A 57,671-nucleotide genomic window follows, 5' to 3' on the forward strand; every position below is an offset into this window, starting at 1 on the left:
CCCGGAGGGCCGCCAGAGGCATCGCGCCCCGCCCTTGGGCGCGAACGCGAAGCCAGACCCACAGCAACCCGCCCGACACCACAGCACCACAGCACCACACCCACAACCACCACGCCCGAGCCCGCGCCCAAGCCCGCGCCCGAGCCCGCGCCCAAGCCCAAGCCCAAGCCCAAGCCCAAGCCCAAGCCCAAGCCCAACCGCAGCGAACCGCCCCCGAAGGACCACCGCAGCACTACACCAGGCCCTACGCCCGATCGGGCAACGGCACCTGCCACAGGATCCGGGTCCTGGCGTCGTCCAGGTCGATCGCCACGCTCCCGCCGTGTCCGGCGGCACGGGCCCGCAAGGCCGCCAGGTCCTCTCCGACCGGCTCGAAGCCGTCGCATTCGACCAGAAGCCGGAGCTCCGTGTCGGACTCGACATGGATGGCGGCGCGGGTCGCCGTTCCCCGCAAACCGGCCAGCAGGACCGTCGCGGCGGCGACCAGTTCGCCGGCCAGATCAGCGGGAACGGACTCGTCGAGGTGGCCGCGGAACCCCAGAGAGGGGGCGAAGCCCAGAGTCCGGGCGGCTTCACCGACCAGTTCGTTCAGGCGCAGGCTGACACCGGGGGCCGGGGCCGGCTGCTCCTCGGCCCCGAACACCGCCGTCCGCAGCTTGGCGATGACCTCGTCCAGGTCGGAGACGGCCGCGCGGACGCGGTCGGCGGCGGCTCTGCTCTGGATCAGGCCGAGCGCGCCGTGCAAGGACATGCCGGTGGCGAAGATCTTCTGGATGACCAGTTCCCGCAGCTCGGCGGCGATGCGATCCCGCTCGGCGGTGACTTCGCGCTCGGCCGCGGCGCGGGCCTCGGCGGCGCGGGCGGCCTCCAGGTCGGTGTGCAGCGCGATGATGCCGCGGTTGGTGGCCTCCAGCTCCTCGGTGAGCTCGGCGATCCGGCTCCTGGCCGCGGCCAGTTCTCCGGCCAGCTGCTCGGCGGGCAGCGGAAGCGCTTCGGACTCGGTCACGTCGTCTCCTGTCCGGTGCCTGTGGCACGCGCCACGAGGATCGCGGCGTCATCACGGCCCCGGGCGTGGTCGCGGTGCAGGACCGCGGCGACCACGGTGGGATGGCGCCGTGTCAGTCCTGGGTGTTCGGCGGGATCCCACCGGGTGTCGATCCCGTCCGTGGCCATGATCAGCGTGGCTCCGCGCGTCCACGGATGAACGGCCGGCCGGATGCGCGGCGGCGTGGCCTCGGCGCCGAGCGTGCCCGGCAGGCTGACCAGGTGCGGGCTGCTGGTGGCGGTGTGGACGCGTCCGTTGATGTTCCCGATTCCGCAGAACACCGCTTGGCCGGCGACCGGGTCGATGACACAGGCGCCCAGCACCGCGCCGCGGGTGCCGCGCAGTTCCTGGTGCGCACCGTTGACAAGGCCCGTGAGCCACGCCTCCGGGGCGGTGCCGGTGGAAAGGGCGGCGTGATCCAGGGCGAGGATCGCGGCGTGGGCGGCGGCCGCGGCGTCCGGGCCGTGCCCGATGCCGTCGACCAGCACCGCGCGCAGGCACCCGTCGGCGGCCACCGCGAACGCGTCTCCGCTGGGTCCCTCGCCGCCCAGCGGGACGTTGACCCCGCCCCAGACCCACGCGACGGCCTCGGGGACGGCGCCGAGCCGGGCCAGGACGACGGTCCCCCGGTCGTCGCTGTAGTAGTCGAAGATGCGGGCCCTGCGCCGCACCGTGGCCAGGCCGACGCCCAAGCCCCCCGGCGATCCGGGCGCGGGCGTGATCCGCGCTCCGGCCAGCGAGTCCCGCGCCGGCGCGGAGAGCCCCGGTCCGCGGTCGACGGCGATCAGTTCCATCCCGCCGCCGGTGGCCCGGGTGAGGACCTGGCCGCCGCCGGCATGGCGCAGGAGGTTGGTCGCCAGCTCGGTGGCCACCAGCTCGGCGTCGCCCTCGGGCAGGCCGGGCAGCCCCGCGGTCTGGAGGCGCACCGCGCGGCGCAGGACCCCGACGTCCTCCTCGGCTTCGATCCGGAAGCGACGATGGGCCGCCGGGGCGTCCATGAGCGGTGTCACCTGCCCCACTTGACCACCGTCACGGTCGTCCCGGCCGGCGAGGTGTCGATCTCCAGCTCGTCCACCAGCCGCCGGGAGCCGGGAAGGCCCAGGCCCATGCTGCCGCCGGTGGAGAACCCGTCGGTCAGCGCCGCCGCGACGTCGGGGATCCCGGGGCCGGAGTCGGCGAACGACGCCCGCACTCCGGACCGGCCCTGGGCGTGGACCTGCTCCACGGTGAGCAGGCCGCGGGACCGGGTCGCGTAGGTGAGGATGTTGCGGGTCAGCTCGCTGCCGGCGGTGATCAGCTTGGTGGAGTCCACCAGACCGAGCCCGGCCCGCTCGCAGGCGGCCCGCAACGCCTGGCGGACCCTGATGAGGTCGGCCTCGGTGGCGATCTCCACGGTGGTCACCGCGGGACCGGTCAGCTCGGCGGTCATCGATCCGATCCGCGGTCGGCTTCGGCCCGCAGCCGCCGCAGCAGCGCCAGGCCCTGTTCGGCGTTCAGCGCGGTGTCCAGGTGGCCCATCGGCACGCCCAGTTCCACCAGCGTGATGGCCACCGCCGGGGAGATGCCGACGACCACGGTCTGCGCCCCCAGCAGCCGGATCATGGCCACCACCCGGGCCAGCACCCGGGCGATGAAGGAGTCGACCACCGTCAGCCCGCTGACGTCGATGAGCACCCCCCGGGCGTGGACGCGGACCACCTCGCGCGTCAGCTGCTCCTCGATGCGGACCACCGCGGCGTCGTCCAGGTCGCCCTGCAGGGCGACCATCAAGGTGTCGCCGATCTTGAGGATCGGCAGCGTGTCGCTCACCAGGACACCCCCGCCGCCCCGGCCACGTCGGCCGCCGCCGCGGTCGCCGAGGTCGAACGGTCCCGAATGACCTGCAGGGCGAGCTGCAGCGCCTCCCGGAGCGTGTTGCGGGAACGCAGCCGCCCCAGATCGATGCCCAGGTGCACGATGGCCTGCGCGGTCTCCGGCCGCACCCCGGAAAGGATGCTGGTGGCCCCCATCAGGGTCGCCGCCTGGACCGTCTTCAGCAGATGCTGGGCGACCAGGGTGTCGACCGTCGGCACCCCGCTGATGTCCAGGATGATCACCTCGGCCTGCAGTTCGCTGATCTTCTCCAGCAGCTCCTCGGTCAGCCGGGCCGCCCGCCCGGAGTCCAGGGTCCCGATGATCGGCAGGGCCAGCACCCGGTCCCAGACCTGGATCACCGGCGTGGACAGCTCCATGATCTCGTCCCGCTGCCGCTTGAGCCGCTCGGCCTGCTCCCGCCGCTCGGTCACGTCGCGGATGGCCGCGCACACCAGCTTCCCCCCGTCCGTGGCCAGAGGGCTCAGGCTGATCTCCACCGGCAGCTCGCTGCCGTCCTTGCGCACCCCGAACAGGTCCAGGTCCATGCCCATCGGCCGCATCTGGGGCGCCGCGAAGAAGCCGTCGCGGTGGTGCACATGCCGTCCGCGCAGCCGCTGCGGCACCAGCACCTCGATCGGCTGCCCGACCAGCTCGTCCCGGGTGTAGCCGAACATCACCTCGGTCTGCCGGTTCACCAGCGCGATCCGCCCGTCCGGGCTCACGACCACCATCGCGTCCGGCGCCGACTCGAGCAGGGCGTTGAACATCGACTGGTCGGCCCGGCGCCCGGTGACGTCCCGCAGCAGCTTCACATAACCCGTCAGCTCCCCGCCGGCCCCGGTCACAGGCGCCACCGTCACCTCGGCCCGGAAGCGGCTGCCGTCCTTGCGCACGCGCCAGCCCTCGCCGTCGAACCGCCCGGACTCCCGCGCGCCGCCGAGCTCGGCTTCGATGAGGCCCTCGGCGCGTTCCTCTTCGGTGTAGAGCACCGATACCGGCCGGCCGATCATCTCCTCGGGCAGGTAGCCGGTCAGAGAAGCGGCGGCCCGGTTCCACCCGACCACCCGTCCCTCCGGATCCAAACTGACGATCCCGTCGCTGACCAGCGCCGCGACCGCCTCCAGATCCCGAAGCCGCGCGCCGGACTCCGGTCCCGATCCCTCCACCACCATGCCCATCCCACCGATTCGCTCAAACGGGTGAATACGGAGCCGATGCTATCGACGTTCGGTGCGACCTCCCATCCCGGTTCGCGTTCGCGCGCGTCACACTTTCCGGGTGATCCATGCGGCGATCCCGGCACGCCGGGACATACCGAGCGTGTAACCGGTTCCACGGAGACGTGCTCCAGCGCGCCTCACCGGTGAAGATGATCAGGAGGCTGTGATCCCTCCCAGCGGCGGAACCATGCCCGCAAGGCCGGCTGCCCGCCAGCCGACCTCCCCACCGGTGTGCGGCGGGACGCCGAAGTGACCGGGGATGCCCGTGGCGGTCCCGCAGTAGACGTCGACCTCGTCGGCGCTCGCCGTCACCGCGACCGGCCTGCCGTCCTTGGCGAAGCCGGACGGGCTCAGGACCACAGCGTTCTTCCACTGGCCGGCGGCGTCCGTCTGGAGATCGACGGCTGTGCCTCCCACCGCGATGTACGAGATGTCGTTGCCGAGGATGCTGCTGGCGGCTCCGAGTGCCGCGCCCTCGGGGATCTTCGCCACCGCCCAGGGGACCGGTGTCGGATCGCCTCGGAGACCGGCTCCCTCGGCGACCGGGGCCGCGACCACCTGGCCTCCGCGGTTGGAGTAGAAGAGTGTCGGGCTGCTGTCAGCCGGTGACACGGTCGCCGCGATGCCACCGCCCGGGAGGGATGTCCCGCTCGTGGTGAGTGTCGTGTCGCTCCACTTGCCGTCCGGGTCGCGCCAGGTGGCGTGGACGGCTCCGGTGACGTCCACCGCGAACACGCCCACCCCGCCGTCCGGCAGGGCGGTCGCGGCGATGGTGCCGCCGGGGACGTGCCAGGTGCCCGGGAGGGACTCGGTGGCGAGCGGCGCGAGAGGCCCCGTGAAGATGTCGCACGGGTGGTGGATCTCCGACTCGACGTGCATGCCCGACCACTGGCCCTGGCCGTCGGAGAACAGGAGCATCGTGACGGTCGGGGTGGCGACCACCGTCAGCGGTGTGCCCGGCCTCAGCAGTTTCGCGACGGTCATGCGCCACAGGGAGCCGCAGCCACCCCAGATCGCGCCGTCGTCGCCGACGAAGAAGGCGACCGGTGATCCGTCGGGCAGTCGGGTCGAGGTGACCGGCGCTCCGGGCGGAGCCGTCATCTTGGCGCCCACCGGGGCCGCCGACTGCCAGGTTCCGTCCGCGGTGCGGCCGTAGCCGTAGACGGTGCCGTTCGCCCCGACGAAGTACGCGTTCGCCGGCGGCTTGCTCGCCGCGGCCGTCGCGCCCGCTCCGCTCGCCGCACCCGCCGGTTCCGCCGCGTACGCCGACAACGGCGCCGCCGCCATCCCGACGGCCGCGAGGAACACCGCCGCCCTGATCCGCCATCGCCTGCGATTCTCTGTTGTTCCCCCGGTCACTGAGCCGCTCTCCTTTAGTAGACCCCTGATACGAGACGGCGCGGGACGCGTGTGCGCGGCGCCGAGCCGGGCCATGCTGTCACCGCGCTCTGCATAACGTCTGGATGCCTCCGCCGCCGCAGGTTGAAGCCGCGGATCCGCGTCAGTATCGTCGCGTGCTGGGGTGACAGCCGTGGACGCGGCAACAGACCAGGAACTCGCCGTCAGGGTGCTCGGACCGCTCCGGGCCTTCGTCGGGGAGCACGAGATCGAGCTCGGCCCGCCGCTGCAACGAGCGCTGTTCGCCGTGCTCGCTCTCCGCAGCAACCATGTCGTCTACCGCACCGAGCTGATAGACGCGCTCTGGGGCGAGGAGCTGCCCACCCGGCCCGAGGGCGGGATCCACACCTACGTCGCGGGGCTGCGCCGGGCCTTCGAGCCCGGGCGCGGGCGCCGCTCGCCCGGACGGGTCATCGCGTCGCGGGGGTCCGGCTACCTGCTGCGGGCCGCATCCGACGCGGTCGACCTCGCGCGCTTCGAACGGTGCGTCGAGACGGCCCGCGCCGCGGTGGGCTCGGGCGATCTCCCGGAGGCCGAGCGCCGCTACGACGAAGCGCTCGGGATCTTCGAGGGCGCCGCGCTCGGCGGCGTGCCGGGCCCGTTCGCCGCCGCGCAGCGCGACCGGCTCGCCGAAGTGCGGCTCGGGGTGGTCGAGGACCGGATCGACGTGATCCTGGCGCGGGGCCGGCACGCGGCGGTGATCGGCGACCTGCGGACGATGACCAGGGAGCACCCCCTGCGGGAACGCCCCTGGTCGCAACTCATGCTCGCCTTCTACCGCGCGGGCCGTCAGGCCGACGCCCTCGCGGCCTTCGACGAGGCCCGCGAGGCGTGCGTCCGCGATCTCGGCCTCGACCCCGGACCCGCTCTGCGGGACCTGCGTCAGCGGATCGTCCTCGGCGACCCCGGCCTGACCGTCCCGGTCCGCGCCGAGACCGCGGCGCGGGCGCCGGCCCCCGCGTGCCGGAACCTCCCCCGGGACATCGAGGGCTTCATCGGGCGGGACCGGGAGACCGACAGGGTTCTGAGTTCGATCGACCGCTTCGGCGGCGGCTCCGGCCGGAGCCCGGGTGCGCGGCCGGTCCCGCCGCTGCGGGTCTTCGCGATCGACGGCATGGCCGGCGTGGGCAAGACCTCGCTCGCCGTCCGCCTGGCCCACCGCCTGGCCGACGACTATCCCGACGGCCAGCTCTACCTCGATCTGCACGCCCACACCGTCGGGCAGGACCCGCTCGCCGCCGCGACCGCCCTCGACAAACTGCTGCGGGCGATCGGTGTGCCCGGGGAACGGATCCCGGCCGAGGCGGACGAGCGGGCCGCGACGTGGCGGGCCGAGCTCGCGGGCCGCCGGATGCTGCTGGTGCTCGACAACGCCGCCGGCGCCGCCCAGGTGCGGCCCCTGCTCCCGGGCTCGGCCGGGTCGCTCGTCCTGATCACGGCCCGGCGGCGGCTGCCCGGCCTGCAGGACTGCGAGTTCCTCAGTCTCGACGTGCTGCCCGACACCGAGGCCGCGACCCTGTTCGCGATCGCGGCCGGGGACGTCCGGCCGGCGGCCGAGCCGGAGGCGACCGAGGCCGTCGTGCGGATCTGCGGCAACCTCCCGCTGGCCGTGCAGATCGCCGGCGCCAGACTGCGGCACCGCGAGGCCTGGAGCGTCGCCCACCTGCTCGACCGCCTCGGCGACGAGGAACGGCGCCTGGCGGAGCTGCGGGTCGACGACCGGAGCGTCGCCGTGGCCTTCGGCCTCTCGTACCGGTCGCAGGCCCCCGACCGGCAGCGGATCTTCCGCCTGCTCGGCCTGTTCCCCGGGCCGGAGTTCACGGTGCGGGCGGCCGCGGCGCTCGCCGGGACCGATGTCCGGGACACCGACGAAGCGCTCGAAGACCTCGTCGACGCGCATCTGCTCGACCAGCCCCGGGCCGGGCGCTACCGCTTCCACGACCTGCTCGGTGTCTTCGCCGCACGGCAGTGCCGCGAGGAGGAAACCGAAGCGGCCAGGCGGGCGGCGATGGAGCGGCTGCTCGACTTCTACGTCCTCATCGTGGACGACGCCGAGGAACTGATCAGGCCGCATCGCCTGGACCGGGCGGAGCGGCCGCCCGGCGACTCCGGGGCACACCGGTTCGACGACCGGGCCGCCGCGCTCGCCTGGCTCGACGCCGAACGCGCCGGCCTGGCCCCGCTGGTGCGCGCCGCGGGGGAATACGGGCTCGATCATCAGGGCTGGCAGATCGCCCGCTACCTGTGGGGGTTCTTCGAGGCCAGGCGGCTGTGGGCCGACTGGATCGCCTGCTACGAGCTCGCTCTGCCCTGCGCCCGCAGGGCCGGCGACCGGTTGGCCGAGGCGAGGATCCTCGTCGGCCTGGGAGTCTGCCGCCACGACCTCCGCGAGTACGCCGAGGCGGTCGGCCACTACCGCAGGGCTCTTGGCCTGATGCGCGAGATCGGCTTCCGCAGCGGGGAGGCCGGGGTGCTGACCAACCTCGGCAACAGCTACCGGCGGCTGGGCGAGGTCGCGGAGAGCATCTCCTGCCAGGAGCAGTCGCTGGAGATCTTCCGGGAGTCCGGCGACCGGCCGGGCGCCGGAATCGCGTTGGCGAACCTGGGGGAACGGTATCGGGACGCGGGCCGGTTCGAGGAGAGCATCGCCTGTCAGCGGCAGGCTTTGGAGATCTTCCAGGAGTTCGGGAGCCGGGGCCTGGAGGGCAACGTGCTCGACAACCTGGCCCGCACGTACCAGTCCATGGGCCGCTACGACGAGGCGCTGCAACGCTGCGAGGAGGCCCTGGCCGCGCGGCGCGACGCCGCGGACCGTTACGGCGAGGCCGAGACCCTCGACTGCCTCGGCCACATCCATCAGGCCGCCGGCCGGACGGTGGAAGCCCGGCGGCAGTGGAACCGGGCGCTGGATCTGTTCGACGCACTCGACGCGCCGGCCGCCGCCGACGTCCGCGCCCAGCTCGCGGGCCTGGCCAGGAACGGGTAGGCATCCCGTTCCCGGCCAGGACCTCGGCGGGGCTCCCGTTCGGACCGGACTGCTACTGCACGGCGGCGGTGACCGTGCCGGCGACCACCGATCCGGCGCCGCCGGCCTGGAACCAGACCGGTCCCTGGGGCCCGAAGTGGATGTGGCCGGGGTACGGAGTCCCGCAGTAGGTGATGTCCACGTCGTCGGCGGAGGAACCGACGACGCCGACCGAGCCGCCCGCGGTGCCGAACCCGGTGCCGGTGACCTGCTTGGGCGCCTGCCACCGTCCGTTCACGCCAGCGGCGAGGAGCAGGGCGCCGGTCGAGGATATGTAAGCGACCTGAGTCGTGCCGTCGGCGGCCGACAGGGCCCCGACGTGAGCCGCCCACGGTGCCGGGTTCTTGGGGTCGGCGGGCAGCGGCGCCGGCTTGTCGGACAGGCCGTCGGTCGCCGGGTGCTCGACGTAGAGGCGCCCGTCGCGTCCGGCGTAGAAGATCGAGGTGGCACCCGGCGCCGGAGCCGAGCCGTCCGGGCTCACGGCCGCGCTGCGGACGCCCGCGCCGGCGGCCGGCGTGACCGTCGCGCCGACCCCTCCGCCGGGGGCCGCGACCCCGGTGGCGGTGAGCGTGGCCTCCTGCCACTGCCCGGAGGCCGTGCCCCACATCGCGTGGACGGCGCCGTCGCCGCCGGCCTGGAAGACACCGACCTCGCCGTCGCCGTAGCCGACCGTCGTGAAGTCGCCGCCCGCGGTCCACCACTTCGGGCGCGGTCCCGGGCCCCACCAGTGGAGGCCGTTGCCGCAGATCGGGACGTCGTCGTCCGAGGCGGAGCTGAAGCCGCCGGAGGTCCCGACGGTGAGGTGGACCGCGCCGCCGGCCAGGGTCGCCGACACCGGGGCGCCCGCCGAGGCGAATCCGGGTCCGGTGACGGCCGCGAACGACCCCCCGGCCGCGCCGCAGGACTCGTACACGGCCCCGTCGCCGCCCACGTAGTAGGCGAGCAGACGCCCCGAGGGCCCGCGGACGGCGGTCACCGGAGCGCCGGCCGGCGCGCTCTTGGCGGGGGTCACAGGCGTCGCCTTGGACCAAACCCCGTCGCTGTTGCTGCCGAAGACGTCGAGGCTGCCGTCCGCACCGACGAAGTACGCGGCGCGCTGGAGCCCCGTCGCGGCTCGGGCGGGCTGCGCGAAGGGCAGCGCGCCGAGAACGGTCACGGCGCCGGCGGTCGTGACCGCCGCCAGCCGGCGCCGTGCCGCACGGGCTGACGGGAACAGATTGATCATGGGAATCCCCCTTGGAGTGAAGCCGTCGAGCCGATGCTCGCCCTCGCCTCTCCATGCCTTCTGGACGTGGTCTGGACTGCGGCCGTCCCGATGTCCGGATAAGCCACCGTGCTGTCCGCATCGCCCCTTAGCCCGGCCCGCCCCGGTGCCTATCGTCGGAGTCATGACCGCACCCATCAGTACCGATGATCTCGCCAGCTACGACGAGAATGGCTATCTTCTTGTCAAGAACCTCATCAGCGGGCAGGAGGCGAGGGCGATGCGGGACGAGTGCCACGCCCTGGCCGCCCGCCTCGGCTCGGACACCGATCCGACCTGGGACAGCGCCCGCGCCGTCGCCGGTCCCGCCGCCGGGCGCACCTCGCTCAAGCACTGCCACGACACCCAGTTCCACTCGGCCGCGTTCGCCCGGCTGCTGGTGGATCCCCGGTTCACCGACGTGGCGGCGGCGTTGATCGGCGGCCCCAACGTCCAGCTGCACCACACCAAGATGTTCATCAAGCCGCCGGAGAGCGGCTCCCCCTTCCCGATGCACCAGGACCATCCCTTCTTTCCGCACGCCAAGCACACCGTCACCGCCGCGATCTTCCACTTCGACGACGCCCCGGAGGAGAAGGGCTGCGTGCGGGTCGTGCCGGGCAGCCACCGCAACGGACCGCTGCCCCACATCGAGGAGGGCAGCTGGCACCTGCCGCCCGACGTCTGGCCGCTCCAGGACGCCCGGCCGTGCCCCGCGGAGGCCGGAGACGTCCTGTTCTTCAACTGCCTCACCGTGCACGGATCGGGCTTGAACACCTCCGACGAGGCGCGTACCACGTGGCTGGTGCAGTTCCGCGATCCGGAGGACCGGCCCACCGCGGACGAGCACACCTGGTCGCTCGGCCAGGGGATGATGCTGCGCGGGATCGACCCGACCGCGCGAAGGACCGAGGGGTAGGACGAGGCGAGGTGACCGAACTGGCTCGGGCGGGTGCCGCCATCCCCCTGCTCAACGCCGTGCGGCTGGGCTTCTCCCTGGCCGGGCAGCGGATCGAGTTCCTCGACTGGGGGTTCTATCCGCCCGAGCCGTGGCGCAACTACCGGCACAGCCACTCCTACTTCGAGCTCTGCTACGCCTACGCCGGGCGCGGGGTGTTCCGGAACGGCGCGTCCGAGCATCCGGTCGGGCCCGGCGAGCTGTTCGTGGCCCGCCCCGGCGACGTCCACGAGATCACCGCCGACGCCGAGGACCCGCTCGGCATCGTCTTCTGGTCCTTCACGATGGTCCCGGACCGCCGTTCACGCGGCGCCGCGCCGGACGGCTCCGACACCCTCGCCGTGCTGGACGCCTTCGGAACCAGCCCGCTGCACGTCGCCCCGGCCGCCGACACCCCGCTCCCCCGCCTCCTGCTGTCCCTCGCCGAAGAGGCCGCGGAACCGGGGCCGGGCAGCGCGGACCTGCTGGCCGCTCTCGGCGCGGCGCTGGTCATCGGCTGTGCTCGCACCGTCGCCGACCTTCCCGCCAGCCCGCGTCCGTCTCCCACACCGGACGGACGCGCGGCCGCCGCGGTGGCGAGCATGACCCGCTACCTGCACGACAACTTCGACCGCCCGGTCCGGGTGCGAGACGTCGCCGCGCAGGTCCATTTGAGCGAACGCCACGCGGCCCGGCTGTTCCAGCAGGCAGCGGGGTGCACGATCATCGCCTACCTGACCCGCTACCGGCTCGGCGTCGCCGCGCAGCGCCTGGCCGACCCGGCCCTGCGACGGCTGTCGGTCGCGGCGATCGCCCGCTCCTGCGGCTATCCGGACGCCCGGCACTTCAGCGCCGCGTTCCGGCAGCGGTGGGGCGCCCTTCCCACGGAAGTGCGGGCGCGCAACGGGACGACACACCTCTCCATCACCGTGTCTTGACCCCGCTCCCCACCGCACGCTGCAGAAGAATGAAGACCAGCAGCAGCAGTCCGGTCACGATCTTGATCCACCACGAGCTGAAGGTCCCCTCGTCACTGAGGATGGTCCGGATCAGGCCGATCACCAGGACGCCCAGCAGCGAGCCGACCACGTAGCCGACGCCTCCGGTGAGCAGGGCGCCGCCGATGACCACCGCGGCGATCGCGTCGAGCTCCAAGCCGATGGAGGACAGCGGGTCGCCGGACTGTTTGTAGAGGACCAGGACCAGGCCGGCCAGGGCGGAGCAGAAGCCTGATACCGCGTAGACCGCGATCTTCGTCTTCGCCACGGGAAGGCCCATGAGAACAGCCGACTGCTCGTTGCCGCCTATGGCGTAGACCCGGCGGCCGAACTTCGTGAGGTGCAGGACCACCGCCGCGATCGCGACCACGGCCAGGGCGATCGCGGCACCGAGCGAGAGGAACGTGCCGCCGGGCAACGGGATGTGGAACTGGGCCAGGCGTTCGACGCTGCCGGCGTCGATCGGGATCGACTCACCGCTGAGCACCTGGCTCAGGCCCCGGAACAGGAACAGGCCGGCGAGGGTGGCTATGAAGGGCTGGACCCGGAAGTAGTGGATCATGCAGCCCATCAGGAAACCTCCGAAGGCCCCGACGGCGAGCACCAGGACCGCCGCCACCTCCAGGGGAAGGTGGTGGTTCGTCATCAGGACGCCCGTCAAGACGGTGCTGAAGCCGACGAGGGACCCCGTAGAAAGGTCGATGCCGCCGGTCAGGATGACGAACGTGGCACCCACCGCCGCCACGATCAGGTAGCTGTTGTTGATGAGCAGGTTCGGGAACACCTGGCCGTCGAAGGAGTACCGGTACGAGCCGAACTGGTACATCGCGATCAGCAGAACCGCGGTGACCACGACCGGGAGGCGGCGGTCGCCCAGGAGACGGCGGAGGGCCGACGCGGCGGACCCCGCCCCGCGAGCGCGTCCCGCGCCACTGATGATGCTCACGGTGCGACCTCCACGGACGCCGGTTCGGAGGGGCCCGCCGGGACGCGGGCCGGACGGCCGCGGCCGCGGCCGCCGACCAGGGCCGCCGCGCGGTCGCGGAAGTCCTCGGACTGGAGCAGGCAGATGATGATGACGACACCGGCCTCGAACACCATGTTCGCCTGGGACGGGATGCCGATGGTGAAGATGGTCGTCTTCAGGGTCTGCAGGATCAGCGCCCCGACGACGGTCCCGCCGATGCTGAACCGTCCGCCGGTCAGCGGTGTCCCGCCGATGACCACCGCGAGGATCGCATCGAGTTCGATCCACAGGCCGGAGTGGTTCGCGTCCGCACCGGGCAGGGTGGACGCGTCGACCAGGCCCGCCGTCGCCGCGCACAGAGCGCAGAACAGATACACCATGAGCTTGATACGGCGGGACCGGACACCGGCCAGACGGCTCGCCTCGCTGTTCCCGCCCACCGCCTCGACCAGCAGCCCGAACGCCGTGCGGCGGGTGAGCGCGGAGGTCGCCGCGACGAGGACGACGACCAGGAGCACATCGGTCGGCACGCCGAAGGAGAACCCTCCGATGCGGCCGAACGGCCGCGACGACTCGGTCAGCACACGCCCGTCCGTGACGAGCTGGGCGATGCCCCGGCCGGCCACCATCAGCACCAGGGTCGCGATGATCGGCTGGACCCCGGCCCGGGCCACCATCACGCCGTTGAACAGCCCCGCCGCCGCGCCGGCGGCGAGGGCGAGCCCGATCGCGGTGAAGACCACGGAGAGCGAGTTCTGGTCGGGGGCGTCGGTGATGACCTTGCAGGCGACCGCACCGGCGATCGCCATGACCGCGCCGACGGACAGATCGATGCCGCCGGTCGCGATGACCAGCGTCATGCCGAGCGCGACCAGGACGGTCTTCGCGCCGAAGTTCAGGATGTTGACGACACTGCCGTAGAGGTTTCCGTGCCGGACGCCGACGGCGAAGAAGTTCGGCGTGAACGGAAGGTTGAACAGCATCAGGGCCACGAGGATGAGCAGCGGCCAGAACAGTTTGCGACCTGTTATGGCGGACCAGTCGCGGGTCCGTACTTCCTGGAGAAGGGTCGTCATGTGTGAGCTCCGCTTGCGATGGTCTGCATGATGCGGTCGGCGGTGACCTCGGGACCGTTCGCCAGCAGCGCCACGAGAGAACGGTCGCGCAGCACCCCGATGGAGTGGCTGAGACGAAGCACCTCCTCCAGCTCGGCCGAGATGAACAGGACCGACATCCCCTCCGCGGCGAGCGACGCCACCAGCTTCTGGATCTCCGCCTTCGCGCCGACGTCGATGCCGCGGGTGGGCTCGTCGAGGACGAGCAGCCGGGGTTCGGTGATCAACCAGCGGGCCAGCAGCACCTTCTGCTGGTTGCCGCCCGACAGCGTGCCGGCCCGGGCCTCCGGATCGGCGGGCCTGATATCGAGGGCGGCGATGTACCGGGCCACCAGTTCGTCGGCGACCTCGCGCGGCACCCGCCGTGCCCAGCCCTGCGCGGCTTGCAGGGCCAGAAGGATGTTCTCCCGGACCGTCAGGTCCAGGACCAGCCCTTCGGTCTTGCGGTTCTCCGGGCAGTAGGCGATCCCCTTGGCGATGGCCGAACGCGGCCCGTGCAGCGGCACACCCTTCCCGTCGACCTCCAGGGCCCCGTGGTCGGCACGGTCGGCACCGACCAGCAGCCGGGCCAGCTCCGTCCGGCCCGAGCCGAGCAGTCCGGCGAGCCCGATCACCTCGCCGGCTCTGATCTCGAGATCGTAGGGGGCGATCCCGCCCTTCCGGCCGAGTCCGTCGGCTCGCAGGACGACGGCGCCGGGCGCCGCGCGGTCATGGTCGCCGAGCTCCTCCAGGACGTCCAGTTCCCGCCCGAGCATCAGCCGGACGAGCCCGACCTGGTCGAGCTCGGACACCCGGTACTCGCCGACGACGCGGCCGTTGCGCAGGACCGTCATGCGATCGCAGACCTCGTAGACCTGGTCCAGGAAGTGCGAGACGAAGACCACGGCCACGCCGGACGCCTTCAGCCGGCGCATCACCGTGAACAGCACCTGGACCTCGTCGCGGTCCAGGCTCGACGTGGGCTCGTCGAGGATCAGGACCTTCGTTCGCCCCGCGGCACCGGCCCCGGCCCCGGGCCCGACGGCGCGCACGATGGCCACCAGTTGCTGGATGGCCAGCGGGTAGGAGTCGAGCTGCGCCGACACGTCGATGTCGAGCCCGAACTCCTTCACCAGCGCGGCCGCCTCGCGACGCATGCGCCGCCAACGCAGCAGGCCGCCTGCCACCGGTTCCCGGCCGAGGAAGATGTTCTCCGCGACCGACAGGTTCGGGCACAGGTTCACCTCCTGGTAGACCGTGCTGATGCCGAGCTCCTGCGCGTGGTGCGGGCTGACGACCCGCACCGGCGCGCCGTCCAGCATGACCGTGCCGGAGTCGAAGCTGTGCACCCCCGTCAGAACTTTGATGAGCGTCGACTTCCCGGCCCCGTTCTCCCCCAGGAGAGCGTGGATCTCCCCTGGATGGAGCCGGAAGTCGACGTCCGTGAGCGCCCGCACGGCGGGGAACTCCTTGCCGATGCCCCTCATCTCCAGCACAGGTGTCGCATCCGCCATGCCGGCGCTCCTCTCGGTGCTCGCGGCTCAGTACTTGCGGTTCGGGAGGGCCGCGGCCGCGTCGGCGGCCATGAAGTCGCCCTCCTTGGTCTTGATCCAGGCCGGGACGCTGCCGCCGCCCAGGACGGTCTTGATCGTGTCCATGAGCTGCGGGCCGAGCAGCGGGTTGCACTCGGCGATCGCGTTGATCTTGCCCTGGGTCATCGCGACGAAGCCGTCGTGCGTCCCGTCGATGGAGACGATGAGGATGTCCGTGCCCGGCTTCTTGCCCGCCGCCTCGATGGAGGTGATGGCCCCCAGGCCCATGTCGTCGTTGTGCGCGAACAGGACGTTGATCTCCGGGTGCGCCGTCAGGAAGGCGGCCATGACCTGCTTGCCGCCGTCCCGGGTGAAGTCGCCGGTCTGGCTGGCCACGATCTTCCACTCCGGATGCGAGGCGTCGGCGATCTTCTTGAACCCCTTGGCCCGGTCGATCGCCGGCGCGGACCCGGTGGTCCCCTCGAGCACCGCGATGTTGACGGTCTTCGGCGCGCCGGGCAGGGCCAGCACCTTCTCCAGCAGGTGGGCGGCGCGCTCGCCCTCGGCCTCGAAGTCGGAGCCGACGAGCGTCACGAACAACGACGGGTCGGAGTCGACGGAGCGGTCCGTGAGGACGACCGGGATCTTCGCCGCCTTGGCTTCCTTCAGGACGGTGTCCCATCCCGTCGTGACGACCGGCGAGAAGGATATGACGTCGACCTTCTGCGAGATGTAGTCGCGGATCGCCTGGATCTGGTTCTCCTGCTTCTGTTCGGCGTCGGAGAACTTGAGCGTGATCGCCGCGGCGGTCGCGGAGTCCTTGATGGACTGGGTGTTCGCGGCCCGCCAGCCCGATTCCGAGCCCACCTGCGAGAACCCCAGCGTGATCGTCTTCGCGCTGGTCCCCCCGCTGGAACCGGCCGCCGCGGCCGTCGACTTCTTGGAGCATCCGTCGAGGGTGCCGACGGCGACAGTGGCTCCGGCGAAAGCGGCGCTGGTCAGGAAGTTCCGTCTGCTGAGCATCGTCGTTCGTCTCCTTGGCGTGGGAATGGATGATCCTTCTAGAAGCCCTGGGCCAGGCGGTGATAGGCCTGGTTCCAGCGCAACTCGTTCCGGAAGCGGGCCGCGTCGGTGGCGTCGTCGATCACGACGAGCTCGACACCGAGCATGTCGGCCAGGTCGATGAGGGTTTCGAGGCGGACGGCGGAGGAGTAGACCGTGTGGTGCGGTCCCCCGGCGGCGAGCCAGGACTCCGCGGAGGTCCGCAGATCCGGCCGGGGACGCCACACGGCGCGCGCGACCGGCAGTCTGGGCAGCGGCTCGGGCGGCGTCACCACGTCGACCTCGTTGGCGACCAGGCGGAACCGGTCGCCCAGGTCGGCCAGGCCGACGACGAACCCCGGCCCCGGCGCGGCGTCGAAGACCAGCCGCACCGGGTCCTCCCGTCCGCCGATCGACAGCGGGTGGATCTCGCAGGCCGGCCGGGCGGCGGCGATCGACGGGCAGATCTCCAGCATGTGCGCACCCAGGACCAGCTCGCGGCCCGGCTCCAGGTGGTAGGTGTAGTCCTCCATGAACGACGTGCCCCCGGGCAGTCCGGCGCCGGCGGTCTTCAGCATCCTGAGCAAGACCGCGGTCTTCCAGTCGCCCTCGCCGCCGAAGCCGTAGCCGTCGGCCATCAGCCGCTGGACCGCCAGCCCCGGCAGCTGCCGGAGGCCGCCCAGATCCTCGAAGTTGGTGGTGAAGGCACCGAAGCCGCCTTCGCCGAGGAAGTCGCGCAGACCGAGTTCGATGCGCGCGTGGTAGCGCAGGGAGTCGTGGCGTTCTCCGCCTGAGCGGAGTTCCTCGGCGACCGCGTAGGCGTCCTCGTATTCCTTCACCTGCGCGGTCACCCGGCTGTCCTCGACGCCGTCCACGACGGCGACGAGATCGTTGACGCCGTGGGTGTTGACCGAGACGCCGAACCGGCGCTGGGCCTCGACCTTGTCGCCTTCGGTGACGGCGACGTCGCGCATGTTGTCGCCGAAGCGGGCGACCTTGAGGCAGCGGGCCTCCGCGTGGGCGTTCGCCGCGCGGGCCCACGCCGCCAGCCGCGCGGCGACGGTCGGATCCTCGACATGCCCCGCGACCGTCTTGCGCGCGACACCCAGACGCGTCTGTATGTAGCCGAACTCGCGGTCGCCGTGCGCGGCCTGGTTCAGATTCATGAAGTCCATGTCGATGGTCGACCACGGCAGAGCCATGTTGGCCTGCGTGTGCAGGTGCAGCAACGGCTTGGCCAGGGCGTCCAGGCCGCCGATCCACATCTTCGCCGGGGAGAACGTGTGCATCCAGGCGATCACGCCGACACAGGAATCATCGCTGTTCGCTTCCAGCATCACCCGCTTGATCGCCACCGCGTCGGTGAGCACCGGCTTCCAGACGATCCCGACCGGCAGCCCGGAGGTCTCCAGCGCGCGGACCAACGTCCGGGACTGCTCGGCGACCTGCCGCAGGGTCTCCTCGCCGTACATGCCCTGGCTGCCCGTGAGGAACCAGGCCTGCCGGGTCGGGGAGTTCTGCGAGGCAGATGGGTTAGCGCTAACATCCACGGCTGCGATCCTCCGAGAGCACGAGCGAGTCACGAGTGGTGAAGGCCGAGACATTCGAGGTCGTACGTTACGAGCGGCGCACCATCGCCCGGTCCGGCTCAGGGGGAACGCCGGACGTCACGGGCGACCGCTGGGCCGCGTGGTGTGATTGTGTGCGTTAACAACTGCGCGCGTCAAGACCCTGTATTCGTCGGGGACGCGAAAGATCCCTCAGTCCGACCGCGGTGCGGCCGTACTCTGCCGCACGACGAGTTCCGGAGCCACGACCACATCCCGGCTGCCGTCGACCCGGCCGGCGATCCGGTCCAGGAGGAGCTGCAGACTCTTGAGACCCACCTCGTCGAAGTTCTGACGAACGGTGGTCAGTGGAGGCGTGTAGTAGGCGGACTCGGGAATGTCATCGAACCCCACAACGCTCACGTCCTCGGGAACCCGGCGTCCCCGTTCGTGCAACGCGCGAAGCACGCCCAGCGCCATGGGATCGTTGGCCACGAACACAGCCGACAGCTCACCTATCCGCGCCAGCAACTGGCCGGCCTTGTAGCCCGACTCGGCGCTCCAGTCGCCGGTCAGCGGCGCCACGACCTCGGCGCCCACCGCTTCCAGCGCCGCGCGCCATCCGGCCACCCGCCCCTGCGCGTCGAGCCACTCCGGCGGACCCGCCACGTGCCACACGGTCTTGTGGCCCGCCGCCAGCAGGTGCTCGGTCGCCAGGCGAGCGCCCAGCACCTGGTCGACACGGACGAGCGCTTCGGAGCGCTCGGAGTCGCCCTCCACGGTGACCACGGGGATGTCGCCGGGCAGCTCGTCCAACACCTCGCGCGCGCTGGCCAGGGGAGCGATGACGACGATGCCGTCGACCTTCTGGTCCACCAGGCGGGCGATCGCCTTGCGCAGCGACGTGCGGTCGAAAGCCCGGATACTCGCCGTCGTGACCCAGTATCCGGCGGCCTGGGCCGCCTCCTCGATGGCATAGAGCATCGACGCCGGACCATAGAGCGTGCTGTTCAGGCAGACGACGCCCAGGGTCTGCGTCCGGCCGGTCGCCAGGGCCCGCGCGGCCAGGTTGGGGCGATACCCCAGCTCCTGGATCGCCGCCATGACCCTGGCCCGAGTGTGCGGGCGGACGTTCGGGTGGCCCGAGAGGACTCTGGAGACAGTCTGATGGGAGAAGCCGGCCAGCTCGGCGACATCGCTCATCGACGGTGCGCGCCCGCTCGGGGAGAGTTGCGCGTTCCCCTCCGCCTCCCCCGCCGGCGGCTCCGATGGGCTCGTCGGCCTCGTCGACGGTCTCGCCACCCGCTGCCTTCCCGCCACTTCGCTCCTCATTCACCCTCATGCCGCCGACAGAACGGCTCCGGCCCAAGACTAGCCGTGCGGGCCTCCCGGGCGGGACCGGCCACTCCCCGGCGGGTCGACAGATGGCCGTCTTTTGTCTGTTATCGCTAACAGCACGGCTCATGTCAAGGACGGGGTGATAGGCCGTCAAGGACGGCCCATCCCGGCCCCAAGCCACCCACCTCAGCGCCTTTGCGGTGATCCAGGAGTGCAGCCGACGCCTTCGCCGCGGACCGCATGACGAGTCGCCGAAGTTATCGCTAACAACCTCCGGCGCGGCTCGACGTCACTGAGGGATCGCAGAGTGCTGCGGGCGTGGAAAAAGGCCAAGGGCCGGGCCACGCGGCTGGCATCATGACCGGCATGGATGTCGGCCTGCTCGCCGTAGCCCCCGTGGACAAGCCTGTCATCGCCAACCTGCTACAGCTGTACCTGCACGACTTTTCGGAGTACGAGCCTCGGGAGCTCTCGCCACAGGGCACGTTCGAGTACTCATGGCTCGACAGCTACTTCACCACGCCGGGCCGGGAAGCGTACCTGATCACCGTCGCCGACCGACCTGCCGGCTTCGCGCTCACCCGGTGTGACGTGGACGGGGACGACGGCGCATGGAACGTCAGCGAGTTCTTCGTCGTCCGCGGACACCGCCGCCAAGGCGTAGCGGCACAGGCCGCTCGGCTTCTGTTCCAGCGCCACCCCGGGCCGTGGACGCTCTCATACCTGCTCGCCAACACCCCCGCGTCGCGCTTCTGGCCGAAGCTGGTCAGCGCGGTGGCGCATGGGCCGGTTTCCCACCACGAACAGCGACCACCCGAGGTACCGGCACCGAGAATCCGGCTGCGCTTCCCCATCAGCGCTCACCAGCCGTGACTCACGCCAGCACGGTCTAGCTCGCAGAGCCCTAATGAATCAAGGGCAACAGAATCCCTCCACGTTCCACCCACGCGCTCGCCGCACTTTGATCGAAGTCTGCGACGGCGAGTGCCTGGATCAGAGTCGCAAGGTAGGTGAAGGCCTCGATCATGACGGGGTCATCGACCAAGCCGGCTTCCCATGCCATCTCCGGCTCGGACGAGCCGATGTCGACGACGCCGAGGTCTCGTTCGCATAGTGACGAGTACAGCGGCGAGAGGACGTATTCGAGCATGTCGCCAGATCCGACGATGTCGCCGAGCGTGAGCCGGAGTGAGGTGTCGGCACAAATCAGACTGGCTTGGAGGTACAGCCCGTCCGGTGCCGAGACCTCGCCGGCGGCGTCGACCACGGTCTGCAATTCGTCCAGAAGACCTTGAGCGCGGCCTTCCAGAGTCGACCCGAAGGCTAGGAGGAATGAGGCTTCCAGCGCTTCACCGACTACACTCCCACCCGGAATCCGCGTCAATATCTCAGCGGAGGCCGGATATACGGCCTTGCCGGCGATGGCATACAATGCCGCCTGCCGAGTGGGCTGCAGCTCGTCGATCTGGCTGGCGAGCGCCTTGAGATCTTCCCGGTAGCCGGGCATTCGATCATCCTCCTACGATGCCGAATGATAGCAGTTGGCCGGCGCAGTCATGTTCTGTCGGGCCGCATGGCGATCGGCTGAAGGTACCCACGGTGTTGGTGGCTTCGGGACTGAGCCACTGCAGGATGTTCTCCTCCGCGTGAAGACCGCGGGAAGAAGGAAGAACCGTGATGTCGAGCTGGGCCGCCATCGCCCGCATTCCGGCGTCGAATCCGTTACTCGAGCCGACGTACAGCCTCCCGTCACGGGCCTGTGCGACGGCGATGGTGCGCATCTTCGCGGCGACTGGATTGTTCGCCGCGGTGCGGATGAGTTGTGCGAAGTATTTCAGCTCTGTCACCGAATAGATTCGGCCCGCGTCAGAGATGGCCGCCAGTGCCGTCATCTGTTCGGGCGTCAGCTTTCCTGCGGTTTCAGCTGCTTTCGCGCCCAGGCCGAGCTTGTCGAGCTTCGCTATCGATCCGAACTTGCCCGCGAACGGCAGCAGGTATCCGGCGACGTCAAGGGTCGCCCACCCGCAGGAGGTCCATGATCCGCTCTTGCAGGCTGTGATGTCGTTCCATCCGCTGACCTCCTTGAAGAGGCCTTTCCAGTCCGCGGGTGGCGCGTAGGAGACCTGACAGGAATCACCGGCGGAAGTCCCGATCCCGAACTTCTGGTTGCAGTATGCGTTGATCCGCATCGCGGCGTCGTTCGGGTGGCCCAAGATGTCCAGGAACGCGTCTTCGTACGTGTACTGCTGACTGCCTGTGTAGCCCTGCGCCCGCATCCTGGCGAACTGGGTGTCGCTCAGCGGCTGGCCGACCGGGAGATTACTGATGATGTCCGGGTCCGGACCGTTCGGATCTCCGGCTTCCGGGTCCCCCGGGGGAGCGTTGAACGCCGTCGCCGCGTCGTAGCTCGTCATGTTCCCGAAGCTGCCTTCGTCGGTCGGGATCATGAGGCCGCTCGGGTCGGAGGAGTTCACGGGGTCGTTCCCGGCGTACGCGTATCCGCCCAGCGTCAGCGGATCGGCGGGCTGGAAGACGGGGTCGGCGGAAAGGAAGCGGCCGGTGCCCGGGTCGTATTTCCGTGCCCCGACGTCCACCAGCCCGGTGCTGGTGTCGCTGGTCTTGCCGAGGAAGGTGTGGTCGTCGGGGAACGTGCCGAAGGTGGCCGGGGCGGTGCCGCGGGGTTCGCCGAAGGGTTTGGTGTATCGGCGGGCGCTGATGTGCCCGCGGGTGGCGTGGCCGGGAGTGTCGTCGATCGTGGTGGTGCCGGTGCCCTGGTGGTCGCCGGCTTCGATGGCGACCGTACCGTCGGATGCGACGATGGTGGTGGCGGCGCCGGGGAATGCGAAGTAGCGGTCGGCTGTGGTGGTGCCGCCGGTGACGTGGATCTCGGTGGCGCCCAGGTACAGGGTGCTGGTGGTCCGGCCGGTGGCGGTGTCGGTGTCGCGGCGGATGAGCTGGGCGCCGCCGGCGTCGTAGAGATAGCCCGCGACGGCGTGGCCGGTGGTGTCGGTGACCTGGGCGAGGCGGCCTTCGCCGTCCCAGGTGAGCGTCTGCGCGGCGGCGTTGGTGCCGGGCTTGGCGGCGATCTGGCGAGCAGTGGTGTTCCCGGCGCCGTCGAAGGCGTAGGTGTCGGTGCCGCTGGTGTCGTCGGTGCCGCTGCCGGTGGTGCTGACGGTTCCGAGCAGGTGGGGGCCGGGGCCGGCGCCCGGAGTGCTGCTGCCCCCTGTCAGGGTGTTGCGGGTGCCGGGCGCGGCATAGCCACTGTAGGTGTGGACGGTTGTGGCGCCGCCTGCGGGCCCGGTGGCGTGGTCGGTGACGGTGACCCGATCGCCCATCGCGTCGGTGGCCATGCCTGGCGTATTGCCGGTGAAGTCCTGCCAGTAGGGCGCGGGTCCGGCGCCGGTGGTGGCTGCCGACGGAGCGGTGGTGTTGCAGCCTCCGAGGCCGCCGGGCGCGGTTCCGGTGCCGGGGGTCCCGCTGGGGGCCGGGGTGGTGCCGGCGTTGTCGGTCCAGGCATGCAGGAGCCGGCCCAGGGGGTCGTAGGTATAGCACTGCAGGTCGGTGGTGGCCGTGTTGGTGCCGCCGCCGGCACTTTGGTCATTGTTCGCGGACGTGAGCTGCCCGGCGGCGTTGTAGGTGTAGGTGGTGTGCGCTACGCCGTAGCCGATGACCCCGCCGGTTGCGTTCGTACCCGCCGAAGCGTCGTCGAAGGACTGCACCAGGCGCCGGGTCACCTGGTCGTAGGTGTTCTGCGTCACGACCTGGTACGGGGCTTCGCCCAGGGTGCGGGACGTGGTCTCCCCGAACGGGGAGACTTCGGAGTCGTCCAGCAGGTCCTGGTAGTCGCCGACATCGCCGCGGACGGAGGTGAGGATGCCGGTCGTGCTGTATTTGTCGGTGACGGTTTCCGCGGCCATGCGGGCGGCGGGCACCGCCGGCAGGGTGTAGTGGTCGACCTGGCCGGTGAGGTTGTAGGCGGTCGTGCTCTGGTACACCCCGCCCAGCGCGGCGTCGGGCCCGGTGGTGGGGATCGACACCTGGGTCGTGGTGGGCCGGTTCATCACGTCGTAGCCGGTCACCGCGCTCGTGTAGGCCAGCCCGGAGGGCCCGGAGCCGCCGACGTAACGCGTCGAGGTGGCCGGCTGGCCCTTGAGGACGGAGTCGTAGGTCCAGCCGGCGAGTTGGGTGGCCTGGTCGGCGCTGCTTCCGGTGATCGGCGCGGAGTACTCGCCGGTCTTGCGGCCCAGGTGGTCCCAGGCGTAGTACAGCGTGACGCCGCGGCCGTCGGTGGCGGACTGCTGCAACCCGGCGTTGTCGAACGTGGCCCTGGAGACACCGGAGTCGGGATCGTCAGTGCGGATGGTGCGGCCCAGCAGGTCGGTCGTGGTGGTCCACGTGTTGGCGCCGGTGGCGTCGGTGACGGTGGTGGTGGCCGTGTCGTCGGCGTTGTAGGCATAGGCGTAGCCGGTGACGTCCGCGTTCGCGGCGTCGGCGCTGGTACCGGTGACCGTCGGCGGGTTGGCGTGGTAATGCCACAACCCGGTGGTACGCCCCCGGGCGTCTGTCAGCGTGCTCGCCGCGACCCCACCGCTCGGCGGGATGACGTCGGTGCGGTCGGCACCCCACGTGTGGGTGAGCGACGACCACAGGGGCTGATCGTGGCCCAGCAGAGTGCTGGTCACGGTGTGGGCGGGCAGGTTGTAGTCGGTACGGGTGACCGTGGGTATCGCCGCCGGGTCGCTGTACTGGGTGAACTCCCCCGAGGGCGCATTGGTGGCGTCGTAGAACGCCGCGCTGGCCAGGTGCGGCCGGCCGAGTGCGTCGTAAGAGGTCTGGGTCACGACCTGGCCCGCGGATCCGTCCGCGGGCGTGGCCTGGGTCTGCTGGGTACGGCCCAGCCCGTCGAGGATCGTGTACGACGTCGTCGTGTCACCGCCGGCGTCGATGAGGGTGTCGGTGTCCACGAACGACGGCTCGGTGCCGCCGGGGCCGGCCATGAAGTAGGAGTAGGCGATGTTCGGGCTGGCCGTGGTCGCCCGGTCCGGCCGCCACACCGCGGTGGTGCGGCCCAGGCCGTCGTGGCGGATCGTCGTGGTGTGCCCGTTGGTGTCGGTGACGGCCAGGGGCTGCGCCCGGCCCGGATCCAGCTTCGTCACCGCCGGAGCCCACGATCCGACCGCGCCGGTGGCCGGGTCCGGGGCGGTCACCGCCACCGAAGTGGGCAGGGCGTGGTCGGCGGGGGTGTAGGCGGTGGCGGTGATGTTTCCGTCGGCGTCGACGGCCTGCAGCGGCCTGCCATAGGCGTCGAACGCCGTGGCCGGCGTGGAGGACTTGGTGATCCAGGTGGCGTCCGCGCTGCCGTCGTTGGCGGACTCGACCTCGGTCCGGGTGACGTTGCCCGGCCCGCTGGCGTCACCGAGCGGCTTGCCGTCGAAGTAGGTGCGCGTTCCGGAGATCTCCGCGACCGCGGTGCCCGGCGGTGCCGGAGCCGGCGTCCAGGCGCACGATCCGCCGGACGGGATGACAGCGGTGGTGACCAGGTCCGGCAGGCCGGTGCGCTGCGCGAGGTCGGCCGACGCGGCGGAGCCGGTGTTGGCGTACCAGGTTCGGGTACACAGCTGCGGCACCTTCCCGTCGCCCTTGTCGAAGACAGCTACCTGGCGGCCGTTGCCGCCGGAAGCGAAGGCACCGCTGAACACAGGCAGAGTGTCGTCGAACGCGTAGTCAGTCTCAGTGCGACGCATCCCGGTCGTCACCTGCGTGAAGCTCACCTCGGTCCCGGTGTGCTGGAACCGGGCGCGCTGCTTCGGCAAAGTGTCGATCCGCGTGTGGACGGCGGTCGGCGCCGACAGCACCGGCTGGTCGATGACGTCGACGAGCACCGGTGCGGAGGCGTCGGCGGACTCGAAGGTCTGCTTTTCGAAGACCCTGCCGGCCAGGGCGTTGTCGTCCACCGTGTTCGGGAACTGGCCGCGCGAGTCGGTGACGGTGACCGGCACCGCGACGCCTGCCAGGTTCGGGTCCTGGTCCATGCCGCGCAGATAGGTGGTGACGGTCTTGGTGTTCAGCGTGTTGTAGACGCCCTTGGCCGGGGCCTTGGGGTCGATCTGGTCGCCGGTGACGGCCGCCACTGTGCCGAAGCCGCGGAACTGGTCGAAGGTGCGGTATGCCTTCTGTGTCTGCTCCGAGTCGTTGGAGTGCCACGCCGGCGTTGACGGATATGAGTACGTGGTCACCACCGATGAGGCGGAGCCCTGGCCGGCGGTGCCGGACAGCTTGGTGTCGTCATCGGTCTGCGCCCGCGTGACCACCCATTTGTTGAACCAGTCCAGGGAGGGGGTGGTGTCGCCAGGCTTAGTCCAGTACTCCGGGAAGCACAAGGTGTGGTTGGCGTCCACGGACGGGGCGGTGCCGCTGCAGGGGTAGGGCGAGGTGTCGTAGGTGGCGCGGATGTCACCGCCGAGCTCGTCGTCGATGCGGACCAGCCGTGCGGTCGAGGAAGGACCCTGCGAGCCGTAGACCGGTGAGATCCGGGCGCGGTTGTCGAAGAACTGGTAGGAGAAGGTCACGTCCGGCAACTGGGTCCGCTGGCCGCCGGACAGACCGGTGTGGGTGACCGCGTCCAGCTCCAACGCGGCGCCCCCGGAGTCGGGGACCTCCCAGGTCTGCTCCGTCTCCCACTCGTCGACCGGTTTGAAGACGTCGTTCACGCGGACTTGTGTGGTCACCGAGGCCAGGCGCGCGGTCTGGAAGAAGGTCGGGGCGATGTCGCCGCACGGGCCGGTGGCCGCGCACAGCTGGTCGGCCGGTACGTCGCGGAACGCCGCGTCGTTCGCGTCCGTGATCCCGGCCGACACCAGGCCGGGTCCGGGGTAGGTCAGCGCGGAGGGACACGTGATCGGGCCGTCCTCGAAGATGCAGCGCGGGACCAGCGCGAAGTCCACCCGCTCCGCCGGCGGCAGCCCCGCGACCACATCCGGGGTGCGGAACCCGTACTCGATCTGCGACAGGTATCCCGCCGAGGTGTACTGCACCAGGGCGCCGGTGGCGGCGTGCGTGTAGAAGTTGTACTCGCGCAGGTAGTCGTACCGGATCACGCTGCCGTGCGGGTTGACGACGAAGTCCAGGTTCCACCGCCACCCGGCCCGGCACGCGTTCGGGTCGACGCCCGGCGCGGTCGGGTCGTCGCACGCGGTCCCGGCTCCGGTGCCGAACACCGGCTCGCCCCAGGCCGAGTACGTCGGCGCGTCCGAGCCCGTACCGCCGGCCGCCGCGGGCAGCCGGTTGGCGCCGAAGTAGTACTGCGTGCCGTCGGTGGTGGTCAGCCGCCAGTAGGCGTCGCCGTCCGCGGGGTCACCGTTGGAGGCGCCGGTGAGCTGCTCCACCCGGGAGCCGTCGTCGCCGGCGATCCGCCACGTGCCGGTGGCGTCGTCGTGCACCAGCTCGCCGGAATGCCCGGCCAGGGACACGGTGGCGTTCGGGATGCCCATGCAGACGTCGCCGACCGACTTCCACGACGCCGGGGCCCCGGGCACCTTGGCGCACGGGGTGAAAGACCGCTCGATGTATCCGGCCCCTGCATCCCAGCCGTCGCCGATCTGCGAACCCTGGGAGTTCGCGTTCGCGGTCTGACCGTCCAGCGTGGCCGAGGAGTACCCGAAACCCAGCTGCGGTGAGGCCCCGCCCAGAGCCGGCGGCGCGGTCATCGGATAGCTGTAGGTGAACGACCCGGAGTTCGAGACGGTCCAGGTGTCAGAAGCCTTCAACGGCGTCGCCGTGTAGTCCCCGTTACCGCTCGACGGCGCCGCCGTCACGGCCAGCACCAGCGTCGAAGCCGACGAGCCGGCCGCCGGCAGGGCCACCGTCGCCTTCAGCGCCTTGCCGGCCCGGTCGTTCACGGACCCGATCGGCGTCTGGGCCCGGCAGGCCGCCTGGCCGGGGGTCGTCAACGCGCACGCCGGCAGCGCCACCAGACGCAGCCGGTCGGCGAACGACCCGCCGAACGCGGTGCGGAACCCGCTGTAATCGACCGCCAGGGACACCTGCGCCGCGCCCGCGGCGGAGTCCGTGCGCCCCGCCGACACGACGACGCCCGCCACCCCGGCCCGCTGGGCCGCAGCGTGATCGGCAACCGCCACATGCACCGAGACCGGCGCTGGTGACGACCCGGCCGACGGCCGCGAGCCGGCGGCAGCAGGACCGGCACCGGCAGCGGAAGCCGGGACCGACAGCGATACCGGTGTGCCCGCCGGACGCACCGCGGGCGCACCGGCCACGGGCAACGTCACATCAGCCGACGCCGCCGCCGGCCACGTCGTTGCCGGCACCGGAGCCGCCGCGGGCCGTGCCGGCCGCGCCGCCGGTTCGCCGACCGTCTTGTGACCGGGCACCGAAGGCTCGGCCACCGCGGAATGCGGACGCCACTTGGCTTGCGGCCTCGGTGCGGCACCGGCCCCTGAGGTCATCCCGGTCAACGTGGTCGCGGCCACTGTCGCGGCCAGCGTCCATGTGACGACCCGCCGGCCGCGGAGCCGTCCAGGCAGGGAGAACGAACGACGAGCCGCCATGAGAAACCCCCGTACTGCTGCTGCGTCCAGGACGCGACGGCGACCCCGTTTCGCCGATTTGTCAGCACGCTAACAGGCAGCGACCTTCCGGACACAAGTCAGAGCTCTGATACTTTGCCCGCTCTTTACCTGGCGCGCGGCCAGACGGAGCGTCGCTCTGTCGTCGGCGGGACACCGCCAACCGGATGACGTTCACCCCGGACACCCTTCAGTGGATGCGTCATAGGCGGGCGAATGTGCATCAACTGCCTACGATGCTGCCGTCAGCGCCCGATGAATCGGGCCTTCGGATAGAGACGGCACACACATGAGACTGACGATCCGAGCCCGGATGCGGGCCTGGACCGCTGGCGCCGCGGTTGTCGTGGCTTCGGCCGGCGCGACCGCCACGGCTCCCGCGGCCGCGTCGCACGGCGACCGCTATGATCGCGCGATCGAGGCGATCATGCACAAGCCCATTTATGAGCATGCTCAGTGGGGCCTGCTGGAGGTCGACCCCGCGGACGGGAGGATGATCCATTCCCAGTTCGCGAATCAGTTCTTCATCCCCGGCTCGGACACCAAGCTGGTGACCATTTCGTCCGCCTGGCACACGCTGGGGCCGGACCACCGGTTCACGACGCCGGTGTACGCCGTCGGCACTCGTACCGGCTCCACTCTGAGCGGGAATCTGGCCCTGGTCGCTCAGGGCGACCTGACGATGGGCGGGCGGACCGAGCCCGACGGGTCGGTGGACTACACGAACGTCGACCACACCTCGGCCAACGACCTGCCCGGGGCCACGCTCACGCCCGAGGATCCGCTCGCCGGGATCGACCAGATCGCGCAGCAGGTGCGCGACGCGGGCATCACGCGGGTCGACGGTGATGTGATCATCGATCCGCGGCTGTTCACGCCGCCGCCGTTGGACCCGCAGCCCACGCCGCTGATCATCAACGACAACCTCATCGACCTGCTCACCACGCCCACCACCGCCGGGCAACCCGCCCGGCTGACGTGGCGGCCGCAGGTCGCGCCCTACACGGTCACGTCCACCGTGCGGACGGTGGCCGCCGGTGGTGCGACGAACATCCAGGTCTCCGCGTCGCCGGACGGGACACAGATCGCTGTGTCCGGGACGGTCGCCGCGGATTCCCAGCCGATCCTGCGGACCTCCGGGGTTCACGACCCCGATGCCTTCGGTCGCACCGCGCTGATCGAGGCCCTGGCGCGGGCCGGGGTCACCGTCACCGCCCCGCCGACCGGTCCCAATCCGCAGGGTCAGCTGCCGGCCGCCTACGGGGGCGACCCGCGGGTGGCGGCGTACGTCTCCCCGCCGTACAGCCAGTACGCCAAGTTGATCCTGAAGGTCAGCCACAATCTCGGCGCCAATCTGGCACTGTGCAACATGGCCACCTTCGAGGGCAAGACCGACTGCTTCGACGCCTTCCCGATCGAGAGGGACTTCCTCACCGACGTCGCGCATGTCCCCTCGACCCAGTTCCAGCTCGAAGACGGGCGGGGAGGGTACGCGACCGAGCGGGCCACCCCGATCGGCCTGTCCCAGATCCTCAAGTACTGGCTGGGCACCCCTGACGCGGACGCCTTCCGGCTGTCCCTGCCGATCCTCGGGGTCAACGGCTCGAACGCCATCTCCTGCACCGACTGCCCGGCCAAGGGCAAGGTCTTCGCCAAGCCCGGCACCGTCATCGGGCAGGACCTGCTCAACGCACGGCTCGCCGTCGCGGACCAAAGCCAGGCCGGCTACCTGGAGGCCGGCGACGGTCGGCTGCTCATCTTCGTGGACATGGTCAACGCCGCGGCCGTCCCAGACCTCCAGGGTGTCGTCGAGGTCTTCAACGACACCAACGTGATCTCGGCTCTGCTGCAACAACAAGCCGCCGCTCACGGCTCGAGGCATGCGTGGAAGCAGGGACTGAAGACCGGCTGAGTCCCAGCTGGTGCCGACGCGGCGGAACGGCGGGGACCGTCGGCCGTCGACGGCCGACGGGTGTAGCAGTACTCTGACTCACATTCCCGTCGGCCGTCCCGTCCCCGGAGGCATCATGATCCGTCGTCTCGTCGTCGCCGCGCTGCTCGGCGGTGCCGCGGTCGCCGCACTGCCGGCGGCGCCGGCCCAGGCCATCGGCGCGTGCCGGCTCAACTCCGAGTGTGTGACCACGTATTACGACAACGCCTCGCACACCGAGGTCGTGGGGCAGATCACCGTCTTCTGCGACGGACAGACGTCGGACTGGGGCACGCGGACCGGGTTCGCCGTCGTGCAGAACGTTCCGTGCGGCGGCCCGGCGGCGAGAAGGTAGAGGCAGCGGCGGTCGATACGCCGGTTGTTCGCATTGTCGGCGAAGGAGCGGATCCCAGCCGGCTGGAAGGCCGACCCGGACTCGGGACATCGCACAAGCGACGCTGACGTCATCCGCCCCTACGTCATCGCGCCTCCCCGCGATCGGGCTGTCTACCTCTCCCGCTTCAGCGCCTCCTGGGCAGCGGCGATCTTGCGAGCCACGTAGCCGGGAGGATCTTCGTCGTACAGGGCGCTTTGGCGCAGCCAATGATCCAGGTCCGCCTCGACCTCCTCGGGCGGCTTGATGTAGGGCCCCTCGGCCCCGGAGGCCGAGTGGCCGTAGCCGCCGTTCGCCTCCAGGACCAGGTCGAACCCGTGCAGGTACTGGAGGCCGGTGAGGACCATGACGTCCTCCGGGCTGGAGGCCACACCTTCGACCCACGGGGCCGCCCATCTGTGGCCGTCCTCCCGGGAGGTGGCTCCGGCGACGACGTCGCGCCATCTTCGGAGCACCTCCGCTCGGGCGGGGAATTCAGGCTGCTCAGGCATCGCGTGCTACCCCCACGTTCCTTCGCGCAGCCTGCCGTCGAGCTCCTTCTGTGTGAAGCCCTTGATGACGGAGGTGTAGCCACCGCTCGAGTTCGACATATCCCTGATCGCCACTGAATACATGCCGTTACCGGTGTTAAGGACCTTCACCGTCTGGCCGTCGGATTGGTTGTACATATGGCTGTCCGGGTTGTTCCAGATCTCGTCGCCCGACTCTCGCTCCGCGTTGCGCAACGCGCCGTGCACGTCGCGGGTCGACGTCGAGGAAGTGGCGTCCTCCCACTGCTCGTCCAGGCTCGGGGCGTCCGGGTAGACGGGGTCGCCGCCGGTGCCGTCGCAGACACAGTTGTGCTCGTGCCCGTCGAGCCAGCCTCCGCAGTTGTGGACCAGCACCGGGGTGGTGCCCGCGACCACATAGTACGTGTGCACGCCGTCGACCGTGAGGTCGTAGGTCGTCATGTGGCTGGTGTAGTTGCGCACCGCCCGCACCGTGACGACCGTGCCGTCGGTGCTCTGCAGACGCTCGCCGGCCTTCAGGTCGGAGGCCGGGACGAACGTGCCGGTGCTGACGTCGAAGTACGGATGGTTCTGCGTACCGGTGACGGTTCGCGGCCCGCTCGGCGTGTCGATCGTCAGATCGGTGAAGTCGGTGTCGGTGCCGGTGACGTGGACCTCGTCGACCCGGTGGTGTTCGCCTTCGCCGCCGGGCTGGGCGTTGGCGATCTCATCGCCGGCCTTGACGTCCTCGATCGCCTCCGTCGTGCCGTCGGCCATCAGCACCGGGGTGTCGCCGGCGAACGAATGGGGACAGCCGCCGCCCCGTTCGCCCCGTGCGGCGGCGGCCGCCGCGGCGTCGGCGTCCGCCGCGAGCGGGCCGCCCTCGGGGATGTCCAGGAACTGCATGGCGTCGCACAGCGTCCCGGCGGCGCACGGGTTCTCGTCGATGTCGTTGACGGCGGCCCAGGTGTGGTAGTGCTGCGAGATCTCCAGGCAGCCGTCCTGCGTCATGTCCTCGCTGCAGCGGCTGCGGAAGTACAGCTCGACGTTCAGCTCGTAGGACAGGTCGGGGTGGTAGTCGCCCCAGCCGGCCATCTGGGAGACGCTCGGGTAGTTCGGCTGGAACAGCTTGACCGTCTTGAGCGGCGGCAGGCCGATCGGGTTGCCGTGCCCGTCGATCGCGTTCCCGTTCTTGTCCTTCAGGTGGCCCTGCCGGGTGTAACAGCCCTCTGTCGTACAGCCTGGGCCGCCGAAGCCGGTGTTGCTGGGGTTCCACACGGAGTCCGGGTTGTCGACGGAGCAGCCGTCGCAGAAGTGGTCGCCGCTCGGGGCATGGTTCTGCGGGTTCCACACCGAGTCCGGGTTGTCCATGCTGCAGCCGTCGCAGAACCGGCCGCTGGGGTCGGCGGCGGTCACCGGCTGCTGGTTCGCGTAGGCGTAGCCGGTGAGGGATTGCGGGTCCCCCGCGTCGAACACGGGGTCCACGTTGATGAAGCGTCCCGTCACCGGGTCGTATTTGCGGGCCCCGACGTCGGTCAGGCCGCTGTTCGTGTCGGCCGGCTTGTCCAGGAAGCCGTGGTTGTCGACCCACGCCCCGCCCTGGACGGCGCCGCGCTGGTTGCCGAAGGGGTCGAAGGAGCGCCGGGTGAGGGCCAGCGTGGTGACGTCGACCGCCATGGTCTGGCTGCCGTTCTGGTCCCCGATCAGGTACCGGGCCTGGTTGCCGGCGCTGCTGATCATGCCGACGGTCAGACCGCCGAGGGAGTAGTACCGGGTCGCGGTGATCGTGCCGGCGCTGGTGCGGGTGATCTCCTGGCCCGGCAGGTAGACCGTCGTCGAGCCCGGATCGTGGCGGACGATCTGGTCCCCGGCCGCACCGTAGACGTAGGACACCGAACCCGACGGCAGGGCGACGCTCTTCAGCGCCCCCTCCTCGGTCCAGTCCAGAACCTGGTCGCCGCCCGCCACGCCCTTGCGGGCGATGGTCTCACCGGCCGGGTCGTAGCCGTAGGAGGTGGAGCTCGCACCGTCCGGACCCGTGGTGCTGGTCGAGGCCAGGCTGTGGCCGCCGGCGGCGGTGTTGTAGGCGTAGGTCGTGGTGGTGTCAGCGCCCGAGCCGGTGACCTGGTGCCGGGTCTGGGAGATCCGGTCGCCGGCGGCGTCGAAGCTCCAGCTCGTCCAGTACGCGTTCGGGCCGCCGATGTTGAGCCCTGACGAGGTGTTGTCGGGCGCGCCGGCGCAGCCGTCGGTCGCCGACCACGCCTGGGTCATCCGGCTCAGCGCGTCGTAGCCGAAGCACTGGTCGTCCACCGGCGAGGAGCCCTTCGGCCCCTGCACGTCGGTGATCCGGGTGATCCGGCCCGCCGGGTCGCGCTGGTACGTCGTGTCGTCGAGTTGCGGAACGGCGAGCTGCGCGGTGAGCACCGTCTCTTTCGGCTTCAGGGTCGCCTGGTCGTAGGTGATCGAGTACTTGGCGGTGTTGGTCGAGGAGCCGTAGGTCACCTGCGCCGGCAGTCCGTAGGCACTGAGCACCTGGCCGGCCATGATCGACGTGCCCTTGACCGCGACGGGCATCCCCAGCGCGTCATAGGTGGTGGTGATGGTCTCACCGGGCATCCCGGTCACCGACGCCGGCTGCATGGTGAGCGGCAGGCCGGTCGTGGTGTAGCCGAACCGGGTGGTGTAGGTCCGGGCCAGACCGGTCTCGGAGGCCGGAAGCGTGGTCGACTGGTTGGCCGGCCGGCCGGCCGGGTCGTACCCGGACACCGCCTGCACGTAGTTGCCGTTCGGCGTGTACCGGGTCTCGCTCGTCGGCTGGCCCACCTGGATCGTGTCGTACACCCAGGAGGCGAGCTTGGTGCCGGCGGTGCTGCCGCTGTACTCGGCGGTCGGGCGGCCGAGCGCGTCATAGGTGTAGGCCAGCTTCTGGCCCCGGGCGTCGGTGGAGACGGCGATCTGACCCGCGTTGTCATAAGTGAACTGCGAGGTGCCGTTGTCCGGGTCGTTGCGGGACAGCTTCATGCCGAGCATGTCGTAGCTGTCCGTCCACGTGCTCCCCGAAGACTTCAGAGAGATTCTGCGGCCCGCGGTGTCGTAGCCGTACGAAGTGGCCTGGAAGGCTCCGCCGCTGACCACACTGCCCGTGATCGCGGGGGGCGAGGTGTACTGGTCGAGCTCGACGACGCGGCCCAGGGCGTCGGCGATCGTGGTCACGGTCGTCCCGCCGTCGGGCGGGACGACCGTGACGCGGTCGCCGCCGTACACGGTGCGCGTGCTCTTCTTGAGCTGGTCGCCGCTGTACTCCGCCGACGTGACGACCCGCCCGGCGCCGTCGAAGGTGGCGACGGTCCGGTCGTCGACGTCGGACTCGTTGACGTCCTGCACCGTGGTCGAGGGCAGGCCGGCGAACAGGAAGCGGTTGTCGGTGGCGGCCTGCCAGCCGTGCCCGTCGTAGGTGACGTTCGAAGCCACGACGTTGCCGCCCTCGGCCTGGGTCTGAGTCTGCACCGGGCGGCCCAGCGCGTCGCTGAGCGCCACCGAGGTCACGGTGCCGATCCCGGTCCCGTAGTCGATGACGGTGTTGGTGGTCACCGCCTCCGGTCCGTCCGTGCGCAGCAGGTAGGAGTAGTTCTGCTGCCCGTGGCCGGGTCGGTTGAACTGGGTCAGGCGGCCCAGCGGGTCGTAGACCGCGGTGCTGGTGTGCCCGGCCAGGTCGGTGGACGTGGCCTTGGTCCCGCGGTCGGGGTTCAGCGTCAGGGTGGAGGTCTGGTTCAGCGGGTTGGTGACGGCGACCTGGGTGAGGGGCCCGCCGTCGGCCGGGGTGTAGGCCGTCCTGGTCGCCCGGTTCAACGCGTCCGCGGTGGTGAGCACCCGCCCGGAGGCGTCGTAGGTCAGGGTCTTCATCGTGATGAAGGCCGGTGCGCCGCCGTTGAGATCGTCGAGCGTGTCGGTGCGGGTCGGGTCGCCGGCGCCCGGGATCTGGCCGAGCTCGCCGGAGCCGTCGTAGTAGGTCCGGGTGTCGGACAGCACGTTCGAGGGGGCGGTGCCGGCCGGCGGGCAGGCCTGGCCGCTGGTCACCACCTCCGATGTCAGATGCCTGATCCAGCTGGTGGTGTTGTCGGCGTAGGCGTTGATGGTGCAGGTCTCCGGGACGCCGTCCCCGCGTGCGTCGACGGTGGTCGTCCGGCCGGTGGCGTCGTACGCGACGGCCGCGGACGTGCCCCTGGTCCCTCCGGCCGCCAGATCGGTGAGCGTCCGGGACCGGACGGTGCGGACCATGTCCGCGGTCAGCGCGGGCAGCCCCGTCCGGGCCCGCGTGGCGGTGGTCGCGATCACCGACGGCGTGGTGAACGTCCGGGACAGCCGCGCGCCGCCGTCGCCGTTGTACTGGACCGTCTCATAGGCCTGACCCAGGAAACGGGCGTCGTCGGGCAGGCTCTCGCCGAGGGAGTTCGTGTAGGCCTTGGTGCGCTTGCCGTTGTTCGGCAGGGTGTCGCCGTCCATGCCGGTGTAGTAGAAGGACACCGCCTTGGTGAGGGTCTCGCCGTTGGCGGACGAACCGGTGTAGGTGTCGACCTCGTTGTAGCCGCGGAACTGGCCGTAGGTGCGGTTCTCCGGCTTGACCAGTTCGTTGTCGTCGTAGTGCCAGAGCGGTGCGGAGGGATACTTGTAGCCGGTCCGGATGATCGGCGTCTGGACCGTGTTGCCCTGCTGGTCGACCTCGTCGACGCGGTACTTCATGAAGTAGTCGAAGTAGGGTTTGGTCTGCCCGGGCGCGCCCCAGTACGTCGGCATGCACATCGATGTGTTCTGCGACGGGTCGGAGGGGATCGTCGCGGCGGTGCACGACGACGAGTAGGTGACGGCGATGATCCCGCCGGTCTCGGTGGTGATGGTGCTCAGCCGACGGTGGTTCATGCCCGGCAGGCCGTTGTAGCCCGGCACCCGGTTCGCCAGGGGCTGGCCGCCGAAGGTGACCGGCGGCAGGGGCAGCGAGGTGGTCGCGCCGTTGACCGTCCGGTAGCCGGTGCGGGTGATCGAGGACAGCCACAGCTCCGAGTCGCCGTCGGCGGGGAAGGTCTGGCCGAGGTCGATGGAGTCGACCTTGGTGTAGCCGCCGGCGCCGTTCGTCACCTGGGTGGTGATGTTCGTCAGCCGCTTGGTGGACCAGAAGGTCGGCGAGTGGGTGTTGCAGGTGTCGCCGCTGTTGCACTGCTGGTCCACCGGGGTGTCCGGCCAGGCGGCGAAGTTGGCCGACGTCCGCTGTGCGGGGTCGCAGGTGATGGTGTCGGTCGGGCTGCCGGGGACGCAGCGTTCGGCGACGTTGAAGACGATCTGATCGGGGACCGTGCCGCCGTAGACGGTCCCGTTCTCGTCGCGGAGGCCGTAGTCGATGCGGTTCAGGTAGCCGCCGCGGACGTAGGAGACGCCGGCGGTGCCGTTGTTCTGGCCGTAGAAGTTGGTCTCCGGCGTGTAGTAGTACACCGTGGCGTTGCCGTGCGTGTCCTCGACATAGTCGAGGTTCCACCGCCAGGCCTGGGTGCACGCCGACGCCGAGAAGCCGGACGCACTGTGGCAGGGGTCGCCCGAGTGCGCGCCGTACACCGGTTCGGTCCACGTCGAGTTCGTGGTCTGCTGGTTGCTGTGTCCGGGTCCTGAGTTGCGGCCGAAGAAGTACTGGGTGCCGTCGGTGGTGGTGACCTTCCAGTACTCGCCGTTCAGGGCACCGTTGTCCGCGCCGGTCAGCAGCTCGATGCGGTTGCCGTCGTCGGACTGCTGGTGGAAGGTGTGGTCGGCGTCGTCGTACACCACCGTCTCGGTTCCCTGGCCGAGGCTCAGGGTGAGGATCTGGCCGGCCCAGCACTGGTCACCGGTCTGGGACGCGCTCGGCAGGTCGGTGAACTCGCTGCAGGACCGGTAGGTGCGCTCGACGAAGCCGGGCGAGTAGTCCCACCCCTCACCGATCCAGGACGGCTGGTTGTTCGTCATACCGGTGCGGCCGTCGATGGCCGAGGAGGAATAGCCGAGCTCGACGTGCGGGGCGGAGCCGGCGGCCGACGGCGGCGCCGGCACGGGATAGCTCCACGAGAAGCCGCCGGACGGACTGCCCGCGCTCCAGCTGCCGGACGGGTTCATCCCGGACGCCGTGAAGTCGCCGGTGCTGCCCGAGGAACCGGAGGTCAGGGCGTAGACGGTGGTGGAGGTGCCCGACGCCGCCGCGACGGGCGCTTTCCCGGCGGCCGCCGGCGCGGAGGCCAGCGGCCCCGACACGACGTGCCGGGCCGCGTCGTTGACCGAGCCCGGGACGGCGGTCTGCACCTGGCAGGCCGGAACCTGTGGCGTGGTCAGCGCGCATGCCGGCAGGGAGACGAGGTGCAGGCGGGCGCCGAATCCGGCGCCGCCGGCGTTGCGGAACGAGGAGTAGTCGAACTCCCCCGCCAGCGGGCCCGGGGTCCTGCCGGCCGACGTCACGGAAAGCAGCACGCCGGAGACCCGCGCGGCCTTGGCCGCCGCCTGATCGAGCACCTTGACATGCACGGTGTCGGCCGCCGGCGCGGATCTCGGCACGAGACCGCCGGGCGCGGGGTGCAGGGCGATCGGCACCGAACCGACCACCTGCGGCGCCGCGGCCACGGTCGCCGTGCTGTGGCGGGGGGCCGTCCCGGCCTGGTCGGCGGCGGCGGTCAGGGCCACATCGGCCTCGCCGGCCCGCGGCCAGGTGATCGCCTCGGACTGCCGGACCCCGTGGTCCACGGGTGCGGACAGCGGAGTGAAGGCGCGCGGCTTCGCCTTGAGGATGTGGTCCGCGGGAATCGGCGGCTGCCAGCCGGCCGCGGCGTGAGGGGGCGCCGAGAACGCGGTGAGCAGGGTGGATATGACGGCTGCCGCCGTGACGGCGCCGATCCCGCGGAACACCCGCGAGCGCGTGAGGGCTCGCCTGTGCGTACGAGTCGACAACAGCTTTCCCCGTTCGTGCAAGAGAGATGAGCGCTGCCGACCCGGCATCGCAGTGATCGACGTTAGCAGTCCGGTTCCGGCCGGGGCGATGTCTGTGATCTTAGTTGGCGGCTTTCCGCCGTTTCCGTCGCAGCTTCGCGCGATGATCTATCCTTCCCCTGCTCAGAGTCTTGATCCAGGTGCTGTGCCCGACGCGCGGTCGCGCCTCGGTAAACACCCGAAAGGCACAAGGAACCTTACAAATGAAGCCTCTTATACACGGGGGCGGAGCCGGCCGCGCGAAGCGGCACGCGCTCCGGAGCGCGGTGGTGGCCGCGGTGACCGCCGCCGCCGTCGCGGCGTCCTGCGGGATCGCCGCGGCGGCCGACCCGCCGGCCGGGCCCAAGCCGTCTCCCAGCGCGCCGTCGAAGCCGTCGACGCAGCGCGACCCGAAGACGGCACCGGCCGCAGCGCCGTCCGGGAAGGAGACCGACGCCGCCGCGGTGGCGGCCATCTCCTCCGACGCCCCGGCCGCCGCCGCGAAGGCCAAGGCGACCGGAGCGTCCGTGGCGATCGCGTCCCAGACCACGGAGACGAAGCAGCTGCTCGCCAATCCGAACGGCACGTTCACCAGCAAATCCTGGGCGCACCCGGTGCGCGTGAAGCAGAACGGGGCCTGGGCGGACATCGACACCACACTGGTGCGGCGGCCCGACGGCACGCTGGCGCCGAAGGCGTCGGTGAGCACCGCCGTGTTCTCCGGCGGCGGCCCGGGCCCGGCGGTGACGCTCGCCCACGGCGCGGACACGGTCGCGCTGTCGCTGCCGATGAGTCTTCCGGCGCCGCGGCTGGCGGGCAGTACCGCGACCTACGCCGACGTCCTGCCCGGCGTCGACCTCCAGCTCACGGCGACCACCGAGTCCTACTCCGAGGTGCTCGTCGTCCACGACGAGAAGGCCGCGGCGAACCCCGCTCTGCGGAGCCTGCGGCTGACGCTCGCCACGAAGGGCCTGAGCGCCAAGGCGAACAAGGACTCGTCGATCGACCTGCTCGACGCGGCCGGCACCGCAGTGCTCCACGCCCCGGCGCCGGTGATGTGGGACTCCCGCGACCTGCCGCAGGTCGGACCGGTGCCCAGCGCCGCCGATCCCGGCTCCGGCGTCGTGACCCCGCTCACCGTGGCCCCGGCCGCCGACCCGGGTCCGGACGCGAAGGCACGCGCCGCGGCACCGGAGACCGGGCAGAAGTCGGTGGATCTGCTGCTGACGCCGCCGGCTTCGGCACTGACCGGGACTGACGTGAAGTACCCGCTCTACATCGACCCGTACTTCTCCGGGCACGACTGGGGCAGCCAGGGCTACTTCATCACCGTCGGCGACGACGGGTCGTCCGACAACAGCACCAACGACCTGGCCCTCGTCGGATACTGCTACTGGCCGGACCACGGCAGCTGCAACACCCGGCACCGGTCGTACTTCCGGATGGACACCTCGCTCTACGGGCCGTCCCGCAACGGTTACAAGGCCCTGGTCTTCGACGCCTGGTTCTACACCACCCAGGTCTACGACGCGTCCTGCGCGTCGCAGCCGACCAATCTGTGGGAGGCGGGCTGGATCGACGGCAACACCCGGTGGCCCGGGCCGGTGGGCGGCTATCTGGACCAGCAGTCGTCGGACGGCGGCGGCAACAGCCAGTGCGCGAAGGACCCGAGCTATCCGCGGTTCAACGCCATCGGCGCGGCCGACGACGCTGTGAACAACGGCTGGGGAAGCGTGGGTCTGCTGCTGGCCGCCGCCGACGAGAACTCGAAATACCAGTGGAAGAAGTTCTGGGCCAATCCGGAGCTGGACGTCGACTTCGGCTATCCCCCGGCGATGTCCGGGAACATGATGGTCAACAACGGCAACGTCGTGGACTGCGACGGTACGCAGTACGTCGGCAACGGCGCCAACACCAACATCCCGGTGGCCGCGCAGGCTTACGACAACAATCCCAACCACCTGCCGCTGAAGTTCTGGTACGAGGTGTTCTCCGGCAGCAACGGCTCCGGTGGCAGGGTGTCCTGGAACTACAACTACGCCCCGGTCCAGGTGGACACCGACGGGAACGGCTGGGCCTACGCCACCTGGCAGAGCAACTACGGGACGTATCCCAACGGGGCCTACTCCTTCCGTTCCACCGTCGAGACCGTCGATCCGGACACCAACGCCCGGCCGGTCTGGGCCAACAACGGCGCATGGGGCGACAGCGACGGGAACTACTCCGACTCGATCAGCCGGTCCGGGTGGAAGAACTTCACGGTGCTGGCCGAGAACATGCCGAATCCGGGAGTCTCCAGTTATGACTTCCCGCACGACGCCAACGGCAACGGCCAGTGGGGGGCGCCTCAGGGCTACGGCGGCACGTTCACGCTGACCAACGCCGGGAACGCCAACACCGTCGGCTACTCCTACGGGTTCGACACCGGCGGGTCCACCTACGGTCTGACCAGCTCCACCTGCACCTACAACGCGGTCAACGGCAACACCGGCCTGGTCCAGGCCTTCGGCGACACCTCCGGCAGCGCGATCGTCCCGGTCCCGGCCGGCCTCGGCTTCGGCCACCACACCCTGTACGTGAAGTCGTTCGACGCCGCGCACAACGTCAGCGCGGGCACGACCGCCTACGAGTTCTTCGTCGCCCCGACCATCGGCGGCTACCGGACCTCGAACTTCACCGGGCCGATCACCGACGCCGCGCTGAACAAGTGCGTCGACGACTACGGAGGCGCCACCGCGAACGGCTCGAAGGTCAACGTCTTCGACTGCAACGGCAGCGCGGCGCAGTCCTGGACGCTGGCGGCCGACGGCACCATCCGGCTCACCGGCGCCAACTCGGGCATCTGCCTGGACATCCCCGGACCGGCGGACACGCCGGGCACCCAGTGGCAGCTGCTCCAGGTCTGGGCGTGCGACGCGCAGGCTCACCAGCAGTGGCGTGCGCAGTCCAACGGCCAGGGGGGTATGCAGATCGTCAATCCGCAGTCCGGGCTGTGTCTCGACGATCCCAACGCCGCGACCGCCAACGGCACCCAGCTGGAGCTGTACGCGTGCAACGCGACGGGCGCCCAGCAGTGGGCCGTCGACACGAACCCGAACCGCTATGCCGCCTTCGACCCGTCGCAGGTGGCTGTGAGCACGTCGCCGTCGACGGTGTCGACGTGGACCGTGCAGCAGACCCCCGACTACGGCGTGGACTGGGCCGGCTCCAACCAGCTCGACTTCGGCAGCACGGCGGTCGGCGACAAGCTCAACCTCACGGTGAACGCGCCATTCGAAGCGGACTACGCGCTCGGCGTGGACCTGACCAAGTCCTACCAGTACGGCCAGTTCACCTTCTGGCTGGACGGCAAGCTGGTCGGCCCGTACAACTCGGCCAACCCGTTCGACGCCTACAGCGCGCACTGTTGCTCGACGGTCTACGTCCCGCTCGGCGGCCAGCACCTCACCGCCGGGAAGCACACCCTCTCGATCACCACGGTCGGGCGCAACACCGCCGACACCGCGTCCACCAACGGTGTCCCCGACTACTACCTCGGCATCGACTACCTGATGCTGGCACCGGTCAACGCGCCGACCTACCCGAACTTCGGCGCCGCGCAGAACAACCACGGCATCAGCGACGACACGGATCCGGCCGCCGGCAACCTCGACTTCGGAGGCGCTCCGGGGCAGAACGACGTGGGCGGCACCGGCACCGGCGGCTCGCTGTCGGCGCAGACACTGGCCGCCGCGGGGCTGTCCCCCGGCACCTCGTTCACGATGTCGGGGATCAGCTTCACGATGCCGCAGGCCAACGCCGCGGGGAACGACAACGTCGTGGCGCACGGCCAGACCATCACCCTGGACGCCTCCCAGCAGGTGCCGGCCGACGCGGTCGGGCTGCTGGTCGCCGCGACCTGCGGCGGCACCCCGGAGTCCTCGGCGACCCTGACCTACAAGAGCGGCCTGGCACCGGGGTTCGACAAACCGATCGTGCCGCCGGTCGCCGACTGGTCGCGGGGTACGGACCAGACGGCCGCGTTCACGCTGCCGTACCGCAACCGCGCCGGCGGGGCCAAGGACACCTCGACCGCACCACGGCTGTACCTGGTGGTGCTCCCGGCCAACCCGGCCTCGGTGCTGTCCAGCATCACCCTGCCCTACTACGGCACGACCAGTCTGCCGGGAACGTGCCCGATGGCGTTGCACGTGCTCGCGGTCGGCGTGCGTCCGGCCGCCACGGCGAACCTGACGTCCAGCAAGGACGTCTCCGGCAACGGCCACGACCTCGGGGTCTGGGGCAACCCGGGCTTCACCCTGGACCGCGGCGGCGCGGCGGTGTTCTCCGCCACCCCGGGCCAGGTCGCCAAGACCACCTCCGCCGTGCTCGACACGACGAAGAGCTTCTCGGTGTCGGCGTGGGTCAAACCGGCGTCCCTGCCGGCCGGCGTGTGGCAGACCATGGTGGTCCAGCAGGGCACGAATGCCAGCGGCTTCTACCTCGAGTACGACGCGGCGCTCAACCGGTGGGGCTTCGACCGGTCGAACGCCGACACCGCCAATCCGGCCGGCAGCGGGGCCAAATCGCTGGCGGCGCCGGCGCTGAACACCTGGACACATCTGACGGGCGTCTACGACAGCACAGCCGGAACCCTCGCCCTGTATGTCAACGGCGTCCTGCAGAACACGGCCTCCTACTCCGCGGCGATGCCGTCCAACGGCGTCTTCGCGATCGGCCGCGGCTTCTGGAACGGGCAGAACTGCAACAACTTCAACGGCTCCATCGACGGCGTGCAGGCGTTCCAACGCGCTCTGACCGCCGCTGACATCAGCGCTCTGTCCAACGGGGGGACGGTCGCGAACGCGGCCGGGTCCTGGCCGCTGAACGACTTCGGCCGCGACTGGATCGGCGCGTGGGCCGCCGCCCCGGACAGCGGTACGGCATCGCCTCCGGGCGGTGCGCACTTCGCCAACCAGACGCTGCGCCAGATCGTGCGTCCCTCGACGCTCGGCACCGCCGCCTCCGGCACGGTCCAGGTCCGGGTCCGCCTGTCCAACAAGTACGGGACGGCGCCGCTGACGGTCACCGCCGCGACGGTGGCCGCCCAGCTCGGCACCGCCGGCGCGGCGACCGGCGCCCCGAAGCCCTTGACCTTCGGCGGACCGTCGGCCGCGACGGTGACCATCGGCGCGGGCATGGAGGTCTTCAGCGACCCGGTGGACCTCCCGGACACCACGGTCGCCGGCGCCACCGGCAACCTGGCCGTCACCCTGTACCTGGGCACCGCGGTCGCCTCGGTGCCGACACACAAGGCGGCGACCACACCGGGCTACCTCGCGACCGGGAACCAGAGCGCTGACACCGCGGGTGCGGCGGCGACCTGGGCCACGGCGCTGCCGGACTGGTACATCGTCTCCACGGTGGACGTCACCAGCACCGCGCAGGACGCCAACGGCGCCTTGCAGGGCACGGTGGCGGTGCTAGGCGACCGCGACAGTGCCGCCGGCGCGCCGGCGACCTGGGTCGACGGGCTGCAGAGCGCGGTCGGCGCGTCCGGGTCGGCGTCCCCGGGCGGTTTCGTGAACCTGTCCGGCGGCGGGCAGCTGACGGCGGCGGGCGCGGCCAACAGCCTCAACCAGCGGCTGCACAACTGGTGGCGGCTCCAGGACGGCACCGGGACCACCGGCGCCGACGTCATCGGCAACGCGCCGCTGATCCTGGCCGGCTCCGCGGCCTGGTCCACCGCCCACCCGGCGCCGTCCGGCCCGGACAGCGGGCCGACCACCGGCTCGCTGTCGCTGAACGGCACCACCGACTACGCCAGCGTGCCGGCCACCCCGATCGACACCTCGCAGAGCTTCACGGTGTCGGCCTGGGCGAACGTCGCCCAGCTCACGGCGGGCAACCACGAACTGGTCTCGACGGAGGGCGCCACCACCGCGTCGTTCATGGTCGGCTACAGCGGCGTCACGACCGGTTCCACCACCAGCGGCGCCTGGTGGGTCTTCATGCCGTACTCCGACGGGAACAACCCCGGCGGGACGATCATCCAGGCTCCCGCGAACAGCGTGCAGCCGGGACTGTGGACCCACGTGACGGCGACGTACGACGCCGCGGCCAAGGTGGTGAAGCTGTACGTCAACGGCGTCCAGGCCGCCACCGCCTCGAACGTCACCGGCTTCAAGGCCACCGGTCAGTTGTCCGTCGGCCGCTCGAAGTGGAACGGCGTACCGTGCGACTTCTGGCAGGGCGGCATCGCCGACGTCCACGTCTTCCAGAACGCCCTGAGCGGCACCGAGGTCGGCGTCCTGCAAGCCGGCGGCGGCGCCGACACGCAGGCCTCGAACCTGCTCAACGCGACGGTGCTGGACCAGGCCAACCTGCGCACCGTCGTCCTCGGCCTGGGCGCCAACGACCTGGCTCTGGGCGACACCGCCGGTACGGTCGAGACCAACCTCAAGGCCCTGATCAACAGCCTCCGCTACGGCCTCACGCAGTACAAGGGGCACGACGGCACGTACAGCGTGAAGGTCATCCTCACCACGGTGGCGCCCCAGGGCTGGGCGGCGAGCGACCCTCGCGAGATCCAGCGGCTCCAGCTGAACAAGGATCTCGTGGCCGGCGGGCTGAGCTGGAACGCGGTCGGCGTGGAGGACGTCGCGACGGTCGTCGCGGCGCCGGGGAGCCCGAACACCGTCAACCCGGCTTATCTGACAGGAGGCAAACCCAACGCCGCTTACTACACGGCTGTGGCGAATGATGTGGTCACCACACAGATGACCAACTTCTGAGCGAGGCGGCGGGCGGTTCTGCGAAACGCCCGCCGTTCTTCCCTCAGAACCACACGGCGGTTCAGTCCTGCGACGCGGCGGGAAGCACCTTTCCCGTCCTGACCGGGAGGGCAGCCAGGGCGTGCTGGCGGTGGCTCGAGCGCCAGACCAGCTCTTCCGGGGCGACCGCCAGGGTCAGGTCGGGGAGCCTGGTCAGCAGGGTCCAGAGGGCGATACGGACCTCGAGCCGGGCCAGTGGTGCGCCCAGGCAGTAGTGCACGCCGTGGCCGAACGTGAGGTGGCCCGGGGTCGCGGCCGCCTGCGGATCGCGGTTCGCCGAGCTGACCGACAGCAGGACCGTGTCTCCGGCCGGGATCACGATGCCGTCGCTCAGCGGCAGGTCCTCGGTCGGGAAGCGGCGGATCGCCGTGGTGCCCGGCTGGTCGCGACGCAGGGCTTCCTCGACCACAGCGGTCATGGCCGGGGTGTGCGGATCGGGCTCGGCGCGTACCGCGGCTGCCGTGGCCGGGTCCGCGAGCAGCCGGGCTACCGCCGCGCTGATGACGTGGACCGAGTTCTCGTAGCCCGCGAACAAGATCAGGAAGGCCAGGGAGAGGAGTTCGTCCTCGGACAGGCGGTCGGATCCGTCGCGGGCGGCGATCATGGCCGAGAGCAGGTCGTCGGCGGGTTCGTCGCGTTTGGCCGCGAGGAGGGCGGAGAGCAGCCCGATGATGCCGCGCATCGTCTGGGCCACCTCGGCCGCCCCGTACTCGCCCGGCGCGAGCAGCACCTGCGTGTAGCCGCGCAGGGTCGCGCCCTGCTCACCGGGCACGCCGAGGAGGTCGCAGATCACTGCGATGGGCAGCGGTGCGGCGTATCCGGTGACGAGGTCGGCGATGGTGCCGGTCGTGGCGTCGGAGTCCCGGCTGTCACCCGCCAGCGCGTCGACGAGCGTGTTCGCCCGCGCCTGGATCTGCTCCCGGAGGCCTTCCATCCGCCGGGCGGTGAACGCGGAGGACACCAGACGCCGCAACCGTGCGTGGTCCTCGCCGTCCAGGTTCAGCAGGTTCGCCTCCAGCGCGGGTGGCAGACCGAAGCCCTCATATCCCGCCAGGGACGCCTTCTTGTTGAGGGCCAGACGCGGGTCGGCGAGCAGGGACTTCACGTCGTCGTAGCGGCTGACGACCCAGATCCGCTCCCCGCCCGCGAGCTGCGCGCAGTGCACTCCCCCGGGTGCGGCGTGCAGCCGCTCGGCGACGGTCTCGTGGTCGGCGCCGAGGACAGGGATCAGAGCGCGGGCGATGTCCGCGTCTTTGAGGGTCACGGGAATACTCCAAGGTCAGAACGTCGAGGAACCAGTCGCGATCCCCACTGTCCACGCTCGCGGTAGACCTCGACCTCGGTGAGGTCGCACACGGTCTCGTCGAGCGCGACGGCGAAGGCCGGCGGATCGTGGAACATCTTGCCATCAGGCCACTGACTCAAGGACAGATCCATGCCTTCCCGCACCGCCTCCAGGCCGGGAGTCAGGGGGCCGGAGGAGACGGCGACCTCCACGCCGAGGCGGCGCGGAACGTGCTTGATCACGCCGATCCGGGGTCGCGGGTCTCCATGGCGAACACGATCGGGGTCGGGGTGGCCATGCGGTCATGCTAGGCCGAAGGCCGTGGCGGATCCGGCGATATATCCGCGAACAGCACCTCGGCACCCTGGCTCAGGAGCTCGGCGATGGTGGGCTCGCCGGGGTCCGCGTCGGTCACCAGGCCCGCGATCTCTTCGAGCGGGAGCACCGCGTAGCGCGAGGCCGTGCCGATCTTCTCGACGCTGGCCAGCACGTAGGTGTCGGCGGCCCGGGCGGCGAGGGCGCGCTTCATCGCGGCTTCGTCGAGGTCCGCGGTGGTCAGGCCGGCCGTGGGGTGGACGCCGGTGACCCCCAGAAGGAAGAGGTCGGCGCTGATCCGGGACGCGGCCTCGGCCGCCGCCGCGCCGCATGTCACCGCCGAGTGCTTGAACAGCCGGCCGCCGAGGAGGAAGACCTCCGCCTCGTGGTCGAGCAGGGCGGCCGCGATCGTGGGGCTGTGGGTGATCACGGTGCAGGGCAGGGACTTCGGCATCGCGTCGACGACCGCGCGCGCCGTGGTGCCGCCGTCGAGGATCACGGCGCATCCCGGGCGGATGAGGGTGGCGGCCTTCGCGGCGACGCGGCGTTTGCTCTCCGGGGCGACGGCGGCGCGGGCGGCGTAGTCGACGACGGCCGGCGAGGCGGGCAGGGCGCCGCCGTAGACCCGGACGGCGAGGCCGGCGGCGTCGAGTTCGCGCAGGTCGCGGCGGACGCTGTCCGGGGAGATGCCGAGCTCGTCGGCGATCTCCTTGGCCACGACGCGGCCGTCGCGGCGCAGGCGGTCGAGCAGCAGATCCTTGCGGGCGGCGGCCAGCATGCCGACTCCTTCACGTTGTTGCACGTTTCTGCTGTATCCTAGCACCATGACACGACCGTTGATGATCCTGATAGCCGGCCCCTACAAGTCCGGCACGGGTGGCGACCCCGAGTTGATGCGGCGGAACCTGAAGCGCCTGGAGCAGGCGGCGTGGCCGGTCTTCGAGGCCGGGCACGTGCCGATGATCGGCGAGTGGGTCGCGCTTCCGGTCCTGGACAGCGCCGGCGCCACGGGCCCGAACGATCCGCTGGCCGAGCAGGTGATGTACCCGACGGCCCAGCGGCTCCTGCAGCACTGCGACGCCGTGCTCCGGCTCCCGGGCGAGTCCCGGGGCGCCGACCAGGACGTCGCCATCGCGCGGGAACGCGGCATCCCCGTCTACACCTCGCTCGACCAGATCCCCCGCGCCTGAACGGTCGGCCGGTTCGCCGCGAGCGCCGGTGAGTCGGGGCTCGAACATAGGTGGTCCGCTGCTCGACAGGGGGAACCGTTCCCGATCCGAGGGACCGGCCGCCGGCCGTGACGTCGAGGCGGCCGGCCGGGCGGCGGACAATGTAGCCGCCACCGGACCCGCCGCGTAAGCTGCCGAGGGCCCGACCGCCGAAAATCGCGTCCGGCGGTCGGGCCCTCGGGGTGTGCGGTGGCGGCTGTTACTCGGTGCCCTCGTTGATGAAGCTGCTCCAGAACACGTGCTCGGTGCCCTGAACGTCCCGCGTGGCGTTCAGCATGTACGTGCCTCCCGGCCCCACATACATGCCGGACTTCTGCGTCACCTTCGAGGGCGAGGTTCCGACGGCCCGCGCGTAGGCTTCGCGGGTGCCGGCGGCGACCACGAAGCTGACCGGGTTGCCGGGCTGGTCGCCCTTGGTCGACGTCCCCGGGGCGCCGAACTCGACCCATGCGGGAACCGGAGTTCCGGCCGGGTAGGTCTCCAACAGCGTGCCGTCCTCGGTGGACACGTTCGTGGTCGACGTGTGCGAGCCGTCCAGGGTCCCGGCCAGGAGCAGGGAGTGGACGGTCGGCGGGTCGATGGCCAGCAGGGTCATCGAGCCGTCGGTGCCGCGTTCGGCCCAGGTGAAGCCGTAGTCGACACCGTAGCCGCCCACGCCGGCCTGCACGCCCAGGGCGTCCGCCGCGGTACCGGCCGGACCGTGGAAGACCACCGCCAGCAGGTGGTTGCAGCCCGGGGCGTGGTCCGCGTCCACAAACACCACCGCGACGCGGGTCGAGCCGTCCTCGCCGGCGTAGGCCAGCTTGGCGTTCTTACCGCCGGTCAGCGCCGCCGCCCGCGCCACGAGGGCGTGGCCCAGGTCGGCGTCGGCGGCCAGGGATCCGCGCGCACCCCAGGTGAAGTCCGCGGCGGTCGGCATCTTGGGAAGCCCGGAGCAGTCGATCGGCGGCAGGGGCGCCGGCGTCGTGGTGTGGGCCGGAGCCTGCACGGGGTTCTGCGTCGGAGTCAGCTTCGGCGGGGCCGCGGTGGTCGGCCGGCCGGGCTGACCCGCGGCACCGATCGACGTGCCGTCGCCGGAACCCGTGCCGGGACCGGAACCGAACGCCTGGCCTCCGACCACGAGCCCGCCGACGACGGCCAGCGCGGCCGTGGCCGAGTAGGCCTTGCGCCGGGTGCCGGCCACCGCGATGTGCTTGCGGGTCAGCGCCACCGCGTCGCCGCGGCCGATGTGGTGCGCCGCGCGGTCGCGCAGCATGCGGGAGACTTCGTCCCCGAACTCCCCCCCGGGCCTCTCGAACTCGTCATCGTGCATGGGAACCTCCTGAATTGATGGGGATGCCGCGGGTGCCGGACACGGCGCCGGCCGCGGACATCGAGGGGTCGCCGAGCAGCTCACGCATCCGGGCCAGACCCCGTGACGCCTGGCTCTTGACCGTGCCCAGCGATCTGCCCAGGACCGCCGCGGTCTCCGCTTCCGAGAGCTCCTCGTAGTAGCGCAGGACGATCACGGTGCGCATACCGCTGGGCAGCTGGCGCAGGGCGCGCCACAGTGCGTCGTTCCGGTCCACGGCGGCGTGCTCGTCGCGGTCCACGGGCTGCTCGGGCAACCGTCCGGCAGGGTGGGTACGGTGCCGCAACGCGCGCCGCCACCAGGAGTTCGCCAGGTTGACCACGATGCGCCGGACGTAGGCCTCCGGCTGGTCGTTCCGCTCGATGCGGCGCCAGTTCCGGTGCGCCCGGATCAGCGCGTCCTGGACGAAGTCCTCGGCGTGGCCGTGGTCGCCCGTCAACAGGTAGGCGGTGCGGACCAACTGTTGCCGCCGCGCCGTGACGAACTCCCAGAACTGCTGCTCTTCATGCTCGGCCAGTGCCACATGGCACCACCTCGCCCCCTCGCTCGACATTGCCGCGCCCGGGGTTCCGGACGCTCACTTCTTAGAGCCTCCCGGGGAGCGGAAAGTTGAGAGCGATTTTCGGAGACGGCAAAAGGCCGCCGCCGGTGACGGGCCGGCGGCGGGGGGGGGGAGGCTTGATCAGCTGATGGTGATCGTGGCGGAGACCGCGGGCGGCGACACCGAGGGGGTCTTGAAGAACGCGACGGCGCGGTACTGGCCCTTGCCCAGGGTCACCTGGCCGGAGGTGTCGCGCAGGCCGATGGCGGTGCCGCGGGTGCAGCGCTGAGTGTTCAGGATGTCGACACCGTCGATGGTCTGGATCTTGGAGCAGAGGTCGATGGTGGTGTTGTTGGTGCCGTTGGTGTAGGCCGATCCCACGATGGTGCGGCCGCTGGTGTCTCCCACGTAGGTGACGCAGGACTGCAGGGTGATGTTGTCCCATCCGATCACCGAGCCGCAGCCGCCGCCGGACACGGTGGCCGAGGCGCTGCCGGTGGAGAGGGTGCCGGCCGCCGCGGTGAGGGCCAGCACGGCGGAGAAGGCGGCGATTCTGATCTTCAAGGAGGGCTCCTTCGGAGTACGGAGGAAGGTTCGGCTGAGTTCCACCGACCCTGCCGGGAGCCGCCGGACGCGGCAACGATTCCGTCCAAGTCCGTCCGCCGGTCGGCCTGGCCGGGGTGTTTTCACCCATATGCCAAGACTCTTCCTTTTTCGAGCGGGTAGGCCCGGCGTGCACAGACTGCGAAAGGAGACGGGGCCGATGGCTGCGCTGCACGAGGTCGACACCGGAGATGAGAAGAGCGCCGAGGACTGCTACACCACCACGCTGGCCAGCGGCGACCTCCCGAAGAGGCGGATGCCGGAGGGCGGGTCCCCGCCGGGGGCGGTGCGGGACCTGATCCTGGACGAGCTCGCGCTGGACGGGAACGCGTCGCAGAACCTGGCGACGTTCTGTTCGACCTTCCTGGACCACGAGGCGCACGAGCTGATGGCCGTGTGCATCGACAAGAACATGGTCGACAAGGACGAGTACCCGCAGACCGCGGAGATCGAGAACCGGTGCGTGCACATCCTGGCGGACCTGTGGAACGCGCCGGCCGGCCCGACCGTCGGCACGTCGACGACCGGGTCCTCGGAGGCCGCGATGCTCGCCGGGCTGGCCCTGAAGTGGCGCTGGCGCGCCGCGCGCCGCGCCGCGGGCAAGCCGGCCGACCGGCCCAACCTGGTCTGCGGGCCGGTGCAGGTCTGCTGGGAGAAGTTCGCCCGGTACTTCGACGTCGAGCTGCGTCAGGTCCCCGTCCTGCCCGACGCCACAGGCCTGCGGCCGGAGCAGCTGCGCGCGAACGTGGACGAGAACACCATCGGCGTCGTCGGGATCCTCGGCGTCACCTACACCTGCGACTACGAGCCGATCAAGGAGCTCGCCGCCGAGCTCGACGCGATCCAGGACGACACCGGCCTGGACATCCCGCTGCACGTGGACGCGGCCAGCGGCGGGTTCGTCGCCCCGTTCCTGCAGCCGGCGCTGGAATGGGACTTCCGGGTACCGCGCGTCGCCTCCATCAACGCCTCGGGCCACAAGTACGGCATGGCGCCCCTGGGCGTGGGGTTCGTGGTGTGGCGCAGCCCTGAGTTGCTGCCGGAGGACCTGGTGTTCCGCGTGCGCTACCTCGGCGGCAACATGCCGACGCTCGCGCTGAACTTCTCCCGCCCCGGCGGTCAGGTCATCGCGCAGTACTTCAACTTCCTGCGCCATGGCCACGACGGTTACACGAAGATCTACGAGATCGCGTCAGAAGCCGGACAGGCGCTGGGACGCCGCATCGCCGAGATGGGCCCGTTCGAGCTGGTGTACGACGGCAAGGGCGCCCTGCCGGCGGTGAGCTGGAAGCTGAAGGAGCCGGACAAGGCCGGGTTCACGCTGTACGACCTGACCGACCGGCTGCGGACGCGGGGCTGGCAGGTGCCGGCGTATCCGCTGCCCGCGGACCGGCAGGACACGGTGATCCAGCGGGTGCTGGTGCGGCACGGGATCAGCCGCGACAAGCTGGAGTTGCTCGGGGACGACGTCGAGCGGGAGGTCAAGCGGCTTCAGGCGGCGGACGGGGGTTCGGTGGCGCCGCAGGAAGCCGGGTTCCATCACTGAGATCGCGGGGAAGGTGGGTGCGGACCGTCCGGGTGCACGGGCACGGGCTCGGGCTCGCCTCGCTCGGCCAGGAGCAGGACCGCACCCACGAGGAACAACACCGCGCCGGCCGGCGTCCCGAGGTCGGTGGCCGGGGCGCTGAGCGGGTCGGTCGAGCCCGGCTGGACGAACACGGCGACCGCCGACGCGCCGAACGCGACCGATCCCGCCGGTTCGCGAGCGTGATCCACCACGCGATCGAACGGGGCCGCCACGCCGCCCAGGCGCGGCAGACCTCGAACCAGGCCAGCAGGCTGGCGATGAGGAAGCAGGTGGAGCCCCCGGCGTCCGGGCGCCAGATGTGGTGCCGGTACCGCGCGGAGCCGATCGCCGCGACGGCGGCCACCGCGGTGCTGACGACATGAGCGACTTCATGGCCATTATCTCCGAATCATTACCTTTCATGGTGATCCGGGTGGCGGCGCCGGCGCGGAACTGGACCACGACGACGCCGTCGTGGGACTGTGACGCCCGGACTTGAAAGGACATGAATCGTGGGTTGGCTTGACGTGGTCGGGTGGGCCGCATCGGCGGTGCTGGTGTGGTCGTTGTTGCAGGCCGGCCAGGTCCGGTTCCGGGCGTTCAACCTCCTGGGCTGCCTGGTGCTGATCGTCTTCAACTGGGCTCTGGGCATCTGGCCGCAGGTCGGCCTCAACGTGGTGCTGGGCGCCATCGACGGCTACTTCCTGTACCGCCTGCTCTCCACCCGGCACGACGAGCGGCAGTACCAGGTGGTCCCGGTCCGGAACGACGACACGTTCCTGGACTACGTGCTGCGCGTCCACGGCGACGACATCCGCGCGTTCAACCCCGGCTTCCGCCGGGAGACCGGCCCCGGCCGCCACGCGTACCTCGTCATGACCGGCGACGCGCTGGTCGGGGTGGTGCTGGTCCGGGCGCTGGACGAGCACACGGCCCAGGTCGAGCTGGACTACGTGACGAAGCCGTACCGGGACTTCACGCCGGGAGAGTTCGTCTACCGCTCCAGCCGCCTTTTCACCGACCACGGGTTCCGCAAGGTCCTGAGCCCGCCCGGCGAAGTGGCGCCGTACTACGACCGGATCGGGTTCAAGCGTGCCGGGGAGTCCTTCGTGCTGGAGTACTGAGCCCTGATGCACTGATGCACTGATGCACTGCGCACTGCGCACTGAGTAGCGAGTACTGATACCGCCGGACGGCTGAACCGGAAGGCGCGATCGGCGTGCTGAGCAGGACCTTCTCCGGCGGCGGGCACGGCCAGCCGTCATGCTGTGATCCATGAGCTTGGCGGTGGCAGTGACGGCGGCGCTTCTGGCCGCCTTGACCTTCGCCGTCGCCGCCGTGCTCCAACAGGCCGCCGCCGCGGCCGCGCCCACGACGCAGTCGCTGCATCCGCGGCTGCTCCTGTCCCTGCTCCGCCAGCCGCTGTGGCTCGCGGGCGTCGGGATGGCCGCCGCCTCCTACGTCATCCAGGGCGTGGCGCTCGCGTTCGGCCCGCTGGTGCTGGTGATGCCGCTGGCGTCGACCGACCTGCTGTTCGCGCTGCCCCTGGTCGCGTGGCGCCAGGGCAGGCGCCTCACGCCCACCGAGACGATCGGCGCGACGTGCACCGCCGGCGGCGTGGCCGCCTTCCTGGCCGTGCTGCCCTCCGGGGAGGGCACGGCCGTTCCGGGACTGGCGGACTGGGTGCCGCTCCTGATCGTCGTCGTGGCGCTCGTGGCCGGGCTGCTCGCGATGGGGCTCCGGACCCCCGCCACCGTTCGCACCGGCGCCTACGCGGCCGCCGCGGGACTGCTGTTCGCACTCCTGGACGCCCTGACCAAGGGCGCCGCCGGCCTGTTCCGTAACGAGGGCCTGGACGCGTTGACGCATTGGGAGCCCTACGCCCTGATCGTCGTCGGCATCACGGGGCTGCTCCTGGTGCAGAGCTCCTACCAGGCCGGCTCCCTGGCGATCAGCCTGCCCGTCATCGACACCGTGGAGCCGGTCGGCTCGGTCTTGATGGGGGCCGCCGTCTTCCGCGAGCCGCTCGCCACCGGGTGGGCACTGGCCGTCCAGATCGTGGCGGGGATCCTGGCGATCGCCGGCATCGTGATCCTGAGCCGGTCTGAGCTGGGCGAGGCCGAAGCGGACAGCTCAGCGACTGCTCAACGCGCGTGACCCCGAGCGTTGACGGATGTGAATACAGACCCCTATCGTGTGCGCCGTTCACCTACATAATCAGAATTCACATACATGAATGCTGATTCACGGAGTCCCCCCCACATTCGCTCCAGGAAGGTGTCCCCCCACATGTCATACCTCCCTGCCCGCGGCCGCGTGATCGCCGCAGCGACGACGGCGCTGGCGCTCGTCGCTCCGGTCGCCCCGGTGACCGGCTCGGCCGCTCCCGCCGCGGCGGCCACATCGGTCATCACCATCTCCTCCACCACGGTCGGCACCTCGCTGACCGACTCCTCGGAAGGGCTGTCGTTCGAGGCAAGCAATCTGGCACAGCCCGCGTTCACCGGCGGGAACCTCGCGGCGTATCTCAAGACGCTCAGCCCCTCGTCGGTCATCCGAATAGGCGGCAACAAGTCGGACCAGACCTTCTGGACCTCCACCGGGGAGAGCGCGCCGTCGTGGTCGGTCGCCACGATCACGCCGGCCGGCCTCACCGCCCTGGCCGGGCTCGCGAGTTCCACCGGCTGGAAGGTGATCCTCGGGGTCAACCTCAAGCAGTACGACCCGGCGCGCGCGGCGAACGAAGCGAAGTTCGCCCAGCAGACCCTGGGCTCCTCGCTGCAGGACATCGAGATCGGCAACGAGCCCGACCTCTACTCGAAGTACGCGAACAACACGTCGCAGTACCTCACCGACTTCCAGGCGTATGTGGCGGCGATCCAGGCGGCCGCACCCGGCGTGCCGATCGAGGGCAGCGACGAGGCGCGGGGACCGGGCAGCAGCTTCCAGAGCGCGTTCGTGGGCGCCCAGCATGCGTTGCCGCACCCCCAGATCAACGAGCTGACGAACCACTTCTATCCGTTGACCGGAAACGGTTGCGGCGGCGCCCCGACGATCGCCGACCTGCTCGGCACGACGGTGCGCGACGCGGAGAAGGCGGAGGCCGACGCCGCGGTCGCGAGCGCCGCGCCGCTGGGTGTGCCGGCGGTCGTCGACGAGACCAACAACGCCGACTGCGGCGGCGCGCCCGGGGTCAGCAACGTGTTCGCGTCGGCGCTGTGGGAGATCGACGAGCAGCTCGTGATGGCGCGCGAAGGCGTCTCCGGCGACTTCATGCACGGCGGCGTCGCCCAGTGCGGCACGGCCATGCCCTACACGCCGCTGTGCGCGCCGACCGCTTCGGACGCGGCCGCCGGCGACGTGGTCGCCCAGCCCGAGTACTACGGGATGGCGGCAGTGCGCGCGCTGGGTGACGGCCAGTTCCTGGACCTGGACAATCCCGTGTGGGCCGATGTGCGCACCTACGCCGTGCGGCATGCCGACGGCACGCTGAGCGTCCTTCTCGACGACGTCGACGATCCGGCGACGACCGGAGCGACGACGGTGCAGCTGACGCTGCCGGCCTCCTTCAGCCGGGCGAACCAGGTCGACCTCACCGCGAGCGGTGGGCTGTCCGCGACCAGCGGCATCACGCTCGGCGGTCAGACGGTGCACGCCGACGGCACGCTTCCGGCGCCGACGCCGGACAGCATCGCGGTCGGCGGGACCACGCTCACCGTCACGATCCCGGCCGGCAGCGCGCGGATCCTCAGCTTCGGCAACGGTTCCGGACCGTCCAGCACCACGCTGGTGGGCGGGCTCTCCGGCAAGTGCCTGAGCGTGAGCGGCGGTTCGACCCAGGCGGGCGCGACCGCGGACATCTACACCTGCAACGGCAGCGCCGGTCAGAACTGGACGCTCCAGCCCGGGGGCGAGATCGTCGGCGTCCCGTCCGGCGACTGCCTCGGGGTCGTCGGCGGTGCCACCGCGGTCTATTCCGGGGTCGACATCGAGGCCTGCGACGGCTCCGCCGGCCAGCTCTGGAACGTCACCCCGGCGGGCACCATCGTCGGCGTCGGATCGGGCCTGTGCCTGAGCGTTCTCGGTGCCTCCACCGCGAACTACGCCACGGCCGACATCTACACGTGCAACGGCAGCCCGTCTGAGACGTGGTCTCAGAAGCCTGCCGCCTGAAGTCCCGAGTTCCCATCCCCCGAACGGGCTCTCCCGCCCGGAAAGGAAGTCCCGCCATGGCCAGACGGCCGATCGTGGCGCTCGGCGCCGGAGTCTCCGGCGCGGTGCTCAGCATTGCCGGGATCAGCTTGGCGGTGGCCCCCGTGGCCTCCGCCGCGACGACCACCGGTCCGATCACCGGATACCAGGGACTGTGCCTGGACGATCGCGGTGCGGTCACGACCAACTTCAATCCGGTGCAGGTCTACACCTGCAACGGCACCACCGCCCAGCAGTGGACCGTCGACAGCTCCGCCCACACGCTGCGGACCCTCGGCAAGTGCCTGGACGTGCGTTCCGCGGGAACCGCCGACGGCACCCTCGTGGATCTGTACGACTGCAACGGGACCGGCGCCCAGCAGTGGGTTCCCCAGGCGAACGGCGAGTTGCTGAACCCGAATTCGGGCAAGTGCCTGGATGACACCGGGTACGGCGGATCCGGCACCCAGGCGCAGATCTGGACCTGCGCCGGCACCGCGAACCAGCAGTGGATGCTGCCGGCGGGCGGCGGCGGCCTCAACCCGGGCGTCGCGCCGGGAGGCAACTTCGACCTCTCGTTGTGGGAGTTGCAGCTCCCGACCGGCTCGGCGGGGTCGCCCACCACGATCCCGCCGTCGCAGCTGGAGGGCGCCGACGGCTTCCAGGACTCCTCCTTCTTCACCGACTCCGGCGACGGGGCGATGACGTTCTGGGACCCCGAGAACGGCGTCACCACCCCGAACTCGAACTACTCGCGGTCGGAACTGCGGGAGATGACGTCCTCCGGCGCCGCCGCGAACTGGTTCGCCCCCGGCACCCACACTCTGAGCGCCACCCTGAAGGTCACCAAGGTGCCCGACCACGTGTGCGTCGGCCAGATCCACCTGGGCTCCGGCGGCTCGACCAAGCCGTTGCTGGAGCTGTTCTCCTACGCCAACGGCGACATCAAGATGGCCATCGAACAGACGCCGGCCGGCGGCAACGAGGTGCTGTACACGGTCGGCAACGTGCCGGTGGGCACCACGTGGAGCTACGTGATCGGCCTGAGCGGCAGCACGATCAGCCTGGTGCTCAACGGCGGGACGGCCAGGACGTGGACCGCGTCGTCCACGTTCGACGGCTACGGGATGTACTTCAAGGCCGGTGACTACGACCAGACGTCGGGCAGCGATCCCAGTGTCGGCGCCAGGGTCGGCTTCTACCGCCTGGCGATCCACCACAGCAGCTGATCCGTCAGCCGGCCGGTCCGCTGAACGCGTGGTTAGGATCTTGCCATGAGCGTTCAGCGGGCAGGCCGGCGCCGCGAGCCGCCGCCCCGCCTGCGTCGCGTCGCCGTCCTGGTGCTCGAGGGCGCGAAGCCGCTCGACGTCGGCATTCCGGCGCAGGTGTTCACGACGCGGGCGAGCATGCCGTACGAGGTCCGGGTGTGCGGGGCCGCGCCCGGGCTCGTGACCGGCGGCGACGGTCTCGCGTACCACGTCGCCGACGGCCTCGACGCGCTGGCGTGGGCCGACATCGTCTTCCTCCCCGGCTATCGGTTCCCGGACCGGGACGATCCGCCTCGGGCCGTCGTCGAGGCGCTCGTCGCCGCGCACGGCCGGGGTGCGCGGCTCGCGGCCATCTCCACGGGGGCCTTCGCGCTCGCCGCGACGGGACTGCTCGACGGTAAGCGCGCGACGACGCACTGGCACTACACGCGGGCGCTCGCGCAGAAGTATCCGCGGATCCGGGTCGACGAGAACGTGCTGTTCGTCGACGAAGGCAGCGTTCTGACATCGGCGGGCGCGGCCTCGGGCCTCGACCTGTGTCTGCACGTCCTGCGCGGCGATCTCGGGGTGGCCGCGTCCAACCACGCCGCGCGGCGCCTGGTCGCGGCCCCCTACCGCAGCGGCGGTCAGGCGCAGTACGTGCCGCGCAGCGTGCCCGAGCCGCTCGGTGAACGGTTCGCGGCCACCCGCGAATGGGCGCTGCGTCGTCTCGGCGAACCCCTCAGCCTGGAATCCCTGGCCCGGCACGCGGCGGTGTCGCCGCGCACGTTCTCGCGGCGTTTCATCGAGGAGACCGGATACACGCCGATGCAGTGGGTGATGCGGGCGCGTGTCGACATGGCCCGGGAACTGCTCGAGCGCTCGGAGCGCGGCATCGAGCAGATCGCGAACGACGTCG

The 57,671-nt window shown here is 70.8% G+C and carries 38 protein-coding genes (1 of these 38 running past the window's edge); 15 read left to right on the forward strand and 23 right to left on the reverse strand.

Features of this window, described 5'->3' with window-relative positions; all coding sequences use genetic code 11:
- Positions 1-244: 244 nt before the first annotated feature.
- The 6 genes from ABD466_RS37540 to ABD466_RS37565 form a co-directional block, all read right to left on the reverse strand.
- A complete protein-coding gene (locus ABD466_RS37540; protein ID WP_344662034.1) occupies positions 245-1,006 on the reverse strand; it encodes a sensor histidine kinase in 762 nt (253 codons plus the stop codon).
- Positions 1,003-2,043, reverse strand: a complete 1,041-nt coding sequence (locus ABD466_RS37545) for a SpoIIE family protein phosphatase (protein WP_344662035.1) — start codon at positions 2,041-2,043, stop codon at positions 1,003-1,005. Before ABD466_RS37545 ends, ABD466_RS37540 begins: the two co-directional genes overlap by 4 nt.
- An 8-nt stretch (positions 2,044-2,051) precedes the next feature.
- On the reverse strand, positions 2,052-2,474 hold the full coding sequence (locus ABD466_RS37550; protein WP_344662036.1) for an anti-sigma regulatory factor: 423 nt from the start codon (positions 2,472-2,474) through the stop codon (positions 2,052-2,054).
- Positions 2,471-2,854 carry an STAS domain-containing protein gene (locus ABD466_RS37555; RefSeq protein WP_344662037.1) on the reverse strand — a complete coding sequence of 128 codons (384 nt, stop codon included), beginning with the start codon at positions 2,852-2,854 and terminating at the stop codon, positions 2,471-2,473. Before ABD466_RS37555 ends, ABD466_RS37550 begins: the two co-directional genes overlap by 4 nt.
- Positions 2,851-4,077 (reverse strand): PAS domain S-box protein, encoded by a 1,227-nt coding sequence (locus ABD466_RS37560; protein WP_344662038.1) that lies wholly within the window; start codon positions 4,075-4,077, stop codon positions 2,851-2,853. The genes ABD466_RS37555 and ABD466_RS37560 overlap by 4 nt, the downstream gene beginning before the upstream one ends.
- Positions 4,078-4,272: 195 nt before the next feature.
- Positions 4,273-5,478 carry a hypothetical protein gene (locus ABD466_RS37565; RefSeq protein ID WP_344662039.1) on the reverse strand — a complete coding sequence of 402 codons (1,206 nt, stop codon included), beginning with the start codon at positions 5,476-5,478 and terminating at the stop codon, positions 4,273-4,275.
- Positions 5,479-5,650: 172 nt separating this feature from the next.
- Here ABD466_RS37565 and ABD466_RS37570 point away from each other — a divergent pair, with 172 nt between their 5' ends.
- Entirely contained in the window at positions 5,651-8,503 is a 2,853-nt protein-coding gene (locus tag ABD466_RS37570; RefSeq protein ID WP_344662040.1) for an AfsR/SARP family transcriptional regulator, read from the forward strand.
- 52 nt (positions 8,504-8,555) lie between these two features.
- On the opposite strand, the gene ABD466_RS37575 is transcribed toward ABD466_RS37570, so the two are convergent.
- Complete coding sequence (locus tag ABD466_RS37575) at positions 8,556-9,767, reverse strand: PLL family lectin (protein WP_344662041.1); 1,212 nt, start codon at positions 9,765-9,767, stop codon at positions 8,556-8,558.
- Positions 9,768-9,930: 163 nt separating this feature from the next.
- Between ABD466_RS37575 and ABD466_RS37580 the strand changes: the two genes are divergently transcribed.
- Positions 9,931-10,704, forward strand: coding sequence for a phytanoyl-CoA dioxygenase family protein (locus ABD466_RS37580; protein ID WP_344662042.1), 774 nt, complete (start codon positions 9,931-9,933; stop codon positions 10,702-10,704).
- An 11-nt stretch (positions 10,705-10,715) separates the two neighbouring features.
- Entirely contained in the window at positions 10,716-11,660 is a 945-nt protein-coding gene (locus ABD466_RS37585; protein WP_344662043.1) for an AraC family transcriptional regulator, read from the forward strand.
- Here ABD466_RS37585 and yjfF read toward each other — a convergent pair.
- From yjfF to ABD466_RS37615, 6 genes are all read right to left on the reverse strand, one after another.
- The gene (gene yjfF, locus ABD466_RS37590) at positions 11,647-12,660 is read right to left on the reverse strand and encodes a galactofuranose ABC transporter, permease protein YjfF (protein WP_344662073.1); all 1,014 of its coding nucleotides are present in this window, start codon (positions 12,658-12,660) and stop codon (positions 11,647-11,649) included. The genes ABD466_RS37585 and yjfF overlap by 14 nt on opposite strands.
- 2 nt (positions 12,661-12,662) lie before the next feature.
- Positions 12,663-13,763 (reverse strand): ABC transporter permease, encoded by a 1,101-nt coding sequence (locus tag ABD466_RS37595; protein ID WP_344662044.1) that lies wholly within the window; start codon positions 13,761-13,763, stop codon positions 12,663-12,665.
- Positions 13,760-15,295: a sugar ABC transporter ATP-binding protein gene (locus ABD466_RS37600; RefSeq protein WP_344662045.1), complete on the reverse strand. Its 1,536-nt coding sequence runs from the start codon at positions 15,293-15,295 to the stop codon at positions 13,760-13,762. Before ABD466_RS37600 ends, ABD466_RS37595 begins: the two co-directional genes overlap by 4 nt.
- A 27-nt stretch (positions 15,296-15,322) precedes the next feature.
- Positions 15,323-16,336, reverse strand: coding sequence for an ABC transporter substrate-binding protein (locus ABD466_RS37605; protein ID WP_344662046.1), 1,014 nt, complete (start codon positions 16,334-16,336; stop codon positions 15,323-15,325).
- A 38-nt stretch (positions 16,337-16,374) separates the two neighbouring features.
- Positions 16,375-17,904, reverse strand: a complete 1,530-nt coding sequence (gene araA / locus ABD466_RS37610; protein ID WP_344662047.1) for an L-arabinose isomerase — start codon at positions 17,902-17,904, stop codon at positions 16,375-16,377.
- Between the two features lie 210 nt (positions 17,905-18,114).
- Positions 18,115-19,104 (reverse strand): LacI family DNA-binding transcriptional regulator, encoded by a 990-nt coding sequence (locus ABD466_RS37615; RefSeq protein ID WP_344662048.1) that lies wholly within the window; start codon positions 19,102-19,104, stop codon positions 18,115-18,117.
- Between the two features lie 492 nt (positions 19,105-19,596).
- Between ABD466_RS37615 and ABD466_RS37620 the strand changes: the two genes are divergently transcribed.
- Positions 19,597-20,112, forward strand: a complete 516-nt coding sequence (locus tag ABD466_RS37620) for a GNAT family N-acetyltransferase (RefSeq protein WP_344662049.1) — start codon at positions 19,597-19,599, stop codon at positions 20,110-20,112.
- 31 nt (positions 20,113-20,143) lie between these two features.
- Here ABD466_RS37620 and ABD466_RS37625 read toward each other — a convergent pair whose 3' ends face one another.
- A complete protein-coding gene (locus tag ABD466_RS37625; RefSeq protein WP_344662050.1) occupies positions 20,144-20,746 on the reverse strand; it encodes a hypothetical protein in 603 nt (200 codons plus the stop codon).
- A gap of 4 nt (positions 20,747-20,750) precedes the next feature.
- Complete coding sequence (locus tag ABD466_RS37630; protein ID WP_344662051.1) at positions 20,751-27,377, reverse strand: RHS repeat domain-containing protein; 6,627 nt, start codon at positions 27,375-27,377, stop codon at positions 20,751-20,753.
- A gap of 736 nt (positions 27,378-28,113) precedes the next feature.
- Between ABD466_RS37630 and dacB the strand changes: the two genes are divergently transcribed.
- Both dacB and ABD466_RS37640 read left to right on the forward strand, forming a co-directional pair.
- A complete protein-coding gene (gene dacB, locus ABD466_RS37635; protein ID WP_344662052.1) occupies positions 28,114-29,736 on the forward strand; it encodes a D-alanyl-D-alanine carboxypeptidase/D-alanyl-D-alanine endopeptidase in 1,623 nt (540 codons plus the stop codon).
- A gap of 115 nt (positions 29,737-29,851) precedes the next feature.
- Complete coding sequence (locus ABD466_RS37640; protein ID WP_344662053.1) at positions 29,852-30,109, forward strand: DUF6289 family protein; 258 nt, start codon at positions 29,852-29,854, stop codon at positions 30,107-30,109.
- A gap of 152 nt (positions 30,110-30,261) precedes the next feature.
- Here ABD466_RS37640 and ABD466_RS37645 read toward each other — a convergent pair whose 3' ends face one another.
- Both ABD466_RS37645 and ABD466_RS37650 read right to left on the reverse strand, forming a co-directional pair.
- Entirely contained in the window at positions 30,262-30,639 is a 378-nt protein-coding gene (locus ABD466_RS37645) for a hypothetical protein (RefSeq protein ID WP_344662054.1), read from the reverse strand.
- Positions 30,640-30,645: 6 nt separating this feature from the next.
- On the reverse strand, positions 30,646-37,551 hold the full coding sequence (locus ABD466_RS37650; protein WP_344662055.1) for a polymorphic toxin-type HINT domain-containing protein: 6,906 nt from the start codon (positions 37,549-37,551) through the stop codon (positions 30,646-30,648).
- Positions 37,552-37,835: 284 nt separating this feature from the next.
- Here ABD466_RS37650 and ABD466_RS37655 point away from each other — a divergent pair, with 284 nt between their 5' ends.
- Positions 37,836-44,384 (forward strand): LamG-like jellyroll fold domain-containing protein, encoded by a 6,549-nt coding sequence (locus tag ABD466_RS37655; RefSeq protein ID WP_344662056.1) that lies wholly within the window; start codon positions 37,836-37,838, stop codon positions 44,382-44,384.
- A 61-nt stretch (positions 44,385-44,445) separates the two neighbouring features.
- Here ABD466_RS37655 and ABD466_RS37660 read toward each other — a convergent pair whose 3' ends face one another.
- The 3 genes from ABD466_RS37660 to ABD466_RS37670 form a co-directional block, all read right to left on the reverse strand.
- Positions 44,446-45,687, reverse strand: coding sequence for a cytochrome P450 family protein (locus tag ABD466_RS37660; RefSeq protein WP_344662057.1), 1,242 nt, complete (start codon positions 45,685-45,687; stop codon positions 44,446-44,448).
- Positions 45,684-45,950 carry a hypothetical protein gene (locus ABD466_RS37665; protein ID WP_344662058.1) on the reverse strand — a complete coding sequence of 89 codons (267 nt, stop codon included), beginning with the start codon at positions 45,948-45,950 and terminating at the stop codon, positions 45,684-45,686. The genes ABD466_RS37660 and ABD466_RS37665 overlap by 4 nt, the downstream gene beginning before the upstream one ends.
- Positions 45,951-46,015: 65 nt before the next feature.
- Entirely contained in the window at positions 46,016-46,801 is a 786-nt protein-coding gene (locus ABD466_RS37670) for a DeoR/GlpR family DNA-binding transcription regulator (RefSeq protein ID WP_344662059.1), read from the reverse strand.
- Between the two features lie 46 nt (positions 46,802-46,847).
- Between ABD466_RS37670 and ABD466_RS37675 the strand changes: the two genes are divergently transcribed.
- A complete protein-coding gene (locus ABD466_RS37675) occupies positions 46,848-47,213 on the forward strand; it encodes a DUF4406 domain-containing protein (protein ID WP_344662060.1) in 366 nt (121 codons plus the stop codon).
- A 238-nt stretch (positions 47,214-47,451) separates the two neighbouring features.
- Here the strand turns inward: ABD466_RS37675 and ABD466_RS37680 are convergent, their stop codons facing one another.
- The 3 genes from ABD466_RS37680 to ABD466_RS37690 all read right to left on the reverse strand — a co-directional run bounded on the left by ABD466_RS37680 (position 47,452) and on the right by ABD466_RS37690 (position 49,708).
- On the reverse strand, positions 47,452-48,564 hold the full coding sequence (locus tag ABD466_RS37680; protein WP_344662061.1) for a hypothetical protein: 1,113 nt from the start codon (positions 48,562-48,564) through the stop codon (positions 47,452-47,454).
- Positions 48,554-49,126 (reverse strand): SigE family RNA polymerase sigma factor, encoded by a 573-nt coding sequence (locus ABD466_RS37685; RefSeq protein ID WP_344662062.1) that lies wholly within the window; start codon positions 49,124-49,126, stop codon positions 48,554-48,556. The genes ABD466_RS37680 and ABD466_RS37685 overlap by 11 nt, the downstream gene beginning before the upstream one ends.
- A 159-nt stretch (positions 49,127-49,285) precedes the next feature.
- Complete coding sequence (locus ABD466_RS37690) at positions 49,286-49,708, reverse strand: hypothetical protein (protein ID WP_344662063.1); 423 nt, start codon at positions 49,706-49,708, stop codon at positions 49,286-49,288.
- Between the two features lie 199 nt (positions 49,709-49,907).
- On the opposite strand from ABD466_RS37690, the gene gad reads away from it, so the two are divergent.
- The 7 genes from gad to ABD466_RS37725 form a co-directional block, all read left to right on the forward strand.
- Entirely contained in the window at positions 49,908-51,293 is a 1,386-nt protein-coding gene (gad, locus tag ABD466_RS37695; protein WP_344662064.1) for a glutamate decarboxylase, read from the forward strand.
- A 17-nt stretch (positions 51,294-51,310) separates the two neighbouring features.
- Complete coding sequence (locus ABD466_RS37700) at positions 51,311-51,697, forward strand: hypothetical protein (protein WP_344662065.1); 387 nt, start codon at positions 51,311-51,313, stop codon at positions 51,695-51,697.
- Between the two features lie 129 nt (positions 51,698-51,826).
- The gene (locus ABD466_RS37705; RefSeq protein WP_344662066.1) at positions 51,827-52,438 is read left to right on the forward strand and encodes a hypothetical protein; all 612 of its coding nucleotides are present in this window, start codon (positions 51,827-51,829) and stop codon (positions 52,436-52,438) included.
- Between the two features lie 151 nt (positions 52,439-52,589).
- The gene (locus tag ABD466_RS37710) at positions 52,590-53,471 is read left to right on the forward strand and encodes a DMT family transporter (protein WP_344662067.1); all 882 of its coding nucleotides are present in this window, start codon (positions 52,590-52,592) and stop codon (positions 53,469-53,471) included.
- Positions 53,472-53,603: 132 nt separating this feature from the next.
- Positions 53,604-55,487, forward strand: coding sequence for a glycosyl hydrolase family protein (locus tag ABD466_RS37715; RefSeq protein WP_344662068.1), 1,884 nt, complete (start codon positions 53,604-53,606; stop codon positions 55,485-55,487).
- A 56-nt stretch (positions 55,488-55,543) separates the two neighbouring features.
- Positions 55,544-56,734 (forward strand): polysaccharide lyase family 7 protein, encoded by a 1,191-nt coding sequence (locus tag ABD466_RS37720; RefSeq protein ID WP_344662069.1) that lies wholly within the window; start codon positions 55,544-55,546, stop codon positions 56,732-56,734.
- 45 nt (positions 56,735-56,779) lie between these two features.
- Positions 56,780-57,671, forward strand: partial view of a GlxA family transcriptional regulator gene (locus ABD466_RS37725; protein WP_344662070.1) — the 5' portion only. The gene runs 95 nt beyond the window's last position; only the first 892 of its 987 coding nucleotides appear in the window; it begins with the start codon at positions 56,780-56,782; its stop codon lies beyond the right edge, outside the window.

Source organism: Catenulispora subtropica (genome assembly GCF_039531675.1).
In the GTDB taxonomy this organism is placed as follows: domain Bacteria; phylum Actinomycetota; class Actinomycetes; order Streptomycetales; family Catenulisporaceae; genus Catenulispora; species Catenulispora subtropica.

Bases quoted from the DNA above. Each gene is read 5' to 3' on its own strand.
- ABD466_RS37640 (WP_344662053.1), top strand. From the start codon at position 29,852: ATGATCCGTCGTCTCGTCGTCGCCGCGCTGCTCGGCGGTGCCGCGGTC.
- ABD466_RS37675 (WP_344662060.1), top strand. From the start codon at position 46,848: ATGACACGACCGTTGATGATCCTGATAGCCGGCCCCTACAAGTCCGGC.
- ABD466_RS37600 (WP_344662045.1), bottom strand. From the start codon at position 15,295: ATGGCGGATGCGACACCTGTGCTGGAGATGAGGGGCATCGGCAAGGAG.
- ABD466_RS37620 (WP_344662049.1), top strand. From the start codon at position 19,597: ATGACCGGCATGGATGTCGGCCTGCTCGCCGTAGCCCCCGTGGACAAG.
- ABD466_RS37550 (WP_344662036.1), bottom strand. From the start codon at position 2,474: ATGACCGCCGAGCTGACCGGTCCCGCGGTGACCACCGTGGAGATCGCC.
- ABD466_RS37670 (WP_344662059.1), bottom strand. From the start codon at position 46,801: ATGCTGGCCGCCGCCCGCAAGGATCTGCTGCTCGACCGCCTGCGCCGC.
- ABD466_RS37595 (WP_344662044.1), bottom strand. From the start codon at position 13,763: ATGACGACCCTTCTCCAGGAAGTACGGACCCGCGACTGGTCCGCCATA.
- ABD466_RS37720 (WP_344662069.1), top strand. From the start codon at position 55,544: ATGGCCAGACGGCCGATCGTGGCGCTCGGCGCCGGAGTCTCCGGCGCG.
- ABD466_RS37715 (WP_344662068.1), top strand. From the start codon at position 53,604: ATGTCATACCTCCCTGCCCGCGGCCGCGTGATCGCCGCAGCGACGACG.
- ABD466_RS37710 (WP_344662067.1), top strand. From the start codon at position 52,590: ATGAGCTTGGCGGTGGCAGTGACGGCGGCGCTTCTGGCCGCCTTGACC.
- dacB (WP_344662052.1), top strand. From the start codon at position 28,114: ATGAGACTGACGATCCGAGCCCGGATGCGGGCCTGGACCGCTGGCGCC.
- ABD466_RS37560 (WP_344662038.1), bottom strand. From the start codon at position 4,077: ATGGGCATGGTGGTGGAGGGATCGGGACCGGAGTCCGGCGCGCGGCTT.
- gad (WP_344662064.1), top strand. From the start codon at position 49,908: ATGGCTGCGCTGCACGAGGTCGACACCGGAGATGAGAAGAGCGCCGAG.
- ABD466_RS37680 (WP_344662061.1), bottom strand. From the start codon at position 48,564: ATGCACGATGACGAGTTCGAGAGGCCCGGGGGGGAGTTCGGGGACGAA.
- ABD466_RS37545 (WP_344662035.1), bottom strand. From the start codon at position 2,043: ATGGACGCCCCGGCGGCCCATCGTCGCTTCCGGATCGAAGCCGAGGAG.
- ABD466_RS37605 (WP_344662046.1), bottom strand. From the start codon at position 16,336: ATGCTCAGCAGACGGAACTTCCTGACCAGCGCCGCTTTCGCCGGAGCC.
- ABD466_RS37625 (WP_344662050.1), bottom strand. From the start codon at position 20,746: ATGCCCGGCTACCGGGAAGATCTCAAGGCGCTCGCCAGCCAGATCGAC.
- ABD466_RS37580 (WP_344662042.1), top strand. From the start codon at position 9,931: ATGACCGCACCCATCAGTACCGATGATCTCGCCAGCTACGACGAGAAT.
- ABD466_RS37615 (WP_344662048.1), bottom strand. From the start codon at position 19,104: ATGAGCGATGTCGCCGAGCTGGCCGGCTTCTCCCATCAGACTGTCTCC.
- ABD466_RS37655 (WP_344662056.1), top strand. From the start codon at position 37,836: ATGAAGCCTCTTATACACGGGGGCGGAGCCGGCCGCGCGAAGCGGCAC.
- ABD466_RS37645 (WP_344662054.1), bottom strand. From the start codon at position 30,639: ATGCCTGAGCAGCCTGAATTCCCCGCCCGAGCGGAGGTGCTCCGAAGA.
- ABD466_RS37575 (WP_344662041.1), bottom strand. From the start codon at position 9,767: ATGATCAATCTGTTCCCGTCAGCCCGTGCGGCACGGCGCCGGCTGGCG.